The organism is Streptomyces sp. NBC_00459, from assembly GCF_036013955.1.
In the GTDB taxonomy this organism is placed as follows: Bacteria; Actinomycetota; Actinomycetes; order Streptomycetales; family Streptomycetaceae; genus Streptomyces.
Map to the genome: position 1 here is coordinate 6,352,296 of NZ_CP107903.1, position 57,229 is coordinate 6,409,524.

The 57,229-nt window shown below is 68.5% G+C and carries 53 protein-coding genes (1 of these 53 running past the window's edge); 32 read left to right on the forward strand and 21 right to left on the reverse strand.

Translation table 11 applies throughout. From position 1 onward, the window contains the following. Window positions 1-2,169, reverse strand: the 5' portion of a protein-coding gene (locus tag OHN74_RS28115; protein WP_327697364.1) for a tetratricopeptide repeat protein. The gene continues 1,080 nt to the left of window position 1, outside the view; 2,169 of the gene's 3,249 nt are visible here — the first part of the coding sequence; its start codon is at window positions 2,167-2,169; its stop codon lies beyond the left edge, outside the window. Window positions 2,170-2,371: 202 nt separating this feature from the next. On the opposite strand from OHN74_RS28115, the gene OHN74_RS28120 reads away from it, so the two are divergent. Continuing rightward, window positions 2,372-3,052, forward strand: coding sequence for a hypothetical protein (locus OHN74_RS28120; protein WP_327697365.1), 681 nt, complete (start codon window positions 2,372-2,374; stop codon window positions 3,050-3,052). Window positions 3,053-3,082: 30 nt separating this feature from the next. Then, window positions 3,083-5,122, forward strand: coding sequence for a thioredoxin domain-containing protein (locus OHN74_RS28125; RefSeq protein ID WP_327697366.1), 2,040 nt, complete (start codon window positions 3,083-3,085; stop codon window positions 5,120-5,122). Window positions 5,123-5,239: 117 nt separating this feature from the next. Here the strand turns inward: OHN74_RS28125 and OHN74_RS28130 are convergent, their stop codons facing one another. From OHN74_RS28130 to trhA, 3 genes are all read right to left on the reverse strand, one after another. After that, on the reverse strand, window positions 5,240-5,863 hold the full coding sequence (locus tag OHN74_RS28130) for a TetR/AcrR family transcriptional regulator (protein ID WP_327697367.1): 624 nt from the start codon (window positions 5,861-5,863) through the stop codon (window positions 5,240-5,242). A gap of 4 nt (window positions 5,864-5,867) precedes the next feature. Next, a complete protein-coding gene (locus OHN74_RS28135) occupies window positions 5,868-7,418 on the reverse strand; it encodes an MFS transporter (RefSeq protein WP_443060578.1) in 1,551 nt (516 codons plus the stop codon). Window positions 7,419-7,652: 234 nt separating this feature from the next. Beyond that, entirely contained in the window at window positions 7,653-8,372 is a 720-nt protein-coding gene (gene trhA, locus OHN74_RS28140; protein ID WP_327697369.1) for a PAQR family membrane homeostasis protein TrhA, read from the reverse strand. A 329-nt stretch (window positions 8,373-8,701) separates the two neighbouring features. On the opposite strand from trhA, the gene OHN74_RS28145 reads away from it, so the two are divergent. Next, window positions 8,702-10,549 (forward strand): phosphoenolpyruvate carboxykinase (GTP), encoded by a 1,848-nt coding sequence (locus OHN74_RS28145; RefSeq protein ID WP_327697370.1) that lies wholly within the window; start codon window positions 8,702-8,704, stop codon window positions 10,547-10,549. Window positions 10,550-10,852: 303 nt separating this feature from the next. Here the strand turns inward: OHN74_RS28145 and OHN74_RS28150 are convergent, their stop codons facing one another. The 6 genes from OHN74_RS28150 to OHN74_RS28175 form a co-directional block, all read right to left on the reverse strand. Beyond that, window positions 10,853-11,446, reverse strand: coding sequence for a hypothetical protein (locus OHN74_RS28150; RefSeq protein ID WP_443060579.1), 594 nt, complete (start codon window positions 11,444-11,446; stop codon window positions 10,853-10,855). A 4-nt stretch (window positions 11,447-11,450) separates the two neighbouring features. Beyond that, entirely contained in the window at window positions 11,451-13,043 is a 1,593-nt protein-coding gene (locus OHN74_RS28155; protein ID WP_443060462.1) for a substrate-binding and vWA domain-containing protein, read from the reverse strand. Next, the gene (locus OHN74_RS28160) at window positions 13,040-14,269 is read right to left on the reverse strand and encodes a toxic anion resistance protein (protein WP_327697373.1); all 1,230 of its coding nucleotides are present in this window, start codon (window positions 14,267-14,269) and stop codon (window positions 13,040-13,042) included. Before OHN74_RS28160 ends, OHN74_RS28155 begins: the two co-directional genes overlap by 4 nt. 12 nt (window positions 14,270-14,281) lie before the next feature. Then, window positions 14,282-15,370, reverse strand: coding sequence for a substrate-binding domain-containing protein (locus tag OHN74_RS28165; protein ID WP_327697374.1), 1,089 nt, complete (start codon window positions 15,368-15,370; stop codon window positions 14,282-14,284). Between the two features lie 336 nt (window positions 15,371-15,706). Continuing rightward, window positions 15,707-16,135 carry an SCO4983 family protein gene (locus tag OHN74_RS28170; RefSeq protein ID WP_327697375.1) on the reverse strand — a complete coding sequence of 143 codons (429 nt, stop codon included), beginning with the start codon at window positions 16,133-16,135 and terminating at the stop codon, window positions 15,707-15,709. A 93-nt stretch (window positions 16,136-16,228) separates the two neighbouring features. After that, window positions 16,229-17,440, reverse strand: a complete 1,212-nt coding sequence (locus OHN74_RS28175; RefSeq protein WP_327697376.1) for a pyridoxal phosphate-dependent aminotransferase — start codon at window positions 17,438-17,440, stop codon at window positions 16,229-16,231. Between the two features lie 195 nt (window positions 17,441-17,635). Between OHN74_RS28175 and OHN74_RS28180 the strand changes: the two genes are divergently transcribed. After that, a complete protein-coding gene (locus OHN74_RS28180) occupies window positions 17,636-18,061 on the forward strand; it encodes a DUF6281 family protein (RefSeq protein ID WP_327697377.1) in 426 nt (141 codons plus the stop codon). A 143-nt stretch (window positions 18,062-18,204) separates the two neighbouring features. After that, a complete protein-coding gene (locus tag OHN74_RS28185; protein WP_327697378.1) occupies window positions 18,205-19,080 on the forward strand; it encodes a S1 family peptidase in 876 nt (291 codons plus the stop codon). A gap of 48 nt (window positions 19,081-19,128) precedes the next feature. Here OHN74_RS28185 and OHN74_RS28190 read toward each other — a convergent pair whose 3' ends face one another. Together OHN74_RS28190 and OHN74_RS28195 are read right to left on the reverse strand one after the other, a co-directional pair. Next, on the reverse strand, window positions 19,129-20,754 hold the full coding sequence (locus OHN74_RS28190) for an N-acyl-D-amino-acid deacylase family protein (protein ID WP_327697379.1): 1,626 nt from the start codon (window positions 20,752-20,754) through the stop codon (window positions 19,129-19,131). Window positions 20,755-20,794: 40 nt separating this feature from the next. Then, on the reverse strand, window positions 20,795-22,120 hold the full coding sequence (locus tag OHN74_RS28195) for an amino acid deaminase (protein ID WP_327697380.1): 1,326 nt from the start codon (window positions 22,118-22,120) through the stop codon (window positions 20,795-20,797). Between the two features lie 136 nt (window positions 22,121-22,256). Between OHN74_RS28195 and OHN74_RS28200 the strand changes: the two genes are divergently transcribed. The 4 genes from OHN74_RS28200 (at window position 22,257) to OHN74_RS28215 (ending at window position 25,369) form a co-directional block, all read left to right on the forward strand. After that, on the forward strand, window positions 22,257-23,312 hold the full coding sequence (locus OHN74_RS28200) for a sugar kinase (protein WP_327697381.1): 1,056 nt from the start codon (window positions 22,257-22,259) through the stop codon (window positions 23,310-23,312). Further along, entirely contained in the window at window positions 23,309-24,076 is a 768-nt protein-coding gene (locus tag OHN74_RS28205; RefSeq protein WP_327697382.1) for an IclR family transcriptional regulator, read from the forward strand. Before OHN74_RS28200 ends, OHN74_RS28205 begins: the two co-directional genes overlap by 4 nt. After that, window positions 24,073-24,504 carry a RidA family protein gene (locus OHN74_RS28210; protein ID WP_327697383.1) on the forward strand — a complete coding sequence of 144 codons (432 nt, stop codon included), beginning with the start codon at window positions 24,073-24,075 and terminating at the stop codon, window positions 24,502-24,504. The genes OHN74_RS28205 and OHN74_RS28210 overlap by 4 nt, the downstream gene beginning before the upstream one ends. Before the next feature lie 259 nt (window positions 24,505-24,763). Continuing rightward, on the forward strand, window positions 24,764-25,369 hold the full coding sequence (locus tag OHN74_RS28215; RefSeq protein ID WP_327697384.1) for a hypothetical protein: 606 nt from the start codon (window positions 24,764-24,766) through the stop codon (window positions 25,367-25,369). Between the two features lie 60 nt (window positions 25,370-25,429). Here OHN74_RS28215 and OHN74_RS28220 read toward each other — a convergent pair whose 3' ends face one another. After that, window positions 25,430-26,788, reverse strand: coding sequence for a M14 family metallopeptidase (locus tag OHN74_RS28220; RefSeq protein ID WP_327697385.1), 1,359 nt, complete (start codon window positions 26,786-26,788; stop codon window positions 25,430-25,432). 374 nt (window positions 26,789-27,162) lie between these two features. On the opposite strand from OHN74_RS28220, the gene OHN74_RS28225 reads away from it, so the two are divergent. From OHN74_RS28225 to OHN74_RS28235, 3 genes are all read left to right on the forward strand, one after another. Further along, the gene (locus tag OHN74_RS28225; RefSeq protein WP_327697386.1) at window positions 27,163-29,493 is read left to right on the forward strand and encodes an ATP-binding protein; all 2,331 of its coding nucleotides are present in this window, start codon (window positions 27,163-27,165) and stop codon (window positions 29,491-29,493) included. A 145-nt stretch (window positions 29,494-29,638) separates the two neighbouring features. Then, window positions 29,639-30,151 carry an ATP-binding protein gene (locus OHN74_RS28230; protein ID WP_327697387.1) on the forward strand — a complete coding sequence of 171 codons (513 nt, stop codon included), beginning with the start codon at window positions 29,639-29,641 and terminating at the stop codon, window positions 30,149-30,151. A 101-nt stretch (window positions 30,152-30,252) separates the two neighbouring features. Further along, window positions 30,253-31,578, forward strand: a complete 1,326-nt coding sequence (locus OHN74_RS28235) for an Nramp family divalent metal transporter (protein WP_327697388.1) — start codon at window positions 30,253-30,255, stop codon at window positions 31,576-31,578. 67 nt (window positions 31,579-31,645) lie between these two features. Here the strand turns inward: OHN74_RS28235 and OHN74_RS28240 are convergent, their stop codons facing one another. From OHN74_RS28240 to OHN74_RS28270, 7 genes are all read right to left on the reverse strand, one after another. Continuing rightward, window positions 31,646-32,935 carry a hypothetical protein gene (locus tag OHN74_RS28240; protein WP_327697389.1) on the reverse strand — a complete coding sequence of 430 codons (1,290 nt, stop codon included), beginning with the start codon at window positions 32,933-32,935 and terminating at the stop codon, window positions 31,646-31,648. Window positions 32,936-33,043: 108 nt separating this feature from the next. Further along, window positions 33,044-33,556 carry a SigE family RNA polymerase sigma factor gene (locus OHN74_RS28245; RefSeq protein WP_327697390.1) on the reverse strand — a complete coding sequence of 171 codons (513 nt, stop codon included), beginning with the start codon at window positions 33,554-33,556 and terminating at the stop codon, window positions 33,044-33,046. A gap of 192 nt (window positions 33,557-33,748) precedes the next feature. Further along, the gene (locus OHN74_RS28250; protein WP_443060463.1) at window positions 33,749-34,792 is read right to left on the reverse strand and encodes a hypothetical protein; all 1,044 of its coding nucleotides are present in this window, start codon (window positions 34,790-34,792) and stop codon (window positions 33,749-33,751) included. Next, window positions 34,780-35,442: a hypothetical protein gene (locus OHN74_RS28255; protein WP_327697391.1), complete on the reverse strand. Its 663-nt coding sequence runs from the start codon at window positions 35,440-35,442 to the stop codon at window positions 34,780-34,782. Before OHN74_RS28255 ends, OHN74_RS28250 begins: the two co-directional genes overlap by 13 nt. A gap of 153 nt (window positions 35,443-35,595) precedes the next feature. Continuing rightward, complete coding sequence (locus tag OHN74_RS28260; protein WP_327697392.1) at window positions 35,596-36,264, reverse strand: hypothetical protein; 669 nt, start codon at window positions 36,262-36,264, stop codon at window positions 35,596-35,598. Between the two features lie 153 nt (window positions 36,265-36,417). Beyond that, complete coding sequence (locus OHN74_RS28265) at window positions 36,418-37,113, reverse strand: hypothetical protein (protein WP_327697393.1); 696 nt, start codon at window positions 37,111-37,113, stop codon at window positions 36,418-36,420. A gap of 185 nt (window positions 37,114-37,298) precedes the next feature. Then, a complete protein-coding gene (locus tag OHN74_RS28270; protein ID WP_327697394.1) occupies window positions 37,299-37,559 on the reverse strand; it encodes a hypothetical protein in 261 nt (86 codons plus the stop codon). A gap of 351 nt (window positions 37,560-37,910) precedes the next feature. Between OHN74_RS28270 and OHN74_RS28275 the strand changes: the two genes are divergently transcribed. From OHN74_RS28275 to OHN74_RS28335, 13 genes are all read left to right on the forward strand, one after another. Then, window positions 37,911-38,828, forward strand: coding sequence for a hypothetical protein (locus OHN74_RS28275; protein ID WP_327697395.1), 918 nt, complete (start codon window positions 37,911-37,913; stop codon window positions 38,826-38,828). 51 nt (window positions 38,829-38,879) lie between these two features. Further along, the gene (cpaB, locus tag OHN74_RS28280) at window positions 38,880-39,599 is read left to right on the forward strand and encodes a Flp pilus assembly protein CpaB (RefSeq protein ID WP_327697396.1); all 720 of its coding nucleotides are present in this window, start codon (window positions 38,880-38,882) and stop codon (window positions 39,597-39,599) included. Window positions 39,600-39,688: 89 nt separating this feature from the next. After that, on the forward strand, window positions 39,689-41,323 hold the full coding sequence (locus tag OHN74_RS28285) for an AAA family ATPase (RefSeq protein WP_327697397.1): 1,635 nt from the start codon (window positions 39,689-39,691) through the stop codon (window positions 41,321-41,323). Further along, complete coding sequence (locus tag OHN74_RS28290; protein ID WP_327697398.1) at window positions 41,323-41,718, forward strand: TadE/TadG family type IV pilus assembly protein; 396 nt, start codon at window positions 41,323-41,325, stop codon at window positions 41,716-41,718. The genes OHN74_RS28285 and OHN74_RS28290 overlap by 1 nt, the downstream gene beginning before the upstream one ends. A 101-nt stretch (window positions 41,719-41,819) precedes the next feature. Further along, a complete protein-coding gene (locus OHN74_RS28295) occupies window positions 41,820-43,172 on the forward strand; it encodes a CpaF family protein (RefSeq protein WP_327697399.1) in 1,353 nt (450 codons plus the stop codon). A 115-nt stretch (window positions 43,173-43,287) separates the two neighbouring features. Beyond that, complete coding sequence (locus tag OHN74_RS28300) at window positions 43,288-44,229, forward strand: type II secretion system F family protein (RefSeq protein ID WP_327697400.1); 942 nt, start codon at window positions 43,288-43,290, stop codon at window positions 44,227-44,229. A 17-nt stretch (window positions 44,230-44,246) separates the two neighbouring features. Beyond that, window positions 44,247-45,137 (forward strand): DUF5936 domain-containing protein, encoded by an 891-nt coding sequence (locus OHN74_RS28305; protein WP_327697401.1) that lies wholly within the window; start codon window positions 44,247-44,249, stop codon window positions 45,135-45,137. Window positions 45,138-45,178: 41 nt separating this feature from the next. Beyond that, entirely contained in the window at window positions 45,179-46,540 is a 1,362-nt protein-coding gene (locus OHN74_RS28310) for a sensor histidine kinase (RefSeq protein ID WP_327697402.1), read from the forward strand. Then, window positions 46,527-47,309, forward strand: coding sequence for a response regulator transcription factor (locus OHN74_RS28315; RefSeq protein WP_327697403.1), 783 nt, complete (start codon window positions 46,527-46,529; stop codon window positions 47,307-47,309). Before OHN74_RS28310 ends, OHN74_RS28315 begins: the two co-directional genes overlap by 14 nt. A gap of 186 nt (window positions 47,310-47,495) precedes the next feature. Further along, a complete protein-coding gene (locus OHN74_RS28320; RefSeq protein ID WP_275406657.1) occupies window positions 47,496-47,618 on the forward strand; it encodes a hypothetical protein in 123 nt (40 codons plus the stop codon). Between the two features lie 35 nt (window positions 47,619-47,653). Then, window positions 47,654-48,226 carry a pilus assembly protein TadG-related protein gene (locus OHN74_RS28325; RefSeq protein WP_327700313.1) on the forward strand — a complete coding sequence of 191 codons (573 nt, stop codon included), beginning with the start codon at window positions 47,654-47,656 and terminating at the stop codon, window positions 48,224-48,226. 15 nt (window positions 48,227-48,241) lie between these two features. Next, window positions 48,242-48,838 (forward strand): hypothetical protein, encoded by a 597-nt coding sequence (locus OHN74_RS28330; protein WP_327697404.1) that lies wholly within the window; start codon window positions 48,242-48,244, stop codon window positions 48,836-48,838. 2 nt (window positions 48,839-48,840) lie between these two features. Further along, entirely contained in the window at window positions 48,841-49,464 is a 624-nt protein-coding gene (locus tag OHN74_RS28335; RefSeq protein WP_327697405.1) for an OmpA family protein, read from the forward strand. A gap of 51 nt (window positions 49,465-49,515) precedes the next feature. On the opposite strand, the gene OHN74_RS28340 is transcribed toward OHN74_RS28335, so the two are convergent. Beyond that, on the reverse strand, window positions 49,516-50,298 hold the full coding sequence (locus tag OHN74_RS28340; RefSeq protein WP_327697406.1) for a phosphotransferase enzyme family protein: 783 nt from the start codon (window positions 50,296-50,298) through the stop codon (window positions 49,516-49,518). Between the two features lie 410 nt (window positions 50,299-50,708). Here OHN74_RS28340 and OHN74_RS28345 point away from each other — a divergent pair, with 410 nt between their 5' ends. The 7 genes from OHN74_RS28345 to OHN74_RS28375 all read left to right on the forward strand — a co-directional run bounded on the left by OHN74_RS28345 (window position 50,709) and on the right by OHN74_RS28375 (window position 57,120). Further along, window positions 50,709-51,368 carry a hypothetical protein gene (locus OHN74_RS28345; protein WP_327697407.1) on the forward strand — a complete coding sequence of 220 codons (660 nt, stop codon included), beginning with the start codon at window positions 50,709-50,711 and terminating at the stop codon, window positions 51,366-51,368. A gap of 44 nt (window positions 51,369-51,412) precedes the next feature. Then, the gene (locus OHN74_RS28350) at window positions 51,413-52,381 is read left to right on the forward strand and encodes a hypothetical protein (RefSeq protein WP_327697408.1); all 969 of its coding nucleotides are present in this window, start codon (window positions 51,413-51,415) and stop codon (window positions 52,379-52,381) included. A gap of 159 nt (window positions 52,382-52,540) precedes the next feature. Further along, entirely contained in the window at window positions 52,541-52,873 is a 333-nt protein-coding gene (locus OHN74_RS28355) for a hypothetical protein (RefSeq protein WP_327697409.1), read from the forward strand. Window positions 52,874-52,922: 49 nt separating this feature from the next. Next, a complete protein-coding gene (locus OHN74_RS28360; protein WP_327697410.1) occupies window positions 52,923-54,875 on the forward strand; it encodes a DUF6571 family protein in 1,953 nt (650 codons plus the stop codon). A gap of 345 nt (window positions 54,876-55,220) precedes the next feature. Continuing rightward, window positions 55,221-55,607 carry a hypothetical protein gene (locus OHN74_RS28365; RefSeq protein ID WP_327697411.1) on the forward strand — a complete coding sequence of 129 codons (387 nt, stop codon included), beginning with the start codon at window positions 55,221-55,223 and terminating at the stop codon, window positions 55,605-55,607. 3 nt (window positions 55,608-55,610) lie between these two features. After that, window positions 55,611-56,192 (forward strand): dihydrofolate reductase family protein, encoded by a 582-nt coding sequence (locus OHN74_RS28370; protein WP_327697412.1) that lies wholly within the window; start codon window positions 55,611-55,613, stop codon window positions 56,190-56,192. Window positions 56,193-56,232: 40 nt separating this feature from the next. After that, on the forward strand, window positions 56,233-57,120 hold the full coding sequence (locus OHN74_RS28375) for an LLM class flavin-dependent oxidoreductase (protein WP_327697413.1): 888 nt from the start codon (window positions 56,233-56,235) through the stop codon (window positions 57,118-57,120). The last annotated feature ends 109 nt before the right edge of the window (window positions 57,121-57,229 follow it).

Below are 57,229 nucleotides of genomic sequence, written 5' to 3' on the forward strand. Positions count from 1 at the left end.
CGCCGCCGCCTCGACCAGGTTGCCCTGGTGGTGCAGCGTGATGCCGAGCGAGCACAGTGCCCGGGCGGCGCCCGCGTCGTGATGGGCCTCCATGTACAGCTCGACGACCGAGGTGAGCGTCGTGCGCGCCTTGTCCAGCTCGCCCAGCTGACGGGCCGCGATACCCGTACGCCACTGCACCGAGCGGACCAGCAGACCCTGGTCCACCGACTCCGCCAGCTCGCTGATCTCGCCGAGCCGGTAGAGGTCGCCGCGCAGCAGGCAGTAGTCGCACAGCGCGCCCAGCAGATTGAGCACGGCGGCCTGGTTCACGCCCTCCGCGTGCCGCAGCGTCGCCGTGATGAAGCTCGACTCGTCGTCCAGCCAGCGCAGCGCCTCGTCGAGGGAGGTGAAACCGTGCGGGCTGAAGCGGTCCGAGCGGGTCGACATGTTGCCGTCGACCAGACGCAGCACCGAGTCGGCCAGCTCGCCGTAGCTCACGATCAGGCGTTCCTGCGCGGCCGTGCGCTCCGCCGGTTCCTCCTCGTCGAGGAGACGGGCCTGCGCGAAGGCGCGGACCAGGTCGTGCAGACGGTAACGGCTGCCCCGGACATGGTCGATCAGGCCCGCGCGGGCGAGCGCGTCCAGCTGACGGGTCGCCTCCGTCCGGTCCGTGGCCAGCAGGGCCGCGGCGGCAGCCGCGCCGAGCGAGGCCCGCCCGGCCAGCGCCAGCCTGCGCAACAGCCGCCTGGCCGGCTCCGACTGGTCGGTGTAGCGCAGCCACAGCACCCGCTCCACCGGCTCGACCGGGCCGTACGCGCCAAGGTCGGCGGCCAGCCGACGCCGGCTGCGCGGGCCGAGCGAGGAGCCGGCGATACGCAGTGCGAGCGGCAGCCCGCCGCACAACTCCCTTATTCGCTCGGCGGATTCGGCATCGTACGGATCTGATGGACTTGTCGAACCCGACGAACCCGACGAACCCGACCCCGGCTCCGCCTGTGCGGACGCGTTCAGCAGTTCCTCTGAGCCCGCCGCGTCCAAGGGCTCGACGGGCAGCTGATGGACCCAGAAGGGCAGGTCGGGCGAAAGGGCGAGGGGCTCCCGGGCGGTGACGAGGACGAGGCTGTCGGAACGCTCCGGGACGAGGGTGCGGACCTGCTCGGGGTCCTGGGCGTCGTCCAGGACGATCGTCACCGGGACCCCGGTGAGATACTGGTTGTACAGCTCGCTCAACCTTCTGACCTGCTGGTCCGGTGACGAACGCTCACGGAAGAGCGACTGCTCTCGGGAGGCGCCGAGCCGGTTCAGGAGGTACAGAAGGGCGTCCCGGGTGGGCAGCGGCGGCTCCTTCGGGCTGTCGCCGCGCAGATCCACCACACACGCGCCCCGGAACTGGTCCCGCAGATCGTGCGCCGCGTGGATGGCGAGCGCGCTGCGGCCACTGCCGGACGCGCCGTGCAGGACGACCAGGGTCGGCCGGGTCTCCGTACTCGCCCGGGCCGCGTGCACCCACTGCCGGATGCGGGCCAGTTCCTGACGCCGGCCCGCGAACGGGTCGTCCGGGTCGGGGAGTTGGGCGAACGACTGCTCAAGGACGCTGCGTGTGCGCGCCGCCGCGCTCTTGTCGCTGCCGCGCAGCTTCGGCCCCGACTTCTTCGGCCCGGTGGACGCGTTCAGCACCCGCTGCTGGTCGAGGAACGGCCGGATGCCGCGTACCTCCAGCGCCGTCAGCCAGGTCAGCCGCAGTTGCTCGGGGCCGCCGGGCTGGCTCACGGCGCCGGCCCGGTGGTGGGCGGCCGGCAGATGGGACGCGGTCACCTTGAGAACCGTCGCGGCGGCGCCCACCACGCCCACGGTCAGCGCCGCGCCCACGGCGGTGCCCGCGCCGGTGCCGAGCGCCAGGTCGGCGATGCCTGCCGCGAGCGCGGCAACAGCCGCCACCAGCAAGGGAGTTCCCGCACCCTCCCGGGCGTAGCGCTGCCCGAAGGTGAGCTGCCCGGCCTTCGCCTCGTCGAGCGCCCGCGTGTACGCCGCGTACTCCTCCGCGGACGACTGCGCCATGGAGTCCAGCGCCCCGCGCGCCCGCGTGAGCAGCACACCCCCGTCCGTACGCCCCCCGGACCGCCGCACCTCTTCCTCCACGGCCCGGACCAACAGCCGCTCGGCTTCCGCCCGGTGGCTGTCCCGCATGGTGTGTCCCCCTCTGGCAGCAATCTGACGGCAACGGCCTGTCCTCGGTGGTTCCTTGGTCAAGTGTCCTGCGGACGGCGCATTGGTGCGAGGGGGCGTGGGACCCCGATCGGTGTGCCGGGCACGCCGGTTGAGGCGGTTGGTGCGGGAGGGAGACCGCGCGGCTATCGTGATCACAGACATCGAACGGGGAGAACAGGACATGAGCAGGGTTAACCCGCCACTGGGCGGCCCGCCGCACGGGCAGTGGCACCCGGCGCCGCCCACGCCACCCCAGGCACCGCAGCCGCCGCGCTGGGCCTGGTGGGTCGTCGGCATCGTCATCCCCGTCGTGGGACTCCTGGTCACGGTGCTGGTGAGCCGGCCGGGCTCCTCGGACGACAAGAACGTGGAGTCGGCGCCGACCCGGTCGTCCGCGCCCGCGGACAACACCGGCCAGGAGCAGTCGCCCGCGACGCCCTCCAAGAGCGCCGACAAGACCGCCGACGCCGTGCGAGCCCGGTTCGGACCGAAGGTCGTCGACGCCGACACGACCGACAGCGGCTCGTACATCGAGCTGGACACCTCCGAACCGATCGTCTCGGACAGCTCCCTCAAAGGCGCGGACATCATCTTCGGGGCGTCCCTCGGCGACCCGAACCTGTTCGTGCCCGGCTCGGGGTCCATGCTGGCTCCCCTGCCCGGATCCGGCGCCGCTCCCACGGCCCAGGAGTGCGCGGACGCCGTGGACACCAACGGCACCTACACGTCCGACGTGAAGCCGGGCGACCGCTTCTGCCTGATGACCGACCAGGGCCGCGTCGCCTACCTGAAGGTCGTCACGGCGCCGAGCAGGGGCACCGGAAAACTGAACGTCACCGTCTGGGACACACCTGGCGCCTGACGTGTCGGGTCCTGCGGCAGGATGGTCCCCATGCCGAACCGACTGGCCCATGAGACGTCCCCCTATCTCCTCCAGCACGCCGACAACCCGGTCGACTGGTGGCCCTGGTCGGCCGAGGCGTTCGAGGAGGCGCGGCGCAGCGGCAGACCGGTCCTGTTGAGCGTCGGCTACAGCAGCTGCCACTGGTGCCACGTCATGGCGCACGAGTCCTTCGAGGACCAGGCCACCGCCGACTACCTCAACGAGCACTTCGTCAGCGTCAAGGTCGACCGCGAGGAGCGGCCCGACGTCGACGCCGTCTACATGGAGGCCGTCCAGGCCGCGACCGGCCAGGGCGGCTGGCCCATGACGGTGTTCCTCACGCCCGACGCCGAGCCCTTCTACTTCGGTACCTACTTCCCGCCCGTGTCCCGCAGCGGCATGCCCTCCTTCCGGGAGGTGCTGGAGGGGGTCCGCGCCGCCTGGACCGACCGGCGGGACGAGGTCTCCGAGGTCGCACAGAAGATCGTGCGGGACCTCGCCGGGCGGGAGATCGGGTACGGCGCGTCCGAGGCGCCCGGCGAGGAGGAGCAGGCGCGGGCGCTGCTCGGGCTCACCCGGGAGTACGACGCCCAGCGAGGTGGATTCGGCGGCGCGCCGAAGTTTCCGCCGTCCATGGCCCTGGAGTTCCTGCTGCGGCACAGCGCCCGTACAGGGTCCGAGGGCGCGCTGCAGATGGCGCAGGACACCTGTGAGCGCATGGCCCGGGGCGGGATCTACGACCAGCTCGGCGGCGGCTTCGCCCGGTACTCCGTCGACCGGGAGTGGGTCGTGCCCCACTTCGAGAAGATGCTGTACGACAACGCGTTGCTGTGCCGCGTGTACGCCCATCTCTGGCGCGCCACCGGCTCCGAGCTCGCCAAGCGCGTCGCCCTGGAGACCGCCGACTTCATGGTGCGTGAACTCCGCACGAACGAAGGGGGGTTCGCGTCCGCGCTCGACGCCGACAGTGACGACGGGACCGGGACGGGCAAGCATGTCGAAGGTGCCTACTACGTGTGGACGCCGGCCCAGCTCGCCGAGGTGCTCGGTGCCGAGGACGCGGAGCTTGCCGCGCACTACTTCGGGGTGACGGCGGAGGGCACCTTCGAGGAGGGGGCCTCTGTCCTCCAACTTCCGCAGCACGAGGGCGTGTTCGACGCCAAAAAGGTCGCGTCCGTCAAGGCGAGGCTGCTGGACGCCCGTCGTGAGCGGCCCGCTCCCGGGCGGGACGACAAGGTGGTCGCCGCCTGGAACGGGCTCGCCGTCGCGGCGCTCGCCGAGACCGGCGCCTACTTCGAGCGGCCGGACCTCGTGGACGCCGCGCTGGCCGCCGCCGATCTTCTCGTACGGGTTCATCTGGACGATCGGGCCCAGCTCGCCCGTACCAGCAAGGACGGCAAGGTCGGGCCGAACGCCGGGGTGTTGGAGGACTACGCCGATGTCGCCGAGGGGTTCCTCGCCCTTGCCTCAGTGACGGGGGAGGGTGTGTGGCTGGAGTTCGCCGGGTTCCTGCTCGACCATGTGCTCGTGCGGTTCGTCGACGCCGAGTCGGGGGCGTTGTTCGACACCGCGAGTGACGCCGAGCAGCTCATCCGGCGGCCGCAGGATCCGACCGACAACGCGGTGCCCTCCGGGTGGACGGCCGCTGCGGGGGCGCTGCTCGGTTACGCGGCCCAGACCGGTGCCGAGCCCCATCGGGCCGCCGCCGAGCGGGCGTTGGGGGTCGTGAAGGCGCTCGGGCCGCGTGTGCCGAGGTTCATCGGGTGGGGGCTCGCTGTAGCGGAGGCGCTGCTCGACGGGCCCCGGGAGGTTGCGGTGGTCGGGCCGGAGCTTGGTGATCCGGCCACGACGGTCCTGCACCGTACGGCACTTCTGGCCACGGCTCCGGGGGCTGTGGTCGCTGTGGGGATCGTGGGCAGTGATGAGTTGCCGTTGCTTGCCGGGCGGCCCCTCGTCGGTGGGGAGCCGACCGCGTATGTCTGCCGGAACTTCACGTGTGACGCTCCGACGACCGATCCGGAGCGGTTGCGTGTCGCGCTGGGCGGCTGAGTTCGCCTCCGGCGCCCCTACCCGTTCCCATCCCCTGGGGGCTGCGCCCCAGACCCCCCTTCGCGCTGAACGCGCTCGTCCTCGAGCGCCGGACGGGCTGAGGGTGCGGGCCTGTGCTCACTCCGTCGGGAGGCCGTGTTCGAAGACGTTCACCGTGCGGTCCACCAGGTCGGCCAGGTTGTCCTTGAAGTCGTTCTGTGCCCAGTAGACAGTGACCTCCGACAGGCCGCCGATCAGGGACATCGCGTAGACGCGGACCTCCAGGTCGGCGGGGTCGCGGCCGGCGCGCTCCGCGATGACGCGGCAGAGGAGGCGGCCGGTCTCGGACATGCTCTCGATCATGCGGGAGCGGACCGCCGGGACCTCCAGCATCAGACGGCTGCGCAGCCGGGTCACCTCCGGCTCCTCGATCGAGCTGATGCCGACGGCCCGTTTCAGGATGTACCGCAGGGAGTCGAGCCAGGGTTCGTCCGCCGGGCGCGCGCGCAGTTCCTCCTCCAGCACGGAGTCGTACTCGTCGGTGAGCACGATGTCCTCCTTGGTGGGGAAGTAGCGGAAGACCGTGGACTGCGACACCTCGGCGCGCTCGGCGATCTGCTCGATCGTTGTGGCGTCGTACCCCTGGTTCTCGATCAGTTCGTACGTCGCGGCACGGATCGCCATCCGGGTCTTGATCTTCTTCCGCTCACGGAGGCCCAGCTGGGGGCGGTCGGCGAGGGGAGATGTGCGTGCGGCCGTCATGGGCTCATTGTCGGCCATCGGGTCGGCCGGTAGCCATGTCGGTGGCCGTGTCCATGGCCACGTCAGGGGTGGTGTCAGGCGTGGTGGCAGGGGTGAGGGGTGTCGGGTTCGTCGGCGCGGGCCCGGTGTGTGTCGGGGTGTTGGGGAGGAACGCCCCGGCCAGCAGCGCCGCCGCCAGAGCCGCCACTCCGCTCACCAGCAGGATGACGCCCATGCCGTGGACGTACGCACTGTTCGCGGAGGTCAGCAGCTGCGCCGATCCCGTCCGGTCCGCGATCAGGTGGGCCGCCACCACCGAGTCGCCGGCCGTGTCCGCGAGGCCGGCGGGCAGGCCCGTGACGTCGAGGCGGTCGCGGAAGGTGCTCGCCAGCAGGCTGCCCAGCAGTGCGATGCCGATCGCGCCGCCCACCTGACGCAGCGTCATCAGGAGGCCGGAGCCGCTGCCCGCGCGGTCGGCGGGCAGGGCGGCCAGGGCGCCGTCCATCGCCGGGACGACGGCGAAGCCGAAGCCGAGGCCGGCGATGGTCAGCCACAGGGCCGTGTAGCCGTAGCCCGCGTCGACCGTCGTACGGCTGCCCAGGATCGCGGCGAAGGCCAGAACGACCAGGCCGGCGGTCACTGTCGCCCGTGACCCGAACCGGGCGCCCACGGGCTGTGCCGTCCGCGCGGCCACCGACAGGCCGGCCATCAGCGGCAGCAGCCGTACGCCCGTGCCCAGGGCGTCGCTGCCCAGTACCGCCTGAAGATACGGCGGCAGCACGAACATCAGGCCGGACAGGACGAACATCACCAGCGTCGCCGCGACCGTGTTCAGCAGGAAGCCCCGGTGGGAGAGGAGCGTCATGTCGAGCATGGGGCGGGTGGCGCGGCGTTCGCGCAGGACGAGGGATGTGAGGAGTACGGCCGCTGCGGCGAACAGGGTGAGGACCAGCGGGTCGGTCCAGCCCCGGGTGGGCGCCTCGATGATCGCGTAGATGAGCGCGCCCAGGCCCGTGGCCGTGAGCGCGGTGGAGGCCACGTCCACCTTGGGGGAGGCCGGGTCGCGGGTCTCGGGGAGGAGGAACACGCAGGCCGCGATGCCGATGGCGACCATCGGGACGTTGATCAGGAAGACCGAGCCCCACCAGAAGTGGTTGAGCAGCCAGCCGCCGATGATCGGGCCCAGCGGCATTCCGAGTGCGGAGCCGGCCGAGATGACGCCGACGGCCTTGGTGCGCTCGTGGGGCGGGAAGAGCGAGGGCAGTACGGAGAGGGCCAGGGGCATGACCAGGGCCGCGCCCACTCCCATCAGCGCGCGGGCCGCGATGATCCAGTTCACGTCGTCGGCCAGCGCCCCGACGAGGGATCCGGCGAGGAAGACGCCGAGCCCGGCGATCAGCATCCGGCGCCGCCCGAAGCGGTCGCCGAGGAGACCTGCCGGGAGCATCAGCGCGGCGAACACGACGATGTACGCGTCCGCCATCCACTGCTGTTCGCCGGTGGACGCGCCGAGCTGCTCGGCCATCGTCGGCAGCGCCACGTTGAGGATCGTCATGTCGAAGCCGAGGACGAGCATGCTCGCGACCAGGGCGCCCAGGGCCCACCAGCGGCGGGGGTCGAGGGGTGGGGTGGTGTCGGTGTCGAGGTCTGTGCCGGCGTCCGGTCCATTGACGGTAACCATGAAATGAGAGTAGCTCTCAAAAGGTGGTGGCTGTCAATGTGATTCGGGTACCGGGGCGCGAGAATCGGCTGTGGGGCACAGAAAATGGCCGCGACTCGACGTCGCGGCCATCAGGGGAGGGGTCGGGGATCACCCGTGCTGGTACGCCACCATCGAGATGCCGATGTAGTGCGTGACGAAGGCCGCGAGGGTGAGGGAGTGGAACACCTCGTGGAAACCGAACCAGTGCGGTGACGGGTTGGGGCGCTTGAGCCCGTAGATCACGCCGCCCGCGCTGTAGAGGAGCCCGCCGACGAGGACCAGTACCAGGACGGCGATGCCGCCCGCGCGCATGAAGTCGGGCAGGAAGAAGACGGCCGCCCAGCCCATCGCGATGTAGCAGGGGGTGTAGAGCCAGCGCGGGGCGCCGACCCAGAACACGCGGAAGGCGATACCGGCCACGGCCGCGCCCCAGATGCCCCACAGGAGCCACTGCCCCTTGCTCGCGGGGAGCAGCAGCATCGTCAGCGGGGTGTAGGTGCCCGCGATGATCAGGAAGATGTTGGCGTGGTCGAGCCTGCGCAGGACGCCGTCCATGCGCGGACTCCAGGTGCCGCGGTGGTAGAGCGCGCTCACGCCGAACAGCAGGCAGGCGGTGAGGGTGAAGATCCCGCAGGCGATGCGCGCCCGGCTCGAACTGGCGAGCGCGGTGAGGACCAGGCCGGAGATGAGTACGGCCGGAAACATGCCGAGATGCAGCCAGCCGCGCAGCTTGGGCTTGATCTCATCGGAATGTGGCAGTGAGAGCGCCAGGGGACCGCGGCCGACGGCCGGCGAGTCCAGGGGCGCGTCGGGGGCGGACGCAGTCATGACGGCAATCGTACCTACGCAACCGTAAGTTACGTGTCAGTTCGGTGACGGGAAGGGCTGGAAGTGGTCAGCCTCTCATGTGTGTTGGGTCTCGGGTGTACCAGGTGAATACGGGGTGACCCGGAGGAAACGTCCTGGCGGGCGGCGAATGAGTGGCGATGGTCACGTCGCTCAGGTGTGAGGCCCTCTGGACAGATGGGCGCTCCAGTCGGATGATCAAATGAGTGCGGTCGGCACCGGATGAGCGCCATTGATCAATACCGTGAAGCATCCGGGTCGCAGCCCCCAAGGGGCAGTCAACAAAAAAACCCTCATTCAAGGAGCAGATCGTGGCGCGCGACATCGCGGCTCCCGTTCCCCCTGACACCTTCCTCTCAGGCACCGTCCCGACCAACCACAAGCAACTGATCTCGTGGGTCAACGAGATCGCAGAACTGACGCAGCCGGACAACGTGGTCTGGTGTGACGGATCCGAGGCCGAGTACGAGCGTCTGTGCGAAGAGCTCGTCCACAAGGGCACCTTCAGGAAACTGGACCCGATCAAACGCCCCAACTCCTACTACGCGGCCTCCGACCCGACCGATGTCGCGCGTGTCGAGGACCGCACCTTCATCTGCTCCGAGAAGGAGGAGGACGCGGGGCCCACGAACCACTGGAAGGACCCCGCAGAGATGCGGGACATCTTCGCGGGGGACAAGGGCGTCTTCCGCGGCTCGATGAAGGGCCGGACGATGTACGTCGTCCCGTTCTGCATGGGCCCGCTCGGCTCGGACCTCTCCGCCATCGGCGTCGAGATCACCGACTCGGCGTACGTCGCCGTGTCCATGCGCACGATGACGCGCATGGGGCAGCCGGTCCTCGACGAACTCGGTACCGACGGTTTCTTCGTGCGTGCTGTGCACACGCTCGGGGCGCCGCTGGCCGAGGGCGAGGCCGACGTGCCATGGCCGTGCAACTCCACGAAGTACATCTCGCACTTCCCGGAGTCCCGCGAGATCTGGTCGTACGGCTCCGGGTACGGCGGTAACGCGCTGCTCGGCAAGAAGTGCTACGCCCTGCGCATCGCGTCCGTGATGGCGCGGGACGAGGGCTGGCTCGCCGAGCACATGCTCATCCTGAAGCTGACCCCGCCGCAGGGCGAGTCGAAGTACGTCGCCGCGGCCTTCCCGTCGGCCTGCGGCAAGACGAACCTCGCGATGCTGGAGCCGACGACCCGTGGCTGGACCGTCGAGACGATCGGCGACGACATCGCGTGGATGCGCTTCGGCGAGGACGGCCGTCTCTACGCCATCAACCCCGAGGCCGGTTTCTTCGGCGTCGCACCCGGCACCGGTGAGCACACCAACGCCAACGCGATGAAGACGCTGTGGGGCAACTCGGTCTTCACCAACGTGGCGTTGACCGACGACGGCGACGTCTGGTGGGAGGGCATGACGGAGGAGACTCCGGCCCACCTGACCGACTGGAAGGGCAACGACTGGACGCCGGAGTCCGGAGTCCCTGCCGCTCACCCCAACGCCCGCTTCACCACCCCCGCCGCCCAGTGCCCGATCATCGCGCCCGAGTGGGAGGACCCGAAGGGCGTGCCGATCTCGGCGATCCTGTTCGGCGGGCGGCGCGCCACCGCCGTACCGCTGGTCACCGAGTCCTTCGACTGGAACCACGGTGTCTTCCTGGGCGCGAACGTGGCCTCCGAGAAGACGGCCGCCGCCGAGGGCAAGGTCGGTGAGCTGCGCCGCGACCCCTTCGCCATGCTGCCGTTCTGCGGCTACAACATGGGCGACTACATGGCGCACTGGATCGACGTGGCGAAGGACAAGGACCAGTCCAAGCTGCCGAAGATCTACTACGTCAACTGGTTCCGCAAGAACGACGAGGGCAAGTTCGTGTGGCCCGGCTTCGGTGAGAACAGCCGGGTCCTGAAGTGGATCGTGGACCGACTGGACGGGAAGGCCGAGGGCGTCGAGACGCCGATCGGTGTGCTGCCGGCCAAGGGTGCGCTGGACACGGACGGTCTCGAACTCTCCGAGTCCGACCTGGACTTCCTGCTCACGGTCGACAAGGACGTGTGGCGCGAGGAGGCGGCGCTGGTTCCCGAGCACCTGAACACGTTCGGCGAGCACACTCCGAAGGAGCTGTGGGACGAGTACCGGGCGCTGGTGCAGCGACTGGGCTGAGGCCCGCCCCTGTAACTCCGCGGCCGGCCGGACTTGCCCTGACCTGCGACGTCGTCATGGCCGGCCGCGGTGGTTCCTTCTCGCCCCCGCCGCCCCTACCCGTCCCATCCTGTCCCTGGGGGCTGCGCCCCCAGACCCCCCATCGCGCTGAACGCGCTCGTCCTCAAACGCCGGACGGGCTGGATACGCGGGCCGGCGTTGGTATTTCAGCCTCTCCGGCGTTTGAGGAGCGGGGTCTGGGGCGGAGCCCCAGAAGGATGGGACGGGTAGGGGCGGCGGGGGCGAAGAACGCCTGTGGGTCGGTTACGCGCGGTCCTCCAGGTAGCGGGTGTGTGTCTCCTGGCGTCGGGCCTCTGCCTCGCGGAGGCTTGCCGCCAGCCGCTCCGCCTCCTCGTGCAGCAGTCCGAGCTGTCGCTCCAGGTGCCGTTCCGGCGGTTCGGTGCCCGGCGTCAGCCTGGTCCACCACCGGGTCCGTACGAAGGTGTCGACGGCCTCCGGTACGTCCTGCCGTACGGCCCGGGAGAGCGCGTGGACGCCCTCCGGGTCGGTCGCCAGCACCTCGCCGGACCAGCCGGGATCCAGCAGCGCCGTGAGCAGTCCGGTGAGTTCGGAGAGTCGGCCGGCGGCGGCGGGCGGCAGTTCGACGCCTTCGAGGTATGTCAGCAACCGGCCGAAGTCCCCGCGCAGCTCGTCGAGTTGGGCGGAGAGCTGTGCGGACGGATCCGGGAAGTCCGGCACCGGCTGCCGCTCCGGCGGGGCGATCAGCGCGCCCGCGCCGTACAGTCCGGCGACGACGACCGGCCAGTACGGTCCCGCCACACCGATGAAGGTCAGACCCAGACCCACCAGCCCGCACGCGCTGCCGGCGATGTTCTTGCGGGACTCCAGGAACCCCATGAATCTACTGGTAGCCACGGATCTCCTTGAACGCGCCGTCCAGCGAGCCCTGCCGGGCGTCGAAGAGACGGCCGCCGGTCAGGTCGGCGATGTGTGCCAGCTCGGAGCGGTCGGAGTCGCCGAAGAGGATGGGGAAGACGGGTATCTCCAGCTGCCGGCCCGGGAGCCGACGGTAGAAGCCGTCGAACTCGGCCGCCTTCGCGCCCGCGGTGTTCTCGCCGTCCGTCATCAGCACGATCGACGTGAACGTGTCGCGGTCGGCGCCGAGTTGCTCGTACGCCTTCTCCAGCGAGGTGTAGATCGCGGTGTCGCCGTCCGCCACCAGCCCGTCGGTGTCCCGGCGGATCGCGGCGAGTCCGCTCTGCGGATCGGAGGGGCTCACCACATGCGTTCGTACGCTCTTCACGTCCGAGCCGAACGGCATCAGCGTGACCTCCTCGCGCTGCCGGAAGTCGCCGGTGAGGCCGCGCAGCGCCTGCTTCAGCCCGGACAGCCGCTCGCCCTCCATCGAGCCCGAGGTGTCGAGGACGTACACCGTCCGCGACGGGCGGCGCAGCTCGTTCTCGTACGCGTCGAGCAGGCCGTCGGCGACGGATCGGCTGCCCGGGAAGGGCAGTTCACGGCGGCGGGAGGTGTCGAGGCCGGTCGCGGGCGGTACGGAGGCGACGACCGGGCGCCGGTGGGTGACGTCGGTGATCTCGCGTTGAGTGGCCGGGGTGCGCAGGGCCTCCGTCAGCCGGCGTACGTCCTCCCGGGTGGCGGCGTCGGTCGACGCGAGCGAGGTGACCGGGTAGTCGGCGGTGACGACTCCGTCGCGCGGGCGGATCACCGTGAGCCCCGGGATGCCCTTGAGGACGGACTCGTAGTTGAGCAGGGCGTCGACCGTGCCGCGCCGCTCGTACGCGGCGGCCAGCCAGCCCGACGAACCGGACGTCAGCTTCTGCCCCTTGAAGAACTCCTTCAGCCGCGGGGACGCCTTCGTCACCTCGGCGTCGGTGAGTGCGGACTGCGCGCCGGACAGTCCCGAGGCGACCGAAACCAGCGTGGAGAAACCGGAGTTGGAACGCGCCGGGTCGGTCATGCCGTACGTCAGTCTCCCGTCCCGTACCGCCTCCTCGACCTGGGACCAGGTGACCTGCTCGGGCTTCCAGCCCAACTCGGCGACGGTGGCGGCCCTGACCCCGATCGCCACCGGGCTCGACATGACGGACGTCTCGGAGACGACCTTCCTCGCCGCGTCGGGACGCAGCCGCAGATAGTCGTTGGAGGACAGCCACAGGGCGTCGTACACCCCGTCGGTCTTCCCCTTCGCCAGCAGTTCGACGGCGTCGAGGGTGCCCATGTAGGTGGGCCGGACCTTGATGCCGGTGTCCTTCTCGACCTTGTCGAGGACGGGCTTCATGTCGGAGAGTTCGCTGGAGGCGAGGACACGGAGGGTGCCGGGCTCGGGGGCGGCGGCCGGGTCCTGGGACGGCTTCTCCGCCGTGCAGGCGGAGGCGGTCAGGAGGACGAGGACGAGTGCTAGAAGGGCGGCGGCGCTGAGCCGGTGTCTCCCGCTCACGCCAGTGCCAGTGCCAGTGCCAGTTCCTGTGCTCATATCTGGCCTCCGTCCAGCGCGCCCCGGGACCGGCTGCGCTCCAAGTAGGCGCTCGCGTGCTGGAGTTCGGAGGTCAGCGACTCCACCGTGGCCGCCATCGCCTCCGTCGCCTGGACCTTGTAGGTGTCGATGGTGTCGAGGGTGCGGTAGATCTGCTGGAAGGCGTTCCGCAGTGTCTCCGCCCCGACGGCCGGATCGGCGGCGATCCGCTGGATCTCGCCGCTCTGCGTGGCGAGCATCTCCGCGTTGCCCCGGATGAGGTCCTCGGTCGTCCCGCGCAGCGCGTTGACCTGCTCGATGACCTTCTTCTGGTTGTCGAGGGCGGTGGCCAGCATCACGGAGATGCGCAGCGCGGACACGGTCGTGGTGGCCGCGCGGTCGACGCCCTTGATCAGCTCGTCGTTGTTGCGGCGTACGACGTCCATGGCGAGGTAGCCCTGTGCGCACACCGCGAGCTGGGTCAGCAGGTCCTGGTGCTTCTGCCGGACCGGGAAGAGCACGTCGGCGCGCAGGTTGTCGGCGCCCGCCGGGTCGGTCGCCTCGACTCCGCCGATGTGCCGCTCGACTGCGGAGTCCAGGGCTTCCGTCAGGACGACGTACTCCTGAAGCTTGCCCATGGTCTCCCAGAGGCGGACGCGTTCGGTCTGCAACGCCGCGCTGTCCCTGCGCAGTTCGTCCTGTCCGCCGCGCAGCGAACCCACGATCTTGTTCAGGGTCGCCTGCGAGGAGGCGTACTTGGCGACGTGGTCGCGCAGTCTGTTGCCGCCGGGCAGTCTGGACAGGAACTTCCGCCCCTTGCCGGTGGGCAGGTCACGCGGGTCCAGGTCCTCCACCACGCGCCGGAGTTCGACGAGCGAGCCCGCCACCTGCGACTGGGCGTCCCCGCCGTTGCTCGGCAGGCTGCGGACGGCCCGTTCCAGCATGCGGTTGGACTGTGCGGCGGCGGTCCGCATCTCACCGGCGCCGAGGCCGGTGATCTCCCCGACCCGGCCCGCGAACTCGGGCGATCGGGCGTCGAGGGCGGCGAGTTGTCCCACGTACTCGGCGGCCTTGCGGGCCATGTCCGTAAGGACACTGTCGTCGACGGGGACGAGACCGCCGGCCTTCTCGCGCGGCACGGCCGCGACGGGCTCGGGCGGGGTGAGCGTGAAGATGTCGTCGCCGCTCTGACTGCTGTTCTGGCTGGTGTTCTGGTCCGGCTGCCGGCTCGGCTTCTGGAAATTCATGTGTGATTCCCCCTAGTTCCGGGCCCGGCGCGCCATCTCGTGCAGCACCTTGGAGGTGGGCACGGGCGCCTGCCGGACGCCGGTGAGTCGCTGGTTGAGGTAGGCGGCGTGGGCGGCGGTGGCCGCGACGAACTCGGCGGCGTCGCCCTGCGGCCGGAACCCGTGCCGGACGGCGAGCCTGCGCAACACCGGGTCGTCGCTGAGGAGTTCACCGAGTGCGCGGCCCTCTTCGGTCAGCGGTACGACGGTGTGGTCGCTGTTGGCGGTGGTGTCCGGGTAGAGGACGGTGAGGTCGCCGCCGGCGCTCTGCTGACCGTCGGTACCGAGCAACGAGGCCACCTGGGACTCGTAGACGAGGACCAGCGGGTTTCCGGCGCCGCTCACGAAGTCCCTGAACGCCGCGTCGGAGCTGGGCTGTTGGGCGCCCTGGACGCTGACCAGCTTGTGCATCAGGGACGCCGTACGGTCGATGTCGGCATCGCTCGCCACCACCCGGCCGCCGTTCGCCACATAGCTGGTGGCGGCGAGATACAGGGCACCGGAGCTGGAACTCTCCGGGTCGGTGGAGGCGATGTAGAGGGTGCCGGTCAACTCCCCGTACTTTTCAGCGCCCTTGAGCTGCTGCCAGGTGCGGTCCCTGTCGGCGGCGGCGAGATAGGCGGCCATCTTGAGGGTGCCGCGGTGCTGTCCCTTGTCGAGCGTCGCGAGTCCGCCCGCCGCGAGCACCTCGGCGGCGTTGCGGTGGGCCACGACGACGAGCGGTGAGTAGAAGGGGCGCGGCAGGGGCTGCCGTGCCTTGTACTTGGCGGCCAGTTCGTCGGCGGGCGCCTGGCTGGACGGGAAGGCGAAGTCGTACCCCTTGAGGTCGAGCCCTTCCATGGCCCACGACCCGGAGGTCTCCGTCCGCACGGTGTAGCCCTTGGCGGCAAGGGCCTTCACCACGTCGGGATCGGCGAAGAACTCCGCCTTCTCCGACCCGATCACTCCACGCACGGTCTTCGTTGCCGTGCTCCGGTCCCCGTTGTCCCGGCCCGCCACGACGGCTGCCACCACGCCGCCGATCAGCAGGACCGCGAGGACTATCCCTGCGATTCGTCTCACGCCCGGAGCGTGCTCCCGGAATCCAACGTTCCCCGGTTAGGAGAATGAACGGAGGGTGAAGCACTGGTCCCGTTACGCAACGGGACGGCCCTTGAGCGGGCGGCAGCCCCTCAAGGGGCGCGGGGAACTGCGCGACAAGCCACGGCGGGCCTGCAGCCGTGCACAAGGGAACCTCCCACGGCGCGACGCACCACGGCCAACCGGCACTTCACAACCCGGCGTCACGAAACAACCCCTGCTCAAGCGAACGCAGTGCTGTGGCACCCGGTCCGCGCGTCGCTGCGGGAGCGCGCGGACCGGGGCCGTCGAGGGGAGCCCCGGAGAGGAAGCGGGGGCTCAGTGGGAAGCGAGGGCGCGGGGCTCGGTGGCCTCGGCGTGGGCGTCCATGCGTTCGGCGGCGAGGATCGCGGCGGCGGTGTCGGCACGGGAGGCCGCGACGACCAGGGCCCGTCCGGCGAGCGCGTGGGCGCGCTGGTGCAGGACGGTGAGGTCGGGGGCGGCGGTCGCGGGGGCCGGGGCGCGGACCGGCGTACGGCCCCCGCGCAGTCGGCTGACCTGGGCGGTGAGACGCTCCGCGGCGGTGTCCAGGTCGACGGAGGGTGCGAGGGCGCGCAACTCGTCGGTCGCGGTGAGGAGCGCGGCGAGATGGCCGGCCAGCTGGATGTCCAGCTCGTCCTCGCGCGACCTGTGCGGGAAGTCCGAGGCGGTGCCGGCCAGCGCGCTGCGGGTGCTGTGGACCGACGGGGTGCGGATCGGTTCGTACATGGGAGATGGCCTCCTGTGCGCTGACAGGAAGCCATCCTAGCTTAGATTCAGTCTAAAGTTGAGTCGGATCGCGGAAAGTGTCCCCAGATATGTTTACGGCTGGCTGTAGCCGTCCAGGAAGGTGCCGATACGGGTCACCGCGTCGCGCAGGTCGCCGACCGTGGGGAGCGTCACGACGCGGAAGTGGTCCTGTTCGGGCCAGTTGAAGCCCGTACCGTGCACGACCATGATCTTCTCGCGGCGGAGCAGGTCAAGGACCATCCGCCGGTCGTCCTTGATCTTGAATACGTTCGGGTCGAGACGCGGGAAGAGATAGAGCGCGCCCTTCGGCTTCACGCAGGTGACGCCCGGGATCTGGGTGAGCAGCTCGTAGGCGACGTCCATCTGCTCCTTCAGCCGCCCGCCCGGCAGCACCAGGTCGTTGATGGTCTGGCGCCCGCTGAGCGCGGCGACGACACCGTGCTGGCCCGGCATGTTCGCGCACAGTCGCATGTTCGCCAGGATCGTCAGGCCCTCGATGTACGAGTCGGCGTGCGCGCGGGGCCCGGAGATCGACATCCAGCCGACCCGGTATCCGGCGACGCGGTACGCCTTCGACATGCCGTTGAAGGTGAGCGTGAGGAGATCGGGGGCGATCTTCGCGGTCGAGGTGTGGGTGGTGCCGTCGTACAGGATCTTGTCGTAGATCTCGTCCGAGCAGACCAGGAGGTTGTGGCGGCGGGCGATGTCCGTCAGCCCCCGGAGCATGGCGTCGTCGTACACCGCGCCCGTCGGGTTGTTCGGGTTGATGATGACGATCGCCTTGGTGCGGTCGGTGACCTTGCGCTCGATGTCCGCGAGGTCCGGCATCCAGTCGGCCTGCTCGTCGCAGCGGTAGTGGACCGCCGTACCGCCGGAGAGGGAGACCGCCGCCGTCCACAGGGGGTAGTCGGGGGCCGGTACGAGGACCTCGTCGCCGTCGTCGAGCAGTGCCTGCATCGCCATCACGATCAGCTCGGAGACGCCGTTGCCGACGAAGACGTGCTCGACGTCCGTCTCGATGCCGAGGGTCTGGTTGTGCATGACGACCGCCCGGCGCGCCGCCAGCAGCCCCTTCGCGTCGCCGTACCCGTGGGCCGACGACACGTTGCGGAGGATGTCCTCCAGGATCTCGGGCGGAGCCTCGAAGCCGAAGGCGGCCGGGTTCCCGGTGTTCAGCTTGAGGATGCGATGCCCTGCCGCCTCAAGCCGCATCGCCTCTTCGAGAACCGGGCCCCGGATCTCGTAACAGACGTTGGCTAGCTTGGTCGACTGGATCAGCTGCATAGCGGTGAGTTTACGGCGGGGTAACGCGCGGGGCGTCGTGTTATCCGCCACGTGGGATCGGGGCGAGGCGAAGGAGGCGCACCCCGGTGGGACGTGGGCCGCGCGGACCGGTCGGCCGTCGGCCGCCTCGAACGGAACCGGGAGCCGCGGCGTCGGTACTCATGAGGCCGTACACGTCTACTCGCTGGAGGACCGATGAGAGCCACATTTCCGATCGACAGGACCGGGTGCGTGCGGATGGTGCTCGCGGCAGTCCTGGTCGCCCTGTCCGCCTCCGCCTGCACCTTGTCGGGCGACGGCGACGGTGGCGGCGACGACGGGTCGGCGTCGTCCTGTGCCTCCCTGGTCGAGTACCGGAACCACATGTACTCGGGCGCGGAGGCGAAAGGCTTCACCACCGGGCGCGTGCTCGGCACCGCCACCCTGCCGCCGTGCGACGACACGCCGAACGACGGCGGCGACGGCGAGGCGGCCCCGGCCTCGGTGACCGCCTTCGAGATCGCGGGAGTGGATCCGGACGTCGCCATCGCGGTGGAGCAGAAGGACGGTGACGTCATTTTCGTCAACACCGACTCCGGCAGGAACCTGTCGGAGATCAAGGAACTGATCAAGGCCTCCTGATGTGCCCGGTGCGCACAATCGCGCCAACTCCCGGCCGGAAACGATTCCTTGCCCCAAGCACCCCTCCCACATCACAATGCGCATGACAAAAAGCGAGCGACCGGAAAACCTCCGGTCGCTTCTTCGTACGAGGGGACCCCCACATGAACAAGCCTCTCCTTGCCGCGCTCGCAGCCCTGGTGATCACCGGGGCGGGAGCGGCACCCGCGGTCGCCGCGCAGGCCGACACGGCCGCGCCCGCCGCGAAGAGCGTCGCCGCCAAGGTGGCCGCCGCGCCGGCGATCCAGGCCGTCAACTTCGCCGGCACCGTCTCGCTCTCCAACTGTTCCGGCTCGCTCGTCCGCTTCCCGAACTCCGAGGCCGACGACCCGGCGCTGGTCATGTCCAACGGGCACTGCCTGGAGACGGGCTTCCCGGAGGCCGGCGAGGTCATCGTCGACCAGGCGTCCACCCGTACCTTCGGGCTGCTCAACGCCTCGGCCACCCGAGTCGGCACCCTGCGCGCCAGCAAGATCGCGTACGCGACGATGACCGACACGGACGTGTCGATCTACCAGCTCACGACCACCTACGCGGCGATCAAGAGCTCGTACAACATCAACCCGCTCACGCTCAACACCACCCACCCGGTCGTGGGCACCGCGATCACCGTCGTCTCCGGCTACTGGAAGCGGACGTACGCCTGCAACGTCGACGGCTTCGCCTACCGCCTCAAGGAAGGCGAGTGGACCTGGAAGGACTCGGTCCGCTACACCTCCGCCTGCCAGACCATCGGCGGCACCTCGGGCTCGCCGGTCGTCGACAACGCCACCGGCAACGTCGTCGCCGTCAACAACACGGGCAACGAGGACGGCGGGCGCTGCACCGACAACAACCCCTGCGAGGTCGACGCCAACGGCACGGTGACGGTCCGCCAGGGCATCAACTACGCGCAGGAGACCTACCAGATCCCCGCCTGCTTCGGCCTCGACAACAAGCTGAACCTCAGCGCGAGCGGTTGCACCTTGCCCAAGCCGTAGCGGGTAGCAGGTAGCGGGTAGCAGGTAGTACGTGGCTCGGGCGGGCGGTCAGGTGCCGGTACGGCGGACCGCCCGCCCCGCCAGTACGTCCGTCCTGCGGCCGTCCTCCATCACGAACCGGCCGTCGACCAGGACGTACGGGATGCCCGTCGGGAGTGTGCGCGGCGCCTCGAAGGTGGCGCCCGCCGCCACGGTGTCCGCGTCGAAGAGGACCAGGTCGGCGCGGTAGCCCTCGCGGACCAGCCCCCGGTCCGGCAGTCGCAGTCGCGCCGCCGGGCGGGAGGTCAGATGGGCCACGCACTCCTCCAGGGAGAGGACCCCCAATTCCCGCACGTAGCGGCCCAGATACTGCGGGAACGTGCCGTAGGCGCGAGGGTGCGGTTTCGCGCCCTGGAGGAGGCCGTCCGAGCCGCCCGTGTGGGCACGGTGGCGCATGATCGCCCGGACGTTCTCCTCGTGGCCGACGTGCTGGAGGATCGTCGTGCCCAGGCGGTCCGCCAGCAACAGGCTGCGGGCCGTCGACCAGGGGGTCTCGCCGCTCGCCTTCGCCGACTCCTGGACCGTACGGCCCACGAAGTCGCCCAGCGCCGGGTCCGCCACGCCCGAGATCTCGATCGTGTCCCACTCGATGGGCACGCCTTGGCAGCCGTCCGAGCCGATGACCTCCATGTGGTGCCGGATGCGTTCGGCGGTGTCGGTGTCCGTCAGGCGCTTGATGATCGCCTCCGGGCCGCCCTCGCTCGCCCAACTCGGCAGCATCGCCACGAGCGTTGTGGAGCCGGGGGTGTAGGGATACGTGTCCAGGGTGAGGTCCGCCCCCGCCGCCAGCGCCTCGTCGAGCAGTGCCAGCAGCTCCGGTGCGCGGCCCTCGTTCACCCCGAAGTTCATGGTGGCGTGGGCGAGATGGAGCGGGCAGCCCGCCTCGCGGGTCAGTTCCACCATCTCCGCGTACGCCTCCAGCGCCCCCGCTCCGTACGAGCGGTGGTGGGGGCAGTAGTAGCCGCCGTACGACGCCACCACCCGGCACAGTTCCGTCAGTTCGGCGTCCTTGGCGTACATGCCGGGCGTGTACGTGAGCCCCGACGACATGCCCACCGCGCCCTGCTCCATCCCCTCCGCGACCAACTGCCGCATCCGGTCCAGCTCCTGGGGAGTCGCGTCCCGGTCCTCCCAGCCGACGGCGAGCATCCGTACCGTCCCCTGCGGGATCAGATAGGCGGCGTTGACCGCTATGCCCTCGCCGTCGACACCGTGGTCGAGACGGTCCAGGTACTCGCCCACGGAACGCCAGTCGAACTCGATGTCGTCGCCGTGGCCGTTCCAGCCGGTGATCGTGCGGCGGACCTCGGCGAGGGTGCGTTCGTCGACCGGGGCGTACGACAGGCCGTCCTGGCCCAGGACTTCGAGGGTCACCCCCTGCGCGGCCTTCGCGCTGTGGTCGGGGTCGCGGAGCAGGGCCAGATCGCTGTGGGCGTGCATGTCGATGAAGCCGGGGGAGAGGGTCAGACCCTCCGCGTCCAACTCCCTTCGCGCCTTGGGGCGTTGGCAGCCCGCTGCCGCCGCCTCCTGGACGATCGACACGATCCGGCCGCCGTCGACCACCACATCGGCGCGGTACGACGGCCCGCCGGAGCCGTCCACGACGTCCGCGTCCCGAATGACGAGCTCGTCCACGCCAGGGCCTCCTCGGTAGTTGGAGATCGGAGATCGGAGATCAGAAGAACGTGCGGATGTATTCGACGACCGTGCCGTCCGCCTCCGCGACCGGGATCAGCTGCCACTTGTCGAACGACGTGCACGGGTGGGACAGGCCCAGGCCCAGCCAGTCGCCGACCTCCAGATCCGCTTCCGGGGTCGTACGCAGCCAGGCGTGCTGGTCGGAGAGGCCGGTGAGCGAGATGCCGGTGGCGGGCCGTTCGGGAGCTCCCTCCCTGCGGACCACCTGGGGCACCGGCAGGTCCAGGTCGTACGCGGCGTCCCGCTTGCCCGCGTTGGTGAAGGCCTGCTCGGGGGAGGGACGGGAGACGACCTGCGTCCACAGGCGGAAGGCGGGTTCCAGGGCGCCCTCCTCGGGGACCCGGTTGAACGGTGTGACCTCGCGATAGCGGCCGTCGTCGTGTGAGACGTACGCCCCCGAGCGTAGCAACTTCATTACAGGGAGCGATAGTTCGGGGATGTCCGCGAAGACGTCCGCGACCGCGTCGAACCAGGCGCTGCCGCCCGCGCTCACCACGATCTCCTCGACGGACGCGTCGGCGAACCGCCCCGCCTTGTCGAAGTCCGCCGCCAGCGCCACCAGCCGCCGCAGCCACGCCCGCACCCGCTCCGGGTCGGCCTGCGGCACCTCGCCCTCGTACCCCGCGACCCCGACCAGCCGCAGGGTCCCCGCGGCGGCCACCGCGTCCGCGACCTCCGCGCACTCCGCCTCCGTGCGCACGCCGGTACGGGACCCCTCGCCGGTGCCGAGTTCGACGACCACGTCCAGTGGACGGGCGCCCGCACCCGCCCCCGGCTCCTTGAGAGCCGCGTCCATCAGTTCCACCCCGCGCACGGAGTCGACGTAACAGATGAAGTGGAAGCCGGGGTCGGCGGCCAGCTCCGCGGCGATCCAGCGCAGAGCCGCCGGGTCGACCAACTCGTTGGCCAGGAAGACCCGTTGGATGCCGAAGGCGCGGGCGACACGCACCTGGTGGGGGACCGCGAGGGTGATGCCCCAGGCGCCGTGCCCGATCTGGCGGTGGAAGAGCCGGGGGGCCATGGAGGTCTTGCCGTGCGGGGCGAAGGCGAGGCCGTGGCGGGCCGCGTAGGTCTCCATCAGTCGCAGGTTGTGGGTGAGGCGCTCGGCGGAGAGGGTCAGTACGGGGGTGGTGAAGCCGCCGGTGAAGAGGTTGCGGCGCTGGGCGGCCAGCTCGCCGACGGTCAGGCCGTCGGCGTCCGGCGGGAGGCCCTTGAAGCGGGCGTCGACGCGTTCGGCGGCCAGCCCGGCGAGCGCCCCGGTGCTCTCGGCGCCCTGGCTGCCCTCGATGTCCTCGGTGCCCATGCGGCCTCCCTCGTTCAGTTCGTTGCATCATCTGCAACGGTCATTGCGTATATCGCTTACCGCTGTCTAACATCTCGCCAACGTGGGGTCAACGGAGCCGCCGCCTCCCCCGTGCCACCGAGGAGCTACGACGATCGTGACCAGCACGGGACCCCGCATTGCCCACGACGTCGTGGACGTCGTCGCGCTCGGCGAGTCCATGGTCACCTTCCTGCCCTCCCGGCCGGGCCGCCTCGCCGACGTACCGTCCTTCGAGCGTGCCATCGGCGGCGCCGAGTCCAACGTGGCCTGCGCCCTCGCAGCCGCCGGCCACTCCGCCCGCTGGATCAGCCGCGTCGGCGACGACGGCTTCGGCGACCACCTGGTCGAGGCGATCGGGTCGTACGGCGTGGACGTGGCGTCCGTACGGCGTGATCCGGCGCGTCCGACGGGGGTGTACTTCCGTACGGCGGGGGACCGGGCGACCGACGCGCACGAGGTGGCGTACTACCGGGCCGGGTCGGCGGCCTCGGTGATGTCGGCGGCGAACGTGGACCCGGCGGCGGCGCGCGCGGGGCGGGTGCTGCATCTGTCCGGGATCACGGCAGCGCTCTCCCGCGACTGCCTCGACCTGCTGTGGGAGCTGACCGAGCCCCGGGCGGGGCGGCCACTCGTCTCCTTCGACGTCAACTTCCGTGAAGGGCTGTGGGCGGACGCCCACGGTCCACGGGTCCTGCTCGACCTGGCTCGCCGGGCCGACCTCGTCTTCGTGGGCGCTGACGAGGCGGAGGCCGCGTGGGGGCTGCGCGGCGCGGCCGGTGTCGCGGAAGCGCTGTCCGAGCCGGGGCTCGTGGTCGTCAAACAGGGCGGGGGAGGAGCCGTCGCCTTCGCCAGGGACAGCGGTGCCACCCATGTCCGGGCGCCCCACGTCGACATCGTCGCCGCGGTAGGAGCCGGCGACGCCTTCGCCGCCGGGTTCCTCTCCGCCACCCTCCGCGGCCTCCCCGTGAGGGACCGCATCCGCCACGGCCACCTCATGGCCGCCGCCGTCCTCACCACCCCCGGAGACCTGGCCACGCCGCCCGCCCGCGACCACGCCGACCGGCTGGCCGCTCTCGACGACACGGCGTGGGGGACACTTCGACTCGGCCCCGGCTGGACCACCCGGGCCCAGGACCCGCACCGGGCCGAGCAGGAGGTACGCACCCCATGAGCCAGACCGTCGACCGCGCGCTGAGCATCCTGCCGTTGCTCGCCGAGGGCCCCGCCGACCTCGGCCAGGTCGCCGACCGGCTCGGCGTCCACAAGTCCACCGCGCTGCGGCTGCTGCGCACCCTGCACGAGCACGGACTCGTCTACCGCCAGTCCGACCAGCGCTACCGTCTGGGCGCCCGCCTCTTCGCGCTCGCCCAGGAAGCCGTCGAGAACCTCGACATCCGGGAGATCGCCCACCCCCACCTCGTACGCCTCAACGAGCTCTGCGGGCACACCGTCCACCTCGCCGTGCACGAGGACGGCGAGGTCCTCTACATCGACAAGGTCGAGAGCCGCTACCCGGTGCGCATGTACTCGCGGATCGGCAAGCCCGTCGCCATCACCGTCGCCGCCGTCGCCAAACTGCTCCTCGCCGATCTGCCGGAACCCGAGCGGCGTGCCGTCGCCGACAAGCTCGACTACCCCCTGTACACCTCCCGCTCCACCCCCAACGCCCCCGCCTTCCTGCGGGAGTTGGAGAAGGTGCGCGAACAGGGCTGGGCCACGGACCTCGGCGGTCACGAGGAGTCCATCAACTGCGTCGCCGCCCCCGTCAGCGGGACCGACGGACGCGTGGTCGCCGCCATGTCCGTCTCCGCCCCCAACGTCGTCGTCACCGCCGACGAACTTCTCACCCTGCTCCCGCTGGTGCGCCGTACGGCGGATGCCATCAGCGGTGAGTACTCCGGCAGAACCCCAGCAGCCAAGGAAGCCACTCCATGACAGAGATCCCTGAGAAGTCCGCGAAGATCGCGCTCACTCCCAAGACCCACACCACCCCGCCCGCCAAGTTCTCCCACGGCGTGAGGAAGGGGAACATTCTCCAGGTCGCCGGTCAGGTCGGCTTCCTGCCCGCCGTCGAGGGACAGCCGCCGACGCCCGCCGGACCGACCCTGGCCGAGCAGACCCTCCAGACGCTCGCCAACGTCAAGGCGATCCTGGAGGAGGGCGGCGCGAGCTGGGACGACGTGATGATGATCCGCGTCTATCTGACGGACGTCGACCACTTCGCCGAGATGAACGGCATCTACAACACCTACTTCGAGGACCAGGGCCTCACCGCGCCCCCGGCCGCCCGGACCACGGTGTACGTGGGCCTCCCGGCGGGCCTGCTGATCGAGATCGACGCGCTGGCGGTACTGGACGACTGAGTCCCACTCCTCGCGCCCCGTGGGGGCGCCGGCCGTCTTCGATCCGCGGCTCCGCCCCGCGGGCGCGAGCAGCCACGGACAACCCGCCCCCGGCCGGTCGTCGCGGGAGGCGGTGCTGTCGGTCGCGGGTTCGCGGTGGCCTCCGCACCTGGTCTGTGCGTGTGGATCGAGTGATCTCTCCGGATCTCACCCAGATCTCACCGGATCTCTCTGGCCCCTGCTGTCCCATGACACAGCAATGTCCGCCATACTTCCGCGTGTGGAGCAGCGCATAGGTTCGAGCAGCCAGCCCCTGGAAACCGCCGCGGTAGACCCTGCGGCCATCCCCGGGCTCACTTCACCCGTGCCGGCCGAGCCGGAGGACGGGGTTCCTGAGCCGGTGGAGGAAGCCGCACCGGAGGAGGTCACTCCGGAGAAGGCCACCCCGGCGGTGGAAGCGGAGACGGAGGCAGACGCGGACGCGGAAGCGGCCGCCCCGGATGGGCCCGTCTTCGAGGCGTCCGACCGCCGGGCGAAGATCATCGCCGACCACAGAGGCGTACGGCTCCACCTGGACGACCAGGAGTGCGAGTTCCGCTGGGACGAGATCGGGGCGGTGGAGACGGAGACGTCCCGCTTCGGCAAGCGGTTCACGGTGACGGTCCACACCCCGGACCGCCGCTGGTACCCGGTCGAGATCGAGGCGAAGGCGAAGTCCCAGCACCAGGAGTGGGAAACGGAGCTGGACGCGGTCCTGGACGCCTACTTCGAGGACGGCGAAGTCGAGAATGCCGGGGTCGAGGATGCCGTAGTCGACGCCGACGCCGACGCCAAGGCCGAGGGTGCGGACGAGGCCGAGGAAGACGCTGAGGCGAAAGCCACCTGAGGGGCGCGAGCAGCGGTGGACGGCCCGCGGATTCCCGCGAGCCGTCCGTCGAAGCCGGAGCTAGCTGCAGTACTGCGTCTGCTTTCCGATGGACCGGTACATGCAGTCCGAGTTCTCCAGCAGCTGCAACACCGCGTCCCGGTTACGGGCCGTCTCCCGGTCGATCACCTCGTCGGGCGGGTAGAAGCCGCCACCCGAGCTGGACGCCGGGTACATCTCGAAGGTGTACGCGAAGATCTTCTGGCTGCCCCAGAGATAGTCGTCGATCGAGCCGTCCGTGATGTACAGGTCGCTGGACTGCTCCGGCGTGTAGCCGTTGCTCGCGGCCATCTTCCCGCCGACCGTGGCGAAGGCGTCCCGGTCGTCCTGGGTCATCCCCGTCGTGGTGTTGGCGGTCGTGTACCCGAAGGGCCACAGCACCAGTTCGCTGTACGTGTGGAAGTCGATGCCCGTCTTGATCTGCTGGACGCCGCCGACGACCCGGCTGCGGACGAAGTTGGCGACCACCTTGACCTCGGGCGCGGACTCGGCGGCCGTACCGCGGTACGTCTCGGACGAGGTCGAGCCGGAGGAACCGCCGCAGCAGCCCCAGCGGTAGTTCCAGTTGCGGTTGAGGTCCGTACCCACGTTGGACGAACCGCTGTTGGGCTGGCGGTTCTTGCGCCACGAGCGGTACGAGCCGGTCGCGATGTCGTACTCGCCGCCGTCCGGGTTGAGGTCCGGGATGATCCAGATCTCCCGGGAGTCGATCATCGACTTGACCCTGGAGTCGGTGGCGTAGGTGGAGGTCAGGTTGCGCAGCAGGTAGAGCGCCATCTCGACGGTCAGGTGCTCACGGGCGTGCTGGTGGTGGGTGAACAGCACCTCGGGCTCGGCCTCGTCGGTACCGACGTTGTCGCTGAGCTTGATGGCGACGATGTTCCGCCCCGAGTACGAGGTACCGATGACGCGCTGGCTGGCGATGGAGGGGTTGGCGGAGACGAGGGAGTTGATCTCCGTCGTCATCTCCGCGTAGTTGTGATAGCGGGAGTCGGCGCTGGGGAAGTCGAGCAGGCGTATGTCGTCGGCGCTGCTGGAGCGGTCCGGGGCCGAGCCCAACAGGGTGATCTCATAGCCGCGTTGGGCCAGTTTCCGGGCCTGCTCGGCGCGGCCGGAGACCACGACCCTCTCCTCGTCGGCCTCGTCCACCGTCACGCCCGACGCCATGATGTCGGTGCGGACGTCGGACGTGGAGTTCGCGAAGTTGATCTCGTACTGGCGGATGTCGTCCGCCGAGGCCGCCGGGCGTTTGGCGCTGGTCGCGGTGGCGTCGGGCGTCGTGGAGGTGAAGCCGACAGCGAGGGCGAGGGACAGCAGGCCGACGACAGCGGCGGACCGTCTGCCACTGCGGGCACCTGAGCCTCGTATACCAAGTCGCATGAAGTCTCCTGATTTCTCCGGGAGTTCCGGGATCTCCGGAAGCTGGGGAGTGGAGCGGGGGGTGGTTCTTCGGTGCGACGGACTGGTGCGGGTGTGGCGCCATCGTGCGGCTATGACATGGGCAGGTCAAGAGCGCCTAAAGGGTGATGGCGTGAACCGACCGGCCGTACGGGCCGGAAAGGCCCGCACGGAAGACAGCCGGAAGGGTTCCGAAGACCTTCGGATGCGGCGAGGAGGATACGCGTGCCCGCGCCGCCCGTCGCGGCTCTTCGGTAAGTGCACACGCGCGTGTGACCTGCGTGTACGTGCCCACGGGAATCCGTCGGAAGGTGAAGGGAGGGATTCACGCACGGAGGAGGCGAGGAGCCGTATCTGTGTCGGACGGGACCACCGGCTTCGTCGGCCGCCGCGCCGAACAGGCCGAAGTCCGCGCGCTGTTGGCCAAGGCCCGCCTCGTCACGCTGACCGGGCCGGGAGGCGTCGGCAAGACCCGCCTCGCCGGACGCGTCGCGGCCGACGTGACCCGCGCCTTCCCGGACGGCGTCCGTTTCGTGGACCTGGCCGCCCTGGACGACCCCGACCTCGTACCGAGGGCCGCCGCCGAGGCGTTGGGCCTGTACGACCACTCCGCGCACGGTCGGCCGGTGACCTCGGTGACCCCGGACGCCCTGGCCGCGATGGACCAGTTGGGAACGCGTCGGCTCCTCCTCGTCCTCGACAACTGTGAACACCTGCACAGGGCCTGCGCCGAGCTCGCCGGCGCGCTCCTGCACCGCACCACCGGCGTGCGGATCCTCGCCACCAGCAGGCACCGTCTGGGCCTGACGGAGGAACACCTGCTGGACGTAAGGCCGTTGCCCGTCCCCGACCCTGACGGCGACCTTTCCGCGGCCCACCGCCACCCGGCCCTCGCCCTCTTCGCCGACCGGGCCGCCATGGTGGTCCCGGGCTTCACCCTCACCCCCGCCAACCGCCCCGCCGTGGCCCGTCTGTGCCGCCGCCTCGACGGACTCCCCCTGGCGATCGAACTGGCGGCGGCCCGCATGACCGGCCCGGGCGATCTGAACACCGACGACCTTCTTGCCCGTATCGACGACGACCACCACAGCCACGCCGATCGCCACGGCCATCACCGTCCCCCTCGCCACCGCACCCTGCGGGCGACGATCGACCGGAGCCACCAACTGTGCACTCCGGCGGAGCGGTTGGTGTGGGCGCGGGCGTCGGTACTGGCCGGAGACTTCGACCTGGAGACGGCGGAGGCCGTGTGCGGAGAGGGCGCCGAGGACGTCCTGGCGGCCGTGACCGGGCTGGTCGGCAAGTCCGTGCTGAGCCGGGAACCGGGCCAGGACGGCGGCGTACGCTACCGGCTGCTCGGCACCCTCCGGCGGTACGGTCTCGACCGGTTGAGGCAGCGGCCCGGCGCGGAACGGGCCGCCCGGCGCCGGCACCGCGACTGGACGCAGACCCGGGCATCGGCCTACGAGCGTGCCTGGTTCGGCCCCGGCCAACCACACATGGCCGCCCGCCTCCACGCCGACCGGGCCAACCTGCGCGCCGCGCTCGACTTCAGCCTCGGGGCGAACGGGGACGCGCCGGACGACGCCCGCGCCGGCCTCCGCCTCGCCGGCACCCTCTGGTTCCACTGGTACGCGTGCGGCGCGCCCGGCGAAGGCCGGTACTGGCTGGACCGCGCCCTCGAAGCGAACCCCGAGCCCGGCCGGGAGCGGGCCCGAGCGCTGTGGGCGGCCGGACTGCTCGGCCTGCTCACCGGGTCGGCGGAGGACCGCGACCGGGGCCGGCGGCGGGCCGAGGAGGCACGCGCCCTCGCCGGGCGCCTCGGTGACGCCGTCGAGGCCGCGCACGCCGGGTACGCCGTCGGGGTCGGCCTGCTGCTCGGCGGTGAACCCGCCGCCGCCCTGCGGCACTTCGACGCCGCCGTGGCGCAGGGACCCGTAACCGGCGGACATGCGGGCCTTGCCGGGCTCGAACGAGTCCAACTGGCCATCGCCCTCGCCTCCTTGGACGAGCCGGACCGGGCGGTCGCCGTCTGCGAGAACACCCTGCGGGTGTGCGAGGAGTACGGCGAGGAGTGGGTGCGCTCATACGCTCTGCGGGCGCTCGCCCGCGCCCACACGATCCGTGCGGACTGGGGCCGGGCCGAACCGCCCGCCCAGGAGGCCCTGCGCATCGCGCACACCCTGCACGACGTCCTCGGCATCGCCCCCGCCCTCGACCTGCTCGCCCTGATCGCGACCAGGGACCACCACACCCACGAGCGGGCCGCCGTCCTCCTCGGCGGCGCCGACCGCCTCCGGACCGCCCCGTTCGACTCCGTACGGCAGGACGGTGAGACCCGGGCACGCGAGAGCCTCGGACGACGGGCGTACGACCGGGCCCACCGCCGGGGGGAGGGCTTCGACCTCGCCGGGATCGTCAAGTACGCGCTGAGGGAAGGGGAGTCCGCCGGCCGGCAACCCGAACCACCGTCCGGTGCCGGGTGCTTGGGCGGTCACGGTACGGGTCTCACGCGGCGCGAGACCGAGGTCGCCGCGCTCGTCGCCGAGGGTCTCGCCAACCAGCAGATCGCCGACCGACTGGTGATCGCCCGCCGTACCGCCGAGGGCCACGTGGAACACATCCTCGGCAAACTCGGCTTCACCAACCGCACCCAGATCGCGGCCTGGGTGACAGCACATCGGTGACGGGCATTGGGGAGGGGTGTCGGTGGCGGGGCGGAGGTGACGGCCCGCAGAGAAGCCGGTGGAGACCGTGGCGCAGAGACTCCGGTGCGGAAAACAGGTATTTCTCCCCGCGCGCGGGGGTGACCGTCGCAGCGATCCTGAAGGCATGCTGCAACTCTCCGGGGGTTCCGGGGGACACGGCCCGGATCCCGTCCCTCGGTATGGCTCGTACCTCCAACCCCCGCTGGGGGCAGGCCATCTGAGCGTCGAGTACGACCCGCGCCCCACCGCCGCCCGCGAGGCCCGGGCCGAGATACGCAGGCGGTTGGAGGAGTGGGGCCTGGCCGGGCGGGAGGACTCGACCGACCGGGACGAAGACCTGGTCGACGTGGCGGAACTGCTCGTCAGCGAGTTGGTCACCAACGCGGTGCTGCACGCGGCGAGCCGGTTCCGGCTCACCCTGTCGGCCGCACACGGTGTCCTGCGCTGCGAGGTCACCGACACCGGCCGCAGTACTCCACAGGTGCGGCAGGCGGGCGCCGAGGAGAGCGGCCGGGGGATGTTCCTGGTGGACGCGCTCGCGAGGCGCTGGGGCTGCCACCAGGACGGGCCGGGCAAGACCGTCTGGTTCGAGCTCGGCACCTGCGGGTCCGACGGCTGTGGTCGGCGACAGCCGTAGCGTCCCGCGGGCGTTCCGGACGCCGGATGCCCCGGCTGTCCACCCTCCGGCTCCGGAACGCCCTCTTGTGCGACCAGCCCCTTTGCGCTTTCTTGACGTACATGGCGGACACCACAGGGAACACCACGGAATCAGGGGCCACGGGCGCCCCAAGCCCCAACTCCACTCCCCGTAAGTCCAGTTGGAAGTACATCGGCCCAGGGATCGTCGTCGCGGCGACCGGCGTGGGCGCCGGCGACCTGGTGGCGACGCTCATCGCGGGCAGCAATTTCGGCTACACGCTCCTGTGGGCCGCCGTACTCGGCTGCCTGGTCAAGATCTCCCTCGCCGAGGCGGCCGGCCGCTGGCACCTCTCCACCGGCCGCACCCTCTTCGACGGCTGGGCGAGCCTCGGCCGCTGGACCACGTACTTCTTCGTCGTGTACGTCGTGATCTGGGGCTTCGTCTACGGCGCGGCGGCGATGTCGTCGAGCGCGCTGCCGCTCCAGGCGCTGTTCCCGGACGTCATGGACCTCAAGTGGTGGGCGATCCTGTGCGGGTTGTCGGGCCTGGTCTTCGTCTGGTTCAACAAGTACGAGGTCTTCGAGAAGGTCATGACCGTGCTGGTGGGCGTGATGTTCGTCGTCACGGTCTACCTGGCGATCCGGGTCACCCCGAACCTCGTGGACGCCTTCGCCGGCCTGCTGCCCGTCCTCCCCGACGAGAAGGACTCGATCCTCAACACACTGGGCCTGATCGGTGGCGTGGGCGGCACCATCACCCTTGCGGCGTACGGCTACTGGGTCAACGCGAAGGGCTGGACCAACACAGGCTGGATGAAGGTGATGCGCCTCGACAACCGCGTCGCCTACGCGACGACGGGCATCTTCGTGGTGGCGATGCTGTTCGTGGGCGCGGAGTTGCTGCATTCGGCCAACGTGGCGATCGCGAGCGGCGACAAGGGCCTGATTCAGCTGAGCGACATCCTGGAGGACAAGTACGGCACGGCGACCGCGAAGTTCTTCCTGATCGGCTTCTTCGCCACCTCCTACACCTCGCTGATCGGCGTCTGGCACGGCGTGAGCCTGATGTTCGCCGACTTCGTGGAACGCTTCCGCGGCACCCGGACGACGGGCGAGGAGGTCGCCTCGGGCACGCGCGAACGCTCGTGGCCCTTCCGCGCCTACCTGCTGTGGCTGACCTTCCCGCCCATCGTCCTGCTCTTCCAGGGCCAGCCCTTCCGCCTGATCATCCTGTACGGCGTCCTGGGCGCGGCCTTCCTCCCCTTCCTGGCCGGCACCCTGCTGGTCCTGCTCAACTCCTCCCGCACACCAGCCGAATGGCGCAACCGGCTGCTGAGCAACGCGATGCTGGTGATCGCGGGCCTGCTGTTCCTGGTGCTGTGCGTGAAGCAGATCTGGGACCAGCCGTGGTCGGAGTTCTTCTGATCCCTCTTCCTGAGCCCTCTTCTGTCTCCGCACGGCTTCCTGTGGAAGAAGGCCCATCGGCAAAGGCTCAGTTGGAGGGCGGCGGCTGCAGTCCCTGCCACTTCGAGTCGGTGGCGATCGTCTTGAGCTGGTCGAGGGTCAGGGCGGGATTCGTCCGGGTCGGGCCGGTGATCTGGCTGGCGGAGTTGAAGGCGCTGACGACCACTCGCAGACCGTCGGGCCAGATGGCGTCGGCGGTCCGCATGACGAGCCCCTTGCCCTTGTCGTCGCCGGGGCCCTCACGGACGACGACCTTGACGCCGTCGGGCATGGTCACGGCGCCCGAGCCGGGGCCGAAGAGCTGGTCCTCGATGTCCTTCATGTTGGGCTGCACGTTGATCTGGACGAAGCTCTTGCCCTTGCCGTCGTCGACGACGACATAGCCGTACTCGGTCCCGTCGCCGCTCTTGCCGACCACCTGGAGGCCCTGCGGGAGCAGACCGCTGAGCGTCGTCACGATGGTGCCGCTCTCGACCCCGGGAGTCTGGCTCGACGCCGGCGGCGTCTCGACCTCGGCGGCCTCGGGGATGGCGTTGACGGCCTTGAGCCAGGCCGGGTCGGTGACGAAGGTCTTCAACTGACTTCCGGACAGCGGTGGTTCGGGACGACTGATGGGCGCGCCCTTCTCGGCGGCGGAATTCCACTCGCTCACCGACACCCGCGCGCCGTCGGCCGTGACGAGGTCAGCCGTCCACAGCTTCGTGTCGACGCGCCGGTCCGGATACTCGTATCCCTTGAGGATCCTGAGCACCGTGCCACCGGGCAGCGTGCTCCTCGCGCAGTCGTCGTACGGGACGAACGCGGTGTCCGGGCAATCGGTCGCCTGACGCGCCTGCCCGCTCCCCGGCTCGACCCGGCCGAGGCTGACGGAGAGCGCCGCGGCACCCTTCCCGTCGTCGAACACGGCAGACACGTACGGCCCCCGCTTCGAGTCCGTGCCGCGCGACGACTCCTTGCTGAGCACGCCCTCGGGGAGCAACTCCTTCAGGGTTGCGAGCAGTTGGGCGCCGGTGACGGGGGACGGGGTGGCGGTGCCGGTGGCATCACCGGGCCCGACGGTCGTCCCGCCGGCGCCCACGGCCCGCCGTCCGGTCCCGTCGCCGCCCCAGGGCGCGACGAGCGCGCCGCCCACCCCCACCAGCGCGATCGCGGCGGCGCCGCTCACGACAGCGGTCCGGCGGCGCATTCGGAGCCGGCGCCCCCGGCTCTCACCGCCGACGACGAGGGCGGCACGATCGGCGTCGAAGGCACCGCCGGCGTTGCGCAGGGCGGCGCCGAGCCGGTCCTCGAACTGGTCGTCTCGATGTTCAACGGACATGGGGAACCACCACTTCTGCTGTGTACGGGAATTGTCTACCGGGAGGGGGAGGGGGAGGGGGAGGAGGCGATGAGCGAGGGAAGGGGGGTGGGAGAAGGGAGACGGACGTCAGCGGACCGCGTACTCCCCGAGTTCCTCGCCGAGGAGGGTGCGCAGCCGGGCGAGTGCGCGGACGCATCGGGTGCGTACGGCGGCCGAGCTGACGTTCATCGCACCCGCCGTCTCCTCGATGGAACGGTCCTCCCAGTAGCGCAGGACGACCACCGCCCGGTCCTTGGGCGGGAGTTGGGCGAGTGCCTCGACGAGGGTGAGCCGCATGGTCACGTCGGTTCCGGCGGAGGGTGCGGGCATCTCGGGCAGCACGTCGGTGGCCCGCTCGGTACTGCTGCGTCGCCGCTGGTGCGTCAGAAAGGTGCGGGTGAGCACGGTCTGTGCATACCCCGCGGGGTTGTTGGCCCGGGAGACGCGCCCCCAGTTGACGTACAACCGCCCGAGCGTCTCCTGCACCAGGTCCTCGGCGAGGTACGTGTCCCCGGCGGTGAGCAGACACGCGGAGCGGTACAGATGCCCCGCCCGCGCCACCGCGAACTCCGCGTACTCGTCCGCGCGGACCTTTCTCATACGTTCCCCCTGTTGCCTGTGCCGCGCTCAGGTCGTGGGCGCGTGGACTGTACTCACCTCATTGACGCGGTGGGGAGGGGGAAATGTTTCAGAGGGGGAGGGGACGGCGATGCGCCGCCCCCTCCCAGGGCTTGCGGTCGTCCCGCGAACAGTGTGGCGCGGAACGGGTACGGGCCACTGCCGGGACCCGGCTCAGCGGTTGACGGCCTGGATCTCCTGAACGACGACGGCCTGCTCGGCCCCGAACTCGCCGTCGGGCAGGGCCTGCGGGTTGTTGACACCCGTCCCGGTCCAGTGGATCTTCCAGGTGATCGTGGCGCGGAGCGGGTACGACCCGTCGCCGGACGAGCGCAGGTACTTCACACCGCAGGGCGGGGTCTGGCCGGCCTTCCCGGCGGCGTACGGCTCCCCGATACGCCCGTTGACGAAGGTGCACACACCGGAGGCGGGGTAGACCTGCGCGTCGGCGGTACCGGGCTCGATCCGCAAGGACACGGGCTCGGCGACGGTGGTGGCCTCCATCGCCAGAACCGGTACGGACGCGGTCACGGAGACGGGCTTGAACTGCGCCGCGTCCAGCCAGGCCCAGGTGGGCAGGTTCACCTTGGTGGGGCCGGCGGGGGCGAGGGTGACCTTGGTGGAGGGGACGCGGATCTCGTTGTAGGCGAGTCCGGCGAGGATCTCGGGGGTGATGACGTTGTCGATGCCGGCGGGAGGAGCGTCACCGGTGTCGACCCAGAAGTAGTCCTCCTTGCAGGAGTCCCAGCCCGGCGGATAGGACTTGTTGACGTACGAGCCCCACCAATAACCCTCGCCGGTCTTGTCCTTGTTGAAGTCCTTCGAGTGGTCGTCCTCGTTGAGGTACTTCTCCCGCTGCTCGGCATCCCACTCGTACCCCGTGGACCCCGCCTCCCACACCGGCTCCTTGACCTTCTGAAGCTCCTCGGGACTGTACGTCGGGGCATACCAACAAGCAGGCGGCGTCCAGCCGCTTGAGGCGGCGACGGGCCCGGCCGACTGCCCGGACCCGTTCTTGGAACGGTCGTAGACGACGGCGCCGGCGGTCGCGGAGAGGGTGTCGCCGGAGGCGTTGCCGGATGTGTTCGGGCCGTTGCCGAACGCTCCTGCACCAGGAGGATCTTGGGAGGCCATGGCAGAGGGGGACACGACCAGACACGTTGTTCCCGCGATCAGAACGGTCGTGGCGATAGAAAGCAGTCTGGTCATGGCTGGCACCTGTCAACTCCTCGAGTGGACTGGATCTTCACGAGTTCCCATACGCCAGCCTTGTTCTTCTGTACCTGGACGCCGTAGGCGACGTAGCTGTCCTTGTTCGGCGCTGTCTTCTTGACCTCTTTGGTCTTGATGACCTTGCTGAAGCCCTTGCTCTCATCCCCGCAGTAACTCAGCGAAGCGCTGTCTTTGGAACTGACGGTGACCTGGCGATCGAAGTAGCGCACGGTGCCGGTGACCGTCCACCCGACGTCGGTGAACGCCTTCACCCACTTTTCGGCAGCCACCGCGCCTTCACCCTCAGTGTAGAACTCCAAGGCGGGAAGCCGAGGGTTCTGGGCGACGATGGCCGCGTTGAGTGCGCGAATCATCTCCGCGTTGTCCTTGAGGACGGCGTCCTTGACGGCGTCACCGGTCTGCTCTGGCGTGAACGTGAGTGTGACATCTGACGGTAGTTCGACCTTCGGCCGGTCTGCGGAGGCGGCCGAGTCCGACGCGGACGCTGTCGGCGATGCCGAGGTCTCGCTCCCGGTATCGGCTCCGGCGATCTTGTCGTTGTCCTTCGATCCGCTGTCGTCGCCGCCACAGGCGGTCAACAGCAGGGCAGCGGACGCGACGAGCGCGGCAGCAACGGGCAAAGAGCGGCGCTTCACAGTGGACTCCCCGTGAGACAGATGTGCTAGCAAAACCAAGACGCTATCGGTGGGGCCGGTGGTTCCGCCAGGCTGTCGAGAGCTTCACAGAAGCTTCACCATGGCAACGGGGAACACGAGCTGCCGACGTCGCTCAGTTCACCTTGCTCGCCCTCAAGGTTGGCATCTGGCGCTGCCCCGCTGGGAGGCGATCTTCTCGACGGCCCAAACACCTTTGTTGTTCCTGCGTAGTTGGGTGCTGTAGCGGACGTAGCTGTTCTTCGTGACTGCGGTCTTGTTGACCTTCTCAGGGCTGAGATACATGTCGTACCCCTTGCTCTGGTCCTCGCAGTACACAAGCGACGCGTTGCTCGACCCGTTCACGTTGGCGACCGCGTCATAGAAGCGATACGAACCCGTGACCCGCGCCTTGGCGTCAACGTACGCCTGGATGAACGTCTCCGTGCCGGCGGCGGCTTCGCCCTCGTAGTAGTAGAGGTAGGCCTTGTCGAGGGCGTTCTGGTTCACGATCGCGAGGTCTACTGCCTTGATGGACTGTTCGCTGTCGCTCAGTACCGCGTCCTTGCCGGCGTCACCCGTCTTGGGCCACTCGAAGGTGTACGTCAGATCGGACGGCAGCTCGATCTTCGGCCGGTCTGCGGAGCCGGCTGAATCGGCGGTCGATGCCGTGTGCGATGCGGACGCTTCACCCACAGGCTCGGCCACCGAGCCCTTGTCGCTGTTCGACGACGCAGTCTCACCGTCGCCGCCGCCACACGCGGACATCAGCATTGCGGCCGTCGCGACGAATGCGGCAGCAGTGGGCGGAGCGTGGCGCTTCACAGTGAACTCCCCGTGGGAACAGGTGCGATGGCAAAGCCCGTACGGTATCGCGCTCCCCGGACAGGCGCGGCCATGGTTTCAGTGGGCCGGTGTCCTGGGTGCAGTCGTCCCGCTGTGACTGCGCTCAACGCACCACGACTCTGCTCCACCTGCTTACGGGGTGCATGCCTTGTCCCCCCGCTTCGAGGTCAGGCCGGTGGTCCGCCACACGCCCTGACCGCTCTTCTGCAGGCGCGCGCTGTACAGCACGTACGGGCTCTGGTCCGAAGGCGTGCGGTCGACCTTGTTGGTTTTCCGGTCCTTGTTGAAGCCCTTGCTCTCATCGGCGCAGTAGACGACCGACGCCTCCGACTCGCCCGACAAGGCAACCTCAGGCGCGTAGTAGCGAGTCGTCCCGGTGAAGGACATGTTGGCGTCGACGTACGCCTGCACCCACCTGAGCGCGTCGTTCAGTGCCTTGCCCCGGTAGTAGAAGGAAAGGCTCCGAGCGCCCGTGTCGCCACGCAGGATGGCGTCGTTCGTCGCGTCGATACGCCGGGCGGTGTCCGCAAGGACCGCGTTCTTGGCCTCGTCGCCGGCCTGCCAGTTCTCGAACTTGTCAGTGACATCCGACGGAAGCTCGATCCTCGGACGCTCGACGGACGTCGGCGCGCTCGCCGTGGCACTCGCACTCGCACTCGCCCTCGCGCTTGGCGACGCCGACGCCTCGCTCCCGGTGCCGGTGCCGGTGCCGGCTCCGGCGGCCTTGCCATTGTCATTGGGCTCGCCGTCACTGCCGGTGCAGGCGGTCAGGACCAGGGCTCCTGCCATGGCGAGTGCGGCAGCGGCGGACAGAGAACGGCACTTCACATCGAACTCCCCCGTACGACAGACGTGCTGACAAGGGCCGGACGGTATCCGTCGGGCCGCGAAGTTTCCACCAGATTCAGAGGGTTGGGCACGGTGTCAACGGAAACGGACTGTTTGCCGTGCAGGCCGTGCAGGCCGTGCAAGCCGTGCAGTTGTCGCGGAGCCAACCCCACAAGGAGGAGACGTCAGCCCCTGTCGGCTGCCGGAGAAACCGTCGGAGCCTGGGTGGCACTCCTGGCCGCCCGCCGCGATCTCAACTCCCCTCTGAGGATGAACAACCGGAGGCCTGCGATGCCGAGAAACACGACGCCGAAGCCGAATCTGGCCCATCCTCCGTCCTTGATGGTCCAGTAGAAGCAACTGCCGGAGAGGGTGAGGCAGATGGCGGCGACCAGGGGTTCGCGGATGTAGAACGGGAGGACGCGGAGTATCACATTGAGCAGCATCCGGGCAGTGGATCAGGCGCGAACCGCTCGTGCTGTGATGGAGGCCACAATTCCGGAGGTGAGGTTTACGCGGGAAGTTGTCGAAGGTGTGAAGAATTTTGGCAGACCTGCCCATGAACGGCGCATCGCCTTCGGCAAGTGGCTCCTGCCAACTACCCTCCCCGGCACCCGACTTGTGGCATATTCGCCTCACTCTCCGTCGATCAAGCTCCACCTTCCGTTAGTTGATCTAGAAGATTCAGTGTTGAGCGGGCCATGCCGTGGATAAGGTGCTGATGCAAGAGGACGTCACAGGGGCGATCTGAGGCGGTGGCCGACCACCCCGTCGCAGTGAACGGGGTGGTGTGCAGCGTGCCGACCGCGATAGCCGTCACCAGTTCCGACCTGGTGCTCCCACCGCATGACCGGCAGACCCCGCCAGCCGCTGTCCCGTCCCTCGACACCCTCGACGGCGCCCTCATGGGGATGCACACGCTCATCGAACAGCACGGGTACGTCATCGCCCTCTACCCGGCGTCCACGGACCCGGCCGTCACCCGGCGGCTGCACACCGTGCGTTCCGTCCTGGAGAGCGACCGCATCGCGCTGCTCGCGGTCGATCTGCCACCCCTCGGACTCGCCCTGCTCGCCCAGCAGTTGAGGCAGCTCTCCATGTGCGACTTCAGCCCGGGGGTGCTCGCCTCCTCCGCGCGGCTGCTCGCGCACTACATCTACGCCGGCGCTCACCTCGGCTCCGTCGCCAAGCTCGACCGGGTGCCCGTCTCCCTCAAGTCGCACGCCAAGTCCTGGGTGCCGGGCGCGCAGTTCGCCGTACTGGCCAATCCGCGAGCCCAGCTCGTACGGGTGGGCCAGGAGGAGCTGGCCGGGCCCGAGTTCGGGACTCGGCTGCTCGTCGCGCAGGGGCAGCCGCCCTCCGACTGGGTCACCACGACCCTCGCACCCGCCTGGCGCGTCCAGGGAGTTGCCCCCGTTCCGCTGCCGGCGGAGTCCGCCCGTTGGTGGGGGACCGGGAAGATCGTCGAGTTCGCGGCCGGGCTGCACGACGTCTCCGTGCTCTATCAACTGGTCTCCTCCGTACGCCGCGAGGAGTGCCACTGGTGCGGCCTCGAACTCATCGGAGACCGCTGCGGATTCTGTGCGGCCCCACTCGCCCCGGCTTCGGAGCTTCCCGCGGCCCTCGGGCGGGCAGGAACCCCGACAGAAGCACCAGGAACACCAGTACGACCATCAGGAACCTCAGTACGAGCACTGCCCCGAGGTACGACGTAAGAGACGTAGAAGACGTGTCCGTCCCCACCCCCGATCGAGGTTGTCCGCGTCATGAACTCACGCCAGCGCCGCGGCGTCATCCTGCTGGTCCTCTCGACCCTGTGCGCCATCGGCGCCTTCGTCGGAGTCCTCTCGGTGATCCGCGACGTGAATTCCAAAGTCGGCCCGGAGGTGACGGCGTACCGCCTCAAGAGCGACATCGCGCCCTACAGGGAGCTCACGGCCGACCAGTTCGAGAAGATCTCCATGCCGAAGCGGTGGCTGTCGGAGACCGCCGTCACACGCGTCTCCCAGATCCGCGGCAAGATCGCGGTGACCCGGCTGGAGAAGGGCTCCCTGCTGCAGACCGACATGATCGTCGACCGGCCCGAACTGGAGGCCGGTGAGCAGGAGATCGCGATCCTGATCGACGCGTCGACAGGTGTGGCGGGAAAGATCAACCCGGGGTCGCTCGTCAACATCTACGCCACCTTCGAGTCCAAGGACAGCGAGAAGGGCGTCGACGAGGCCAAGCTGCTCGTCACGAACGCGCGCGTCATCGACGTCGGCAAGCTCACCGCCCTCGAACCGGGACAGTCGAGCGACGATCGCCGGCGAACGGCGTCGGAGGCCGTTCCGATCACCTTCGCGCTCAAGACGCCGGACGCCCAACGCGTCGCGTACGCCGAGTCGTTCGCCGAACACGTCCGCCTGTCCCTGGTCGCGGGCGGCGAACTGACGGCCGTCCCCGGCGCCGCCGACCGTACGTACACCCTCGACAAGGACAAGTAGGAGGCGGGCATGAGGTCCGTACGTACGAAGCCGCAGCCCCAGCGCCGGTCGCAGCCGCAGTCGCAGGTGTGCCTGCCGAGGGCGCGCCGATGACCATCCGCGTCCTCGCCGCCACCGCCGACATCGAGTCCGCCCGCGCTCTGAGCACCCTCCTCAGCCGGCTCCCCGACGCCGAACCCGCCCCGCCCGTCGCGGACTCGACAGCGCTGCTCGACACCCTGGCCCGGCTGGCCGCCGAGTCCCTCGACGAGCTGCCGGAAGTCGTCCTCGTGCACGAGCGGATAGGGCCCGTCCCTGCCCTCGACCTCGTACGCGACCTGGTGATGCGCTTCCCGGCCGTCGGAGTCGTCCTCATCACCGCCGACCCCAGCACCGGCGTGCTCACCGCCGCGATGGACTCCGGCGCCCGGGGTATCGTCCAACTGCCTCTCAGTTACGAAGCCTTGGCCGAGCGCGTACAGGCGGCGGCGGCCTGGTCGTCAGGCATGCGGCGCCACCTCGGTAGCACCGCACCGGAGTTGTACGCCGGACCCGGTGGCACGGTCGTCACCGTGACCGGTGCCAAGGGTGGCGTCGGCGCTACTGTCACGGCCGTCCAACTCGCCCTCGCCGCAAGGGCGTCGGGCCATACCGTCGCCCTTATCGACCTGGACCTCCAGTCGGGGGACGTGGCCTCCTACCTGGACGTCCAGTTCCGCAGGTCGATCGCCGACCTGGCCGCCATCACGGACATCAACCCGCGCGTCCTCCAGGACGCCGTCTTCACCCACGACAGCGGCATCGGCCTGCTCCTCGCCCCCTCCGAGGGCGAACGCGGCGAGGAGGTCACCGACAGGGTGACCCGCCAGGTCGTCGCCGCCCTGCGCTCCCGCCACGACGTCGTGGTCGTCGACTGCGGCGCCCGGATGGACTCGGCCACGGCCGCCGCCGTCGAGATGGCCGACCACGCCCTGCTCCTGGTCACCCCGGACGTCGTCGCCGTACGCGCCGCCAAACGCATGGTTCGTCTCTGGGACCGCCTCCAGATCCGCAAGGCCGAAGAGACGTTGACAGTCGTCAACAGGCAGTCCAAGGGTACGGAGATCCAGCCCTCGCTGGTCGAGAAGGTCACCGGCACCAAGGTCGCCCGCGCGACGATTCCCGCCGCCTTCAAGGAACTTCAGGGCGTTGTGGACGCGGGACGCCTCCAGGACCTGGACGCGCGGTCAACGGTCAAGCAGGCGCTGTGGGCACTGGCGGGAGAGTTGGGGCTGGTCGTCGTCCAGGAAGGAGGGGGCGGAGGCAAGCGACGTAAGTCATCGTCTTCGTCGTCGGACCGGGGCGCGATGAGCCTGCGCCGACGAGGCGAACGCGGTGACCGAGGGGCCGTGACCCTCGAATTCGCGGGCATGTTCCCGCTGTTGCTCGTCGTGATGAGCATCCTGTGGCAGTGCGTGCTCTACGGCTACACGTACTCGTTGGCCGGCAACGCGGCGGACGAGGCGGCCCGCGCGGCAACGGCGGCGTACGCCCTCGACCCCGGCGGCTACGAGGGGGCCTGCGAGAGCGCGGGCGGCGAGCACCTCCCCGGAGCCTGGAGCGGCGCCGCGATCAACTGCGGTCCCGAGGGGCCGGTCATGAAGGCCACCGTCAGCGCCCAAGTACCCCTGTTCTTCCCGGGGTTCGACGTCAACTGGACGGTGAACGGCGAGGCGGGGGCGGCGCTGGAGGGGGACGAGGACTGATGAGGACGAGGCCGAGGAGCCTTCGGGGCCGACTCGCGAACCGCGTCCGGGAGGGCGGGGACCGGGGTTCCTCCATCCTGGAGTTCACCGGTTTCCTCCCGATCCTCATCATCATCGGCCTGGCCTGCATCCAGCTCGGCCTGATCGGCTACGGCATCAACCAGGCCGGTACGGGAGCCCGCGCGGCAGCTCGGGCCGCCTCCCTCGACGGCGACGGGGTGGCGGCGGGCGCCGCCTCCGTCAGCGACTGGCTCGACCCGGACGTGGACGCGCCTCTGGGCGCGGGCGACACGACCACCGCGACCGTGACCGTCCATGTCCCCGCGATCATCCCGCTCTTCGACGAGTGGGACGTGCAACGCTCCGCCACCATGCCCAACGACGAAGACGGCTGACCGACCGCCCCGCCGATTGATCCACTGACCGAGTTCACCGACCGAAGCCACCGACCGAGCGATCAACGCAAGCCGACCTGAGAGGAGTTGAGACAGAGACCATGAGCCTGCGCTCCCGCATAGCCTCCGCCGACGACAACGCCAACGGCAACGGAACCGCGCGTGAGGACGGCCATCTCGTCGCCGTCTACCGTGCCAAGCTCCTCGAAGAGATCGACCTCGCCGAGATGTCCAGCCTCGCGGCAGCGGAACGCCGTGTCCGGCTGGAACGCGTCCTCGGCCACATCATCAGCCGCGAGGGCCCGGTCCTCTCCTCCGCCGAACGCTCCCAGCTCATCCGGCGAGTGGTCGACGAAGCCCTCGGCCTCGGCGTCCTCGAACCGCTCCTCGCCGACGCGTCGATCACCGAGATCATGGTCAACGGCCCCGACTCGATCTTCGTGGAACGGGCAGGCCGAGTCGAACAGCTCCCCATGCGCTTCGCGTCGAGCGAGCAGCTGATGCAGACCATCGAGCGGATCGTCTCCACGGTCAACAGGCGGGTGGACGAGTCGAATCCGATGGTCGACGCCCGCCTGCCCACCGGCGAACGCGTCAACGTCATCATCCCGCCACTCTCCCTCACCGGCCCGACGCTCACCATCCGCCGCTTCCCCCGCGCCTACACGCTCCCGGAGTTGATCGGCCTCGGTTCGCTGGACGAGCAGATGCTGATGCTCCTCGCCGCGTTCGTCCGGGCCCGCTTCAACGTCATCGTCAGCGGCGGCACGGGCACCGGCAAGACGACGCTCCTCAACGCACTCTCCGGTCTGGTCCCCTCCCACGAACGCATCATCACCATCGAGGACTCGGCCGAACTCCAGCTCCAGCAGGAGCATGTGATCCGCCTCGAATCGCGCCCGGCGAACGTGGAGGGCAAGGGCCAGATCACCATCCGCGACCTGGTCCGCAACTCCCTGCGCATGCGCCCCGACCGCATCATCGTCGGTGAGGTCCGAGGCGGCGAGACCCTCGACATGCTCCAGGCGATGTCCACGGGCCATGACGGTTCCCTGGCCACCGTCCACGCCAACTCGGCTGAGGACGCGCTGATGCGCCTGCAGACCCTGGGCTCGATGTCCGAAGTGATGATCCCCTTCGAGGCGTTGAAGGACCAGATCAACTCGGCGGTCGACGTGGTCGTCCAACTCGCCCGCCACGTCGACGGCACCCGCCGGATCGCCGAGATCGCCCTGTTGGTGTCCCACGGCCGCGAACAGTTCCGCATCGCGACGGTCTCCCGCTACGTCTCGCGCCCGACCGGCCCCGACCGTGTCGTCCAGGGCTACTTCGAACACCTCCCGGTGCCCCGCCCGGTCGTGGAGAAGCTGTACCTGGCGAACGAATCGCTGCCGCCGGCGTTCGGAGTCGCCGAGGTGCTCGACGTACTGGAAACAAGGCAGGCGATCGGATGACGACCCGGATGAACCCGCGGACCACTGTGCGTACGGCTACACGTACGACCACGCGGACCCCTACGCGTACGACCACGCGAACGACAACGAGGACGACTGTGCGGAGCGAGCAGCCATGAACAACTCGGTCCCGCTGGCGTTGGGCGCCACGATGCTCTGCGGCACGCTCGCCGTGGCGGGCGTGCACACGTACGCCACCGGCCGCGCCCAGCGCCGGGCACTCGAAGACCGCCTCTCCGGGGGCGGCGCGCTGAGTACGGCGGCCGGTCGCGTACGCCGGTTCGCGGCCGTCGACCGCCGACTGCGCCGCACCCGCCTCGGCCGTACGATCCACCTCCGCCTCTCGGCGACCGGACTGGACCTGACGGCCGGCGAGTTCTTCACTTACGTCACCGGTGTCGGCGTCGCGCTGTGGCTGCTGGCAGCCGCCGTACTGGCGCCCTTCTTCGGCCCGATCGCCGCGCTGGTGACGGTCTGGGGTGCGGCGATCTTCCTCAACTGGCAACGCCAGAAACGTATCGAGGCGTTCATCAACCAACTCCCGGACGTGGCCCGCCTGCTGGCCAACGCCACGGCGGCCGGCCTCGCCCTGCGTACGTCACTGGCGATGGCGGCGGAGGAGCTGGAGGCCCCGGCGGGTGAGGAACTTGCCCGGGTGGCTGACCAGTTGAGCCTTGGCCGGACGATCGACGACGCCCTGGGAGAGCTGGCGGAACGCCTCCCGTCCCGCGAACTGGTCGTCCTGGTCACGACGTTGGTTCTGGCGAACAAGGCGGGCGGCTCGGTGGTCAGCTCCCTGCGCAACCTCACCCAGACCCTGGAGGACCGCAAGGAGACGCGCCGCGAGGTCCGCACGATGCTGTCGGAGGTCAACGCGACGGCCTTCACGGTCCCTTGCCTGGGCCTCGGCTCGCTCCTCCTCATCAACTCCTCGAACGAGGGCGCGTTGGAGAAGGTGACCGGCTCCGCCCTCGGCCAGGGCCTGATCCTCCTCTCCCTGGGCCTGTACACGGTCGGCTTCTTCGTCATCCGCCGCCTGGGCAAGATCGAAGTCTGAGGGGAGTGAGTGACCGGATGCTGCCACTGCTACTGGCCTTGGTGATGGCGATCGCCGTCGCGGGCGCCCTGCTGGGCATCCGCATGATCCGAGCCGACGCCAAACTCCCGTCCGACATGCTCCTCGCCCTGGAGGTGGGCGGCACCCGGGTCTCGAAGGCAGACTCGGCGGTGGACCGCATGGGCATGCGCTTCGCACCCCTCGTCCTCCGCCTGATGGGCCCCCGCCGGGTCGACGCGAAACGCCTGCGCATCGACATGGCGGGCAACCCCGGTGGCCTGACCATCACCCGCTACGCGGCCCGCCGAGCCGTCTACTTCACCTTCGGCATCCTCCTCGGCCTGATCTTCCTCACCAACGGCAACCTGGTCCTCGCGGTCATCACGTTCGCCTTCGGAGTGACAGCCGCGGACGCCGCGATCTGGCAGGCGGTACGGGAACGCAAGGACGTCATCGACCGCACCCTCCCCGACTTCCTGGACGTGCTCGCGGTCGTGGTCTCGGCGGGCCTGGGCTTCCGCCAGGCCCTGGACCGGGTGGCGGAGAAGTACGAGGGTCCCTGGGCGGACGAACTCCGCATCACACTCCGCCAGATGGACATGGGCGTCAGCCGTCGCCAGGCTTTCGACCAGCTCCGCAAGCGCAACTCCAGTGAGCAGGTGGCCCAGTTCGTCTCGGCGCTCCAGCAGGGCGAGGAACTCGGCTCCCCGATCGCCGAGACCCTGATCCAGATCGCCGCCGACATGCGCCGCACGGACGCCCAGGAGTCCCGCCGCCGCGCCGCGAAGACCATCCCCAAGGCAACCCTCGTAACCCTGGTGTTCATGCTCCCCGCGACGATGATCCTCATCGCGACGGGCATGTTCCTCGGCTCGGGTACGAACTTCGGCTCGATTCTGGGACGTTGAGGACCTTGAGGATCTTGAGGGCGATGCGGCCGATGAGAGCCATGAGGACAAGGCGACCCGAGGAAGGACAGGGCCGGGGACGGAACCGGGGCTACGACCCGACCGCCGGCTACCTGGCCGACGACGCCCCTGCCCCCGCCACCATCCGCCTCCAACTGAACGCGCTCCAGGCCCTGTGCCGCCAGGCGTTCGCGGTACGCATGACGATGCTGGCCCTCGGCACCCCCTTCGCGATGACCAACACCGTGCAAGGACCCCCGCGTTACGCGGTACTGGCGGCGGCGGTCCTGGGCATCACCGCCTCGTACGCCATGTTCCGCGACTGGGACCGCCTGGCCCCCCGCCTCCTGGCTCATCCCACCCTCATGGCAGCGGACTTGATGTTCGCGGGGATACTCCTCCTGACCGCGTCCCCCGCCTCCCCCCTCGCCTACGCCACGGTGTGCACCCCTCTCCTCGCCGGCCTCCTCTACGGCTGGCAGGGTTCAGGCGTCTTCACGGGCCTGCAACTGGTCGTGCTCCTCACGGTCCACCGAGCCTGGGAACACCGCCCGGGCACAGGCACCAGCACACTCCTCATAGCGGGCTTCTGCGTCGGCGCCGGCATCATCGGCGTCACCTTGCGCAACCTGATGTTCCGCTTCGGTACGGCGAGCGAGGCACTGGCGGAGGCGAACTCCCGTCTGGCGGTGGCCGAGGCCGTGGAGTCGGAACGGGCCCGCCTGGCACGGGAGATGCACGACTCGGTTACCAAGACCCTGCACGGACTGTCGTTGGCGGCAGAGGCCCTCTCGGCATCGGCGAACGGCGGTACTGCGAACCCGGACCCGGAATCGGTACGGCGCCACGCGGCGCTGGTGGCCTCGGCGGCCCGCCGGGCGGCAACGGAGTCCCGCGACCTCCTCGCCGACCTGCGCCACCACACGGACCTGACGGCACCGGACGTAGATCTGGTCGCCGAACTGGCGCAGAAGGCGGCGGAGTTCGAGCAGAGCACGAGAATCCGTACGCGTCTAAAGACGCCCATAGGAAGGCTCGACGCCCTCCCGCACCGGACGGCACACCACCTTCTGGCGATCGTGTCGGAAGCCCTGGAGAACACGCGCAGGCACGCGGACGCGACGAGCGTGACGCTGGAGGCGGAACTCTCCGGGGACGGCCTGATGCTCCGCATCACAGACGACGGAGTAGGCCTCCCCGCCCCACTGAACCTCGAAGCGACCACCAGAACAGGCCACTTCGGCATGCTGGGCATGGTGGAACGGGCGAGGTCGCTGGGTGCGGTGATTCACCTGGGCCGACTGGAGGAAGGGGGCGCGGAGATCCGAGTCGACGTGAGGTCACCCGGACTCGACTACGTGCCCCGGCCCCGGAAGGAGGTCGTATCGCATGCCCGGAGATGAATGGCCACACCCGCTAAGGGTGTTGGTGGCGGACGACAACCCCGTCGTACGGGCAGGCCTGACGGCACTGCTGGGCGGCCACCCGGACATCGATGTGGTGGCGGAGGCGTCGAACGGCACCGAGGCGGTGTCGGCGGCGGAGCGCGTACACCCTGACGTGGTGTTGCTCGACGTACGCATGCCCGGCACGGACGGCCTCACGGCCCTTCCCCAACTGGTCTCGCTGGCCCCGGTGATGATGCTGACGTACAGCAGCGAGCCGGAGATTGTGCGGCAGGCGCTGGGCAGAGGCGCTTCGGCCTACCTGATCCACGGGGGTTTCACGGCGGAGGAACTGGTGGAGGCCGTACGGGCGGTAGGCAGGGGGGCGAGAGTGATGGCACGGGCGGCGAAGGCACCGCACGCCTCCGTACTGAGACCGGACGTCGTGGATTCGCTCGGCGTTTCCTACGAACCGAACGAAAGCTCTTCGCATTTGCAACCGCTTATGGCACCTTTGTGGCAAGCTCGGGAGGCCCAGCTCGGCCGTGTGGCGACACTCGCCACCCGCGACCACATCCGACCGGACTTCGGTTTGAGCTTGAGGGAGGTGGAGGTCATGGATCTCATCGCAGCGGGGGTGAACAACCAGCAGATCGCCGCCACCTGTTTCATCAGCGAGAAGACAGTCAAGAACCACATCAACCGCATCTTCGCAAAGCTGCAGAGTACGACACGGAGCGAGGCGATCGCCCGGTGGCTGGGTACGGCTCAGGAGGGGTGGCTGTGATGAGGCGTACCGCAGAGGGAAGTTGGGTCCCCGGACCCACGCGGAGTAGACCGGCTTTCACGTACGGTGGCCGGGTCGGTATTGACGTTCGGCGGAAGGGCAGGCGCAGTGGACAGGTTCAACAGGTGGGCGTGGACTGTCGTTTCCCGGATGCAGGGCAGGGAGCGGGACAGGGGAGCCGGGTTCGTGGAGTATGCCGGCCTGATGATCATCGTCGCCGGGATCTTCGTGCTGATCAAGAGTCTCAATCTGGGCACCCTGATCTCGGGGGCGATTCGCACTGCGGTCACCAGCGTCACCGGCGGCTGACCGCCGCACGAGTTCTTGGCGACCGTGGGCAGACCCTGCCGATCTACATCTGGCTGACGGGAATCCTGCTCTTCGCCGCCGTCGCCTTCTTCGTGTTCGCGCAAGCAGCGTCTGTCCGCAATGGAGCCCAGTCCGCGGCGGACGCTGCGGCGTTGGCGGCCGCGCAGGACGCCCGGGACGAACTGGTGGACGGCTTGGTCGCCGCCGTCGAGGCGGACGACGATGACTGGCTCGACTGGCTGAACGGTGACGAGTCAGTGGGCGATGGCGCCCAGGCCGCCGCGCAGGCACTGGCAGCCGACAACGACTCCGTCCTTGAGGGCGAGGCCGTGCAGGTTGTGCAGGACGGATATCCCGGATTCCGGGTCAACATCCAGACCAACTACACCGTCGGCAACTCGATCATTCCAGGCACCGAGAGCATGAATGGCAGGGCCCACGCGACCGCTGTCATCAAGCCGCGCTGCGAGAGCATTCCCCCCGTTGATCCCCTGGATCCCTTCGAGCTGGACTGTGACGGCGAAACTGTGATCATCGACCCCGGTCATTTCAATCCAGGCGACTTTCCCGACGCGTCTGAGCTGTTCTCTGTGTATCTGGTCCAGTGAGAGGAAGTCGTACCGATGAAGTTTCGGCACACCATGAAGAGCCGTAGGGCAGTGGGCGCGGTGGCGATCACGACCGGATTGCTCCTCATGGTGGCGGGTTGCGGGGGAGGAGACGGCGGCAAGACGGACGAGAAGGCGTCTTCATCGGCACCCAGCCAAACCCAGAGTGGCGGAGACGAGAAGACGGAGTCCTCGGCGCCTGCCGCCGAACCCGCACTGGCCGAAGTGAAGAGCGGCGACATCACACTCACCGTCACCTCGGCAGTTCGTGATCAGGGTGGCTTCGTGACGGTGAACGGCACGGTCACCAACAACGGCGGGAAGTTCTGGGTCGCGGGGGACTGGCTCGGTGACGAAAATGAGCTGATCAAGAACGGCCCCTCTCTCGCCGGAGCGTCGCTGGTCGACAGCAAGGCCAAGAAGAAGTACCTCGTCCTTCGGGACACCGATGGGCGCTGCCTGTGCACGAAGTTCGAGGGAGGAGGCGTCGACACGGGACAGGCGGCCGACTGGTTCGCCCAGTTCCCCGCTCCTCCGGAGGGTTCCAACCAGGTGACCTTCCAAGTCGGCACGATGCCCCCGGCGTCGATCGAAATCTCCGAGGGCGAGTGACCATGGCAGTCACCAGCCGCTTCACTTCAACCGTTCTCACGGCCCTGGCGGTACTGGCCACCCTTTCCCTGACGGGCACACCCGCCGCCGCGGACGACGACGGCCCCAGTTCCCTCCTGGGCACGGTCACCACCTCGCCACCTCCAAAGGTGGACCCCAACAGCCCCGGCCTGAAACTGACCGGCGGCGCCACGCTCGCCCCGTCCAAAGTCCTCGACATCATGTCGGTCGTGGAGGATATGGGCGGCGAGGAACGCCGGGTGGACACGAGCGAGAGCGTGACCTTCGCGCTCCAGGCGGAGGTCCTGTTCCCGAAGAACAGCTCGAAGCTGAACCCGGAGGCCCGCTCCCGTATCCAGGCGATCGCGGACGAGATCAAGGCCCAGAAGGCCACGAACGTCAGGGTCTTCGGATTCACCGACAACCTCGGCTCGTACGCCCACGGCCTGACCCTCTCCAAGAACCGCGCGGAGGTCGTCCACGACGAACTGGCCGCCGGCCTGGGCGCAGACGTCACCTTCCAGGTGCGGGGCTACAGCGAGGACTACCCGATCGCCGACAACACCTCGGAACAGGGCCGGCGCAAGAACCGGCGCGTGGAGGTGACGTTCCAGAAGGGGGAGTGAAGGCGGAGCTCCCTCAGGCTCACACCCCCGCCGCCTCAGACCGCGCCGAACTCAGCCTGCGAGCAGGGCGCGCAACCACTGGTCTTCGCGTTGCTCGATGTATTCGGCGTCGTTCCGCCAGGCGTCGCCGTGCCCCTCCGCCCAGAGCCTGGCCCATGGCTGGTTGCCCTCGGCTGCCTGCTCACGCAGGAAGTCGTGCATGGCTCGGGTGCGGCGGCCCAACAGGGGTACCAGTTCACGCCGTTCGCTCTCCGTGAGCCCATATGCGTCGGCGAAGATACGCAGGCGGCTGTCGGCATCGGCACGTTGCCAATGCGGGTGCGCGGACAACTGGATGAAGCCGCGCATCGCATAGGCGACGTCCCACAGGCGAGTACCAGGGCCGGCCGTGTCCCAGTCGATGAAGGCCCAGGTGTCCTCTCCATCGGCCACGAGATTCCACGGGGCCAAGTCGTGATGGGCGATGATGTCGGCACCCTCGGCGGGGATGAGCACCTGCCAGTGGGCGTCGGACGGTGGCGTGAACCCGTCCACGGCATCGTGGAAGTCCCTGACCAGCCGCGCCAGGCGAGCCAACCCCTGGGAGGACTCCACCAGCGCGAACCGGTCGGGCCAGATCACCTCGCCTCTCACGAAGGTCAGCACCTCCCGCCCCTGCTCGTCGATGCCAAGGGGACGGGGAGCCGCCCGGAAGCCCACCCTGTGAAGATGGGCAAGCAGCGCATGCACCGCTGGAGTCCACGGCCCCGCCGGCCGCCGAACGGTATCCCCGACGCTAACGACACCGGCGCTCATGTTCCCACCGGACAATGGCTGCTCTTCGTTGTGCCGCACGGCGACAGTCTGGCTGGCCGGCCGTTGCTGGGCACCTCGATAAGAGGGGACTTCTCTACCTGGAAGCGCGTGAGGGGCAGGGCCCCGATTGGCTGGCGCGTTGGACGGCACGGTGAATCTGCATGCGGCGGTCGTCGGCGTCAACAAGCTGACCGTCGGCGAGCGGGTGGCGAAGGCTGGTGGGGCAGGCCTTCGCCCCTTTGCGGTGCAACCGTTAAGCGGCCTGGTCAACAGGCTCTGCGGTGACCAGGCCGCCGCGTTATGTAACTGTTGCAGGCCAAGGGATGGAACTACTGGCCGCTTTGCGCAAGTACGTCCCACTGATTGACAGGCTTCAACCTGGTCTCTCCAGGCCCTGGCGGATAGCGTTGGTTCGCCAATGAGAAGCCTCGTCCCACCGGGAGTTGACCGTGACCCGCCGTCCCATGCTGCTCGCAGCGATCGCACTGGCCGCTGCTGCGACCCTGTCGCTGTCCGCATGCGGGAGTGATGAAACTTCCAAGGGCAAGGACAACGACAAGATCGCGGGAGTCGACACCGGGAGCGAGGTGTCGGCGTCCCCGAGTGCGTCAGCCTCGGCGACCGATGACCGTCCGAAGATCGCATTGCCGTCGGACGTCACGTACAAGTTCGAGTGGACGAAGACCGGGAACGCGGACAAGGACGCTGTGCTCAACGATGCCGAACAGCGCATCAAGGCCGTGGACTTGGCCATTGCCGAGCAGGACCCGCTGCATACGGCTTACCGCTTCTACTCCGAGGGTACGGCAGCAGCTGGAAGCCAGTCATACATCCAGGAGTTCGTCGACCACAAGGCACGCACGACCGGCCTGACCCGCTATTACAACGAAGACCTGACGGTCAACAGTGACAACACTGCTGCTTTCCTGTACTGCGAGGACCAGAGCAAGGCATACAACAAGTTCCTGGAAACGGGCAAGACGGACATCACGCCGGTTACGAAGGACAGCTACGTCATGTATGCCAGCACGCTGCGCAAGAACAAGAACGGGGTCTGGGTCACCGAGACTCTGGACTCGCAGCGGGGGAGCGAAAAGTGCCAGCCTTGATTCAGCGAAACCATCTGCTCGTTTCCGGACTGACGGCCTCGTTCTTGGCAATTTCCACCCCCGCGCACGCCGAGAAGGGATTCGGCGGTACTGACGGCCAGACGAAGCAGGAAGCCAAAGCCGACGGCGACAACCTCTCCGTGTCCGTTGGCGATGCCATCTTCGACCGTTCAAAGAACGGCAGCGGCAAATCCACGGGTGCGTTGACGCCGATGACGTCCTGGACGCCGCCGGCTTGTTGGTATGCCCCGACGTACAGTCCCGAGGAGCTTCAGAAGGTCAAGGAGCCGGTGTGGGAGGCGGGGTCCACGGGGTACGAGTGGGATGCCGAGCAGCGGGAGAAGTACCTCAACGAGGACGACCACTCGAAGGACTTCAACAAGGACAAGACCGGCGAGGGTTATTGGTGGGGCTCGTACGTCAACAAGTCCTACCCGCCGGGCTGGGACTCCTGCAAGGAGGACTATTTCTGGGTCGACACCGGTGACGCTCCTCCCGCCGGCATCGACAACGTCATCACCCCCGAGATCCTCGCCGGACTCGCCTACAACGAGATCCGTGTCCCCTCCACCAAGGTCACCCTCGCCCCCGCCGGCCCCACCAAGGTGAACCTGCCCACCTGGGCCTGGCTGGACGCGGCGCAGTTCAAGCCCGTCTCCGTGACCGCGTCCGTACCGGTACTCGACATGTACGCGACCGCGACGGCGACACCGGTGTCACTCAGGATCGAGCCAGGCACCGCGGACGCGATGACCTATCCGGCTTCCGGCGCCTGCGAGATCAACAACGGCCGCATCGGCGAGCCCTACGCCGAGGGCAAGGCCGACGAGATTCCGCCCTGCGGCGTGAAATACCTGCGCTCCTCGGGTGACGGCTCGTACCCGCTCAGCGCGACGGTCACTTGGAAGATCACCTGGACGGGTTCCGGTGGCGCCGGCGATGACCTGCCCGACGGCAGCTTCGGCGCAACCCAGGACGTTGTCGTACAGGAGATCCAGGCCGTCAACCGCTGAGCCTCGTGAAGGAACTGTCGAGAGGTACTCACTCCCGTGTAGGAGACTCAGCTTGGGTTGGCCTCGGGTTGGCAGATGGACCCGGTACGGGTTGAGAAAGCCACGCCGGTGCTTCTGATCCAGCAGTTGCGTAATTTGTGGGGCGAGTAGGGGACGGGCATGGGAGCCGACGGCGACAAGCCAAAGGTGGACAATCCGGAGCGGGAGCGGCTGAAGGCGCTGAAGCGGGACCTTGAAAAGGAACGGTCCGATTTCGTCGGTGCCCTGAAGAGGGCGGCTGCGGACGTCGGGAAGGGCGGCCGGGACTCCGTGAAGTCGTGGGTGGGCAGGAATGCCGACAAGTGGCACAACGACGTGGCAGGCCACCGTAGGACTGTGCGTGCCCGCATCGACAAGGTACTTGAGGACGTTCAGCGTGAAATCGACCGTATGCCGGAGAAGGTCACGCTCGAGGAAGCCAATTCGATGAACCGCAACAGGCGCTTCTACTGAAAAGCCACTCAAGTCGGCGGCAAAAACTGATGCGAACGAGGACCGTGGCATGCGCGCGGATGAAGGCGGAACCAGCAAAAGCGTCTTTTCGGGGATCGACCCGGGTGCGCTCAAGGGCACAATCGACTCCGTACGGCGGGACCAGGAGACGCTCCGTGACCGGGCCTCCTACTACAAGACTCAGCTCGCCTACTACGGTGTGGGAGCCGAGGAACTCAGCGAGGTCGTGCGCGTAGCGGGGTGGGCCAGGGACGAACTGCCCATGCTGAAGCGGCGTTACCACTTGGCCATGAACATGGACAGTGATGCGTACCCGGGCTCTACGGGCATGGTGCAGATCAACGAGGCGAAGGTGACCCGAGCGGCCAACGCCGAGGCAGTCAAGGACGCCAAGCGGGCAACGGAGCTTGCGAAGAAGAACCGCGAGGACCTCAGTCCGGCGGAGTTCGACGAGCTGCACGCGCTCTTCGCAGAGAACTATGACGAGTACCCCTTCGCAGAGAGGGTCGTAGGGGCCTTGGGAGCGAAGAAGACACTGCAGTTCTGGTACGAGATGAGCAACGTCGGCAGCTCTCCCGAATATAGCCAGGCCTCGGGTTTCAAACATCTCGACGACCTCGACGAGATGCAGAAGAGCTTCAGCCTCACTGTGGCTCAGGCCACCAACTCTGATTCGCCGGCGATGGAGAAGTGGAAGAAGGACATGGTCGCGATCGGGGGTGATCCGATCAGGGACCCGAATGGTGACGCCGGCGGCCGTGAAGGGTTCGTCGTCATGAGTAACCTCATGCGTTACGGCGACTATGACGACAAGTTCCTGGAGAACTACGGAACGGCGCTTGTCAAGGCAGACCGGCGCATCACGGAAAACACCGGAGGGCTCCACAGATCCGGCTGGGGTACCGAGGGCACTGTCAACTACCTGGGCAGCGATGCGGGGAATGACCCTTTTACCGGTTACATGAAGGCACTCGCCAACAGCCCGGGCGCGGCAACGGCGTTCTTCACCGCCGAGCAAAAGGGCAAAGACGGCAAGCCGGAGACGAACTTCAAGTATCTCTTCGAAACGCGTGAGTGGCCGGACGAGAATGTGACCGGCCGAAACTCAATGGGCCATGCCCTCGAAGCGGCCACGACAGGCCATCGACCTGGCGAACCGGCCACGATCGAGGACATCAAGCACTCGGAGGAACAGGCGGCTCTGTTCAGCGCCATCGTGAATTCGGTGTCCCAGCACGAGAATCTGTTGCGTGATCACGAATACTTGTCGGACAGTTTTGCGAACATCGCTGCAGAGTACATGCCTGACTTGCATCGATCGTTTGAGTTCGACAAGGCAAATGGGGCCCAACTCTTCCCTACCGCAGGAGCCGAAGCTAATCTCAAAACGTCCCCTGTCATGCGATTCTTGCATACGGTATCCCGCAACAAGGAAGGGTACGACCGGCTCAACATCTCCCAGCATGTATATGCTGCCGCATTGATGGAGGCCCAAGTGAAGCACCCAAACGCCTACCCTCTCACCACCGACGAAAAAATCGCCGGAATTGCCTACGACACCGGCTTCTTTCAGGGCATCATCGGCGTGGGTCAACATTTTCAAGCCGAAAAAGATGATGTTGATGCTACCGCGCGCGACGACGCCTGGAAGGAACATGCGAGTACGTGGGGCGGCTCCTTGGTTGGTAGCGCGACAGCTATTGCGACAGCACCGTTTACCGGTCCCGGTGGTGTGGTGGCAGGTGGTCTGGTGGGAACGGCCGCAGGCGAGATTTTCAATGGTCTTCTGGGCGGGTTTGGCAGCGACGAGGAGGATCAGGAGAAGGTCTATCAAAATGTGATGCAGCTGGATCAGATTCAGGAATCAGCCATTCGAACTACTCAGAATTCCGTTAAGGTTGCCACCGGCGACGAGGCGGCCGAATCCAGGGCCGGCGGCCAGTCAGGCCGGGGCTTTGCTGATGCCATGACTCTGGTCGGCGGGGCTAAAGCAGGCCAGTAATGGCCGATTTAGAAAGTAAATGGGTGATCGATCTTGATGGAATCAAACATTCGGAAATATTCTCGGAAACCTTTTATCTATGGCGCGATGGCTGCGGGTTTGGCCGCAGCCCTACTTTTCGCATATCTTTCTGGAGCATTCGAGGGCCGCGGGACTATTCGAGCCGACGACGTCTGCCGCCATGTGCCCGACCGGCAAAAGACTGCCAAAATCTTCAACTCCGTGCTACCTCGGGCCTCTAAGTATGAGTTTTTTGAGACTTGGAGGCCGGACCAGGATCGGTGGTTCAGAAGCGTCTGTGAAGTAAGAGGTGACGATGGGCCCATCTTCTACCTGGATGCTCATATGGGCACCGCGAGAAATTGGCAAGAATGGGCTAAGGGGGAAATCTGGTCGAACTATGGACGCAAGAGTATCTACTTCAATGCCGGGCTCAAGGGTGTGTCCAATGCGGAGGTGGCCGCGATCTGGGTCCCCTGCTACGCCGGCGAGGAGGCGCAAAAGGCTCCTTGGAACATGTCCGTGGCCGCCTTTTCTGTGGAGCCTCTTGAGGCCTCGGACAAGGAAGCACGGCAGACCCTCATCGATCTGGCGACGACCTTCGCCCGTCAGGCCCACAAGGACGCGAAGTGTGACCTTCCGTCGAAGCTTCCCGGGCGAGTTTCTCTGTCTCTCGGTAACCTGATGAGAAACCGTTCACTTGGTCGCAACGCTGACATCGATAAGGTGTGAGCCGTGCGAAAAGTCATCCTGATGATGTCCATCTCCCTCGACGGATACTTCGAGGGCCCCAACCGCGAAATCGACTGGCACCTGGTCGACGAAGAGCTTCACCTGTACTTCAATGAGAAGGTCAGAAGCATGGGTGGCCTTCTCTCTGGGCGTATCACCCACCAGCTCATGGCCGACTTCTGGCCCACCGCCGATACCGACCCCGGCCCCGACAGTTCGGAAGCCATGGTCGAGTTCGCCGGTATCTGGCGGGACATTCCGAAGTACGTGTACTCCCGGACCTTGGAACACGCCGACTGGAACACGACCGTCGTGCGAGAGGTCGTGCCGGAGGAGGTTCGGGCGCTCAAGGAGCAGGCCGGTGGGGATCTCGCCGTCAGTGGGGCTGAACTTGCCGCCGAGTTCATGCGGCACGACCTCATCGACGAGTTTCATCTGTGCGTCCATCCCGTGCTGATCGGACGCGGCAGGCGGCTCTTCCACGAGGCCGACAGCTTCACTCATCTCCGGCTCGCCGAATCACGTACCTTCGGCAACGGTGTCGTACTTCTGCGGTACGAGCGTGTCAGCAGCGACAGCCGGTAATGGTGTTGTACTGCGCGGCCACGCTCGATAGGAAGGCCCCGTGACCACCACCCTCGGAGTCGTCTTCCGTCCCCAGCTCCCGCCCGAGCGACTGCGCGCCCTCGCCCAACTCGCCGATTCCGCCGGGATCGAGGAACTGTGGCTCTGGGAGGACTGTTTCCGCGAAGGGGGTATCTCCGCCGCCGCAGCTGCCCTCGCCTGGACCGAGCACGTGCGAGTCGGCGTCGGCCTGCTCCCCGTACCGCTCCGGAACGTCGCCCTGACCGCTATGGAGGCCGCCACTCTGCACCGTCTGTTCCCGGGGCGGGCCATCCTCGGCCTCGGGCACGGTGTACAGGACTGGATGGGGCAGGTCGGGGCGCGGGTCGCGTCGCCGCTCGCCCTCTTGCGGGAGTATCTGCTCGCGTTGCGCGCACTGCTCGACGGTGAACGGGTCACCGTCGACGGGCGGTACGTGAAGCTGGACGACGTAGGCCTCGACTGGCCGCCCGAGCCAGGGTTGCCCCTTCTAGCCGGGGCCACCGGGCCCCGTTCGTTGCGGCTGGCCGGTGAGGTTGCCGACGGGACTGTTCTCCATGCCGGTACCGCGCCCGACGGGGTGCGTCTGGCCCGGCAGTTGATCGAGGAGGGGCGGGTGGCCGCCGGACGGACGGACACCGCCGGGCAGACCCACCAGGTCGTCGTCTATCTCCTTGTCGCCACCGGGCCGCACGCCGACGACCGGCTCCGTGTGGAACTGGTCGCCGAAGGACTCGCCTCCGTACATGATCTCGGCGTCGCCGGGGACGCCGACTCAGTCGCCAAGGCCGTGGGGCGCCTCGTCGAGGCCGGTGCCGACACCGTTATCCTCCAGCCGACCGCGGACGAGCCCGACCCCGAGGGCTTCGTACGGTTCGTCGCCGAGGACGTTCGCCCGCTCGTCCCCTGAACTTCGTCGCCTGAGCCTCGTCCCCTGGACCTGAAAAATCCCCTGAGCCTCGTCCCCTCCTGGCACCGCCGCCTTCCCAGCGTTGTCAGTACCCCCTGCCAGACTCCCC

Coding starts and splice junctions, on each gene's coding strand:
- OHN74_RS28365 (WP_327697411.1), top strand. CDS start 55,221: ATGGGCACCGCGAGAAATTGGCAAGAATGGGCTAAGGGGGAAATCTGG.
- OHN74_RS28220 (WP_327697385.1), bottom strand. CDS start 26,788: ATGCGACTTGGTATACGAGGCTCAGGTGCCCGCAGTGGCAGACGGTCC.
- OHN74_RS28125 (WP_327697366.1), top strand. CDS start 3,083: ATGCCGAACCGACTGGCCCATGAGACGTCCCCCTATCTCCTCCAGCAC.
- OHN74_RS28210 (WP_327697383.1), top strand. CDS start 24,073: ATGACAGAGATCCCTGAGAAGTCCGCGAAGATCGCGCTCACTCCCAAG.
- OHN74_RS28245 (WP_327697390.1), bottom strand. CDS start 33,556: ATGAGAAAGGTCCGCGCGGACGAGTACGCGGAGTTCGCGGTGGCGCGG.
- OHN74_RS28305 (WP_327697401.1), top strand. CDS start 44,247: ATGCTGCCACTGCTACTGGCCTTGGTGATGGCGATCGCCGTCGCGGGC.
- OHN74_RS28170 (WP_327697375.1), bottom strand. CDS start 16,135: ATGTACGAACCGATCCGCACCCCGTCGGTCCACAGCACCCGCAGCGCG.
- OHN74_RS28180 (WP_327697377.1), top strand. CDS start 17,636: ATGAGAGCCACATTTCCGATCGACAGGACCGGGTGCGTGCGGATGGTG.
- cpaB (WP_327697396.1), top strand. CDS start 38,880: ATGAACTCACGCCAGCGCCGCGGCGTCATCCTGCTGGTCCTCTCGACC.
- OHN74_RS28330 (WP_327697404.1), top strand. CDS start 48,242: ATGAAGTTTCGGCACACCATGAAGAGCCGTAGGGCAGTGGGCGCGGTG.
- OHN74_RS28360 (WP_327697410.1), top strand. CDS start 52,923: ATGCGCGCGGATGAAGGCGGAACCAGCAAAAGCGTCTTTTCGGGGATC.
- OHN74_RS28135 (WP_443060578.1), bottom strand. CDS start 7,418: ATGCTCGTCCTCGGCTTCGACATGACGATCCTCAACGTGGCGCTGCCG.
- trhA (WP_327697369.1), bottom strand. CDS start 8,372: ATGACTGCGTCCGCCCCCGACGCGCCCCTGGACTCGCCGGCCGTCGGC.
- OHN74_RS28290 (WP_327697398.1), top strand. CDS start 41,323: ATGAGGACGAGGCCGAGGAGCCTTCGGGGCCGACTCGCGAACCGCGTC.
- OHN74_RS28195 (WP_327697380.1), bottom strand. CDS start 22,120: ATGGGCACCGAGGACATCGAGGGCAGCCAGGGCGCCGAGAGCACCGGG.
- OHN74_RS28295 (WP_327697399.1), top strand. CDS start 41,820: ATGAGCCTGCGCTCCCGCATAGCCTCCGCCGACGACAACGCCAACGGC.
- OHN74_RS28160 (WP_327697373.1), bottom strand. CDS start 14,269: ATGAATTTCCAGAAGCCGAGCCGGCAGCCGGACCAGAACACCAGCCAG.
- OHN74_RS28355 (WP_327697409.1), top strand. CDS start 52,541: ATGGGAGCCGACGGCGACAAGCCAAAGGTGGACAATCCGGAGCGGGAG.
- OHN74_RS28155 (WP_443060462.1), bottom strand. CDS start 13,043: ATGAGCACAGGAACTGGCACTGGCACTGGCACTGGCGTGAGCGGGAGA.
- OHN74_RS28185 (WP_327697378.1), top strand. CDS start 18,205: ATGAACAAGCCTCTCCTTGCCGCGCTCGCAGCCCTGGTGATCACCGGG.
- OHN74_RS28315 (WP_327697403.1), top strand. CDS start 46,527: ATGCCCGGAGATGAATGGCCACACCCGCTAAGGGTGTTGGTGGCGGAC.
- OHN74_RS28270 (WP_327697394.1), bottom strand. CDS start 37,559: ATGCTGCTCAATGTGATACTCCGCGTCCTCCCGTTCTACATCCGCGAA.
- OHN74_RS28230 (WP_327697387.1), top strand. CDS start 29,639: ATGCTGCAACTCTCCGGGGGTTCCGGGGGACACGGCCCGGATCCCGTC.
- OHN74_RS28205 (WP_327697382.1), top strand. CDS start 23,309: ATGAGCCAGACCGTCGACCGCGCGCTGAGCATCCTGCCGTTGCTCGCC.
- OHN74_RS28240 (WP_327697389.1), bottom strand. CDS start 32,935: ATGTCCGTTGAACATCGAGACGACCAGTTCGAGGACCGGCTCGGCGCC.
- OHN74_RS28285 (WP_327697397.1), top strand. CDS start 39,689: ATGACCATCCGCGTCCTCGCCGCCACCGCCGACATCGAGTCCGCCCGC.
- OHN74_RS28130 (WP_327697367.1), bottom strand. CDS start 5,863: ATGACGGCCGCACGCACATCTCCCCTCGCCGACCGCCCCCAGCTGGGC.
- OHN74_RS28335 (WP_327697405.1), top strand. CDS start 48,841: ATGGCAGTCACCAGCCGCTTCACTTCAACCGTTCTCACGGCCCTGGCG.
- OHN74_RS28235 (WP_327697388.1), top strand. CDS start 30,253: ATGGCGGACACCACAGGGAACACCACGGAATCAGGGGCCACGGGCGCC.
- OHN74_RS28120 (WP_327697365.1), top strand. CDS start 2,372: ATGAGCAGGGTTAACCCGCCACTGGGCGGCCCGCCGCACGGGCAGTGG.
- OHN74_RS28310 (WP_327697402.1), top strand. CDS start 45,179: ATGAGGACAAGGCGACCCGAGGAAGGACAGGGCCGGGGACGGAACCGG.
- OHN74_RS28150 (WP_443060579.1), bottom strand. CDS start 11,446: ATGGGGTTCCTGGAGTCCCGCAAGAACATCGCCGGCAGCGCGTGCGGG.
- OHN74_RS28175 (WP_327697376.1), bottom strand. CDS start 17,440: ATGCAGCTGATCCAGTCGACCAAGCTAGCCAACGTCTGTTACGAGATC.
- OHN74_RS28300 (WP_327697400.1), top strand. CDS start 43,288: ATGAACAACTCGGTCCCGCTGGCGTTGGGCGCCACGATGCTCTGCGGC.